At 55.1% G+C, this 57,477-nt stretch carries 52 protein-coding genes and 2 tRNA genes (2 of these 54 only partly in view); 26 read left to right on the top strand and 28 right to left on the bottom strand.

The window, feature by feature from the left end:
- Both G7064_RS09810 and msrA read right to left on the bottom strand, forming a co-directional pair.
- Positions 1-1,154, bottom strand: partial view of a methionine aminotransferase gene (locus tag G7064_RS09810; RefSeq protein WP_166073429.1) — the 5' portion only. The gene continues 7 nt to the left of window position 1, outside the view; only the first 1,154 of its 1,161 coding nucleotides appear in the window; its start codon is at positions 1,152-1,154; its stop codon lies off the left edge, out of view.
- A 206-nt stretch (positions 1,155-1,360) separates the two neighbouring features.
- Entirely contained in the window at positions 1,361-2,023 is a 663-nt protein-coding gene (gene msrA / locus G7064_RS09805) for a peptide-methionine (S)-S-oxide reductase MsrA (RefSeq protein WP_240935869.1), read from the bottom strand.
- Between the two features lie 634 nt (positions 2,024-2,657).
- Here msrA and G7064_RS09800 point away from each other — a divergent pair.
- Positions 2,658-3,086: a hypothetical protein gene (locus G7064_RS09800; protein WP_166073427.1), complete on the top strand. Its 429-nt coding sequence runs from the start codon at positions 2,658-2,660 to the stop codon at positions 3,084-3,086.
- A 141-nt stretch (positions 3,087-3,227) separates the two neighbouring features.
- The gene (locus tag G7064_RS09795) at positions 3,228-3,638 is read left to right on the top strand and encodes a hypothetical protein (RefSeq protein ID WP_166073426.1); all 411 of its coding nucleotides are present in this window, start codon (positions 3,228-3,230) and stop codon (positions 3,636-3,638) included.
- A 7-nt stretch (positions 3,639-3,645) separates the two neighbouring features.
- Here the strand turns inward: G7064_RS09795 and G7064_RS09790 are convergent, their stop codons facing one another.
- The gene (locus G7064_RS09790; RefSeq protein WP_166073425.1) at positions 3,646-4,080 is read right to left on the bottom strand and encodes an META domain-containing protein; all 435 of its coding nucleotides are present in this window, start codon (positions 4,078-4,080) and stop codon (positions 3,646-3,648) included.
- Positions 4,081-4,351: 271 nt separating this feature from the next.
- Between G7064_RS09790 and G7064_RS22340 the strand changes: the two genes are divergently transcribed.
- From G7064_RS22340 to G7064_RS09780, 4 genes are all read left to right on the top strand, one after another.
- Entirely contained in the window at positions 4,352-5,785 is a 1,434-nt protein-coding gene (locus tag G7064_RS22340) for a TolB family protein (protein ID WP_240935850.1), read from the top strand.
- An 89-nt stretch (positions 5,786-5,874) separates the two neighbouring features.
- Complete coding sequence (locus G7064_RS22335) at positions 5,875-7,056, top strand: hypothetical protein (protein ID WP_240935849.1); 1,182 nt, start codon at positions 5,875-5,877, stop codon at positions 7,054-7,056.
- Entirely contained in the window at positions 7,047-7,256 is a 210-nt protein-coding gene (locus G7064_RS22330) for a hypothetical protein (protein WP_240935848.1), read from the top strand. The genes G7064_RS22335 and G7064_RS22330 overlap by 10 nt, the downstream gene beginning before the upstream one ends.
- Before the next feature lie 169 nt (positions 7,257-7,425).
- Entirely contained in the window at positions 7,426-7,827 is a 402-nt protein-coding gene (locus G7064_RS09780; protein WP_166073424.1) for a hypothetical protein, read from the top strand.
- Positions 7,828-7,908: 81 nt separating this feature from the next.
- On the opposite strand, the gene G7064_RS09775 is transcribed toward G7064_RS09780, so the two are convergent.
- Entirely contained in the window at positions 7,909-8,301 is a 393-nt protein-coding gene (locus G7064_RS09775; protein WP_166073423.1) for a hypothetical protein, read from the bottom strand.
- Positions 8,302-8,932: 631 nt separating this feature from the next.
- On the opposite strand from G7064_RS09775, the gene G7064_RS09770 reads away from it, so the two are divergent.
- Together G7064_RS09770 and G7064_RS09765 are read left to right on the top strand one after the other, a co-directional pair.
- Positions 8,933-10,396, top strand: a complete 1,464-nt coding sequence (locus G7064_RS09770; protein WP_166073422.1) for an MG2 domain-containing protein — start codon at positions 8,933-8,935, stop codon at positions 10,394-10,396.
- Positions 10,397-10,413: 17 nt separating this feature from the next.
- Positions 10,414-11,451, top strand: coding sequence for a TonB-dependent receptor plug domain-containing protein (locus G7064_RS09765; RefSeq protein ID WP_166073421.1), 1,038 nt, complete (start codon positions 10,414-10,416; stop codon positions 11,449-11,451).
- 59 nt (positions 11,452-11,510) lie between these two features.
- Here G7064_RS09765 and G7064_RS09760 read toward each other — a convergent pair whose 3' ends face one another.
- The gene (locus tag G7064_RS09760; RefSeq protein ID WP_166073420.1) at positions 11,511-12,023 is read right to left on the bottom strand and encodes a hypothetical protein; all 513 of its coding nucleotides are present in this window, start codon (positions 12,021-12,023) and stop codon (positions 11,511-11,513) included.
- Between the two features lie 227 nt (positions 12,024-12,250).
- On the opposite strand from G7064_RS09760, the gene G7064_RS09755 reads away from it, so the two are divergent.
- Positions 12,251-12,946, top strand: a complete 696-nt coding sequence (locus G7064_RS09755) for a DsbA family oxidoreductase (RefSeq protein WP_133271514.1) — start codon at positions 12,251-12,253, stop codon at positions 12,944-12,946.
- Between the two features lie 92 nt (positions 12,947-13,038).
- On the opposite strand, the gene G7064_RS09750 is transcribed toward G7064_RS09755, so the two are convergent.
- The 3 genes from G7064_RS09750 to G7064_RS09740 all read right to left on the bottom strand — a co-directional run bounded on the left by G7064_RS09750 (position 13,039) and on the right by G7064_RS09740 (position 14,410).
- The gene (locus tag G7064_RS09750) at positions 13,039-13,464 is read right to left on the bottom strand and encodes a DoxX family protein (RefSeq protein ID WP_166073418.1); all 426 of its coding nucleotides are present in this window, start codon (positions 13,462-13,464) and stop codon (positions 13,039-13,041) included.
- Positions 13,465-13,499: 35 nt separating this feature from the next.
- Positions 13,500-13,883, bottom strand: a complete 384-nt coding sequence (locus G7064_RS09745) for a VOC family protein (RefSeq protein ID WP_240935847.1) — start codon at positions 13,881-13,883, stop codon at positions 13,500-13,502.
- Between the two features lie 101 nt (positions 13,884-13,984).
- Positions 13,985-14,410 carry a VOC family protein gene (locus G7064_RS09740; RefSeq protein ID WP_166073416.1) on the bottom strand — a complete coding sequence of 142 codons (426 nt, stop codon included), beginning with the start codon at positions 14,408-14,410 and terminating at the stop codon, positions 13,985-13,987.
- Between the two features lie 198 nt (positions 14,411-14,608).
- On the opposite strand from G7064_RS09740, the gene G7064_RS09735 reads away from it, so the two are divergent.
- Entirely contained in the window at positions 14,609-15,592 is a 984-nt protein-coding gene (locus G7064_RS09735; protein ID WP_166073415.1) for a GlxA family transcriptional regulator, read from the top strand.
- A gap of 18 nt (positions 15,593-15,610) precedes the next feature.
- On the opposite strand, the gene G7064_RS09730 is transcribed toward G7064_RS09735, so the two are convergent.
- Together G7064_RS09730 and G7064_RS09725 are read right to left on the bottom strand one after the other, a co-directional pair.
- Entirely contained in the window at positions 15,611-16,159 is a 549-nt protein-coding gene (locus G7064_RS09730) for a GNAT family N-acetyltransferase (protein WP_166073414.1), read from the bottom strand.
- Between the two features lie 25 nt (positions 16,160-16,184).
- Entirely contained in the window at positions 16,185-16,730 is a 546-nt protein-coding gene (locus G7064_RS09725; protein ID WP_166073413.1) for a cupin domain-containing protein, read from the bottom strand.
- 212 nt (positions 16,731-16,942) lie between these two features.
- Here G7064_RS09725 and G7064_RS09720 point away from each other — a divergent pair, with 212 nt between their 5' ends.
- Both G7064_RS09720 and G7064_RS09715 read left to right on the top strand, forming a co-directional pair.
- Positions 16,943-17,086: a hypothetical protein gene (locus G7064_RS09720; protein ID WP_166073412.1), complete on the top strand. Its 144-nt coding sequence runs from the start codon at positions 16,943-16,945 to the stop codon at positions 17,084-17,086.
- A gap of 311 nt (positions 17,087-17,397) precedes the next feature.
- A complete protein-coding gene (locus G7064_RS09715; RefSeq protein ID WP_166073411.1) occupies positions 17,398-18,795 on the top strand; it encodes an FAD-binding oxidoreductase in 1,398 nt (465 codons plus the stop codon).
- Positions 18,796-18,836: 41 nt separating this feature from the next.
- Here G7064_RS09715 and G7064_RS09710 read toward each other — a convergent pair whose 3' ends face one another.
- A complete protein-coding gene (locus G7064_RS09710) occupies positions 18,837-19,271 on the bottom strand; it encodes a hypothetical protein (protein ID WP_166073410.1) in 435 nt (144 codons plus the stop codon).
- 213 nt (positions 19,272-19,484) lie between these two features.
- On the opposite strand from G7064_RS09710, the gene G7064_RS09705 reads away from it, so the two are divergent.
- Together G7064_RS09705 and G7064_RS09700 are read left to right on the top strand one after the other, a co-directional pair.
- Positions 19,485-21,119 (top strand): amidohydrolase, encoded by a 1,635-nt coding sequence (locus G7064_RS09705; RefSeq protein ID WP_166073408.1) that lies wholly within the window; start codon positions 19,485-19,487, stop codon positions 21,117-21,119.
- A gap of 391 nt (positions 21,120-21,510) precedes the next feature.
- Entirely contained in the window at positions 21,511-22,908 is a 1,398-nt protein-coding gene (locus G7064_RS09700) for a S8 family peptidase (RefSeq protein WP_166073407.1), read from the top strand.
- A 99-nt stretch (positions 22,909-23,007) separates the two neighbouring features.
- Here G7064_RS09700 and G7064_RS09695 read toward each other — a convergent pair whose 3' ends face one another.
- From G7064_RS09695 to mfd, 8 genes are all read right to left on the bottom strand, one after another.
- Positions 23,008-23,640, bottom strand: coding sequence for an OmpA family protein (locus G7064_RS09695; RefSeq protein WP_166073406.1), 633 nt, complete (start codon positions 23,638-23,640; stop codon positions 23,008-23,010).
- Positions 23,637-24,212: a hypothetical protein gene (locus tag G7064_RS21915; protein WP_205711199.1), complete on the bottom strand. Its 576-nt coding sequence runs from the start codon at positions 24,210-24,212 to the stop codon at positions 23,637-23,639. The genes G7064_RS09695 and G7064_RS21915 overlap by 4 nt, the downstream gene beginning before the upstream one ends.
- A gap of 219 nt (positions 24,213-24,431) precedes the next feature.
- Positions 24,432-24,908, bottom strand: coding sequence for a hypothetical protein (locus G7064_RS09685; protein ID WP_166073405.1), 477 nt, complete (start codon positions 24,906-24,908; stop codon positions 24,432-24,434).
- Between the two features lie 150 nt (positions 24,909-25,058).
- Positions 25,059-27,740, bottom strand: a complete 2,682-nt coding sequence (locus G7064_RS09680) for an RCC1 domain-containing protein (RefSeq protein ID WP_166073404.1) — start codon at positions 27,738-27,740, stop codon at positions 25,059-25,061.
- Between the two features lie 491 nt (positions 27,741-28,231).
- On the bottom strand, positions 28,232-28,366 hold the full coding sequence (locus G7064_RS22735) for a hypothetical protein (RefSeq protein ID WP_262888647.1): 135 nt from the start codon (positions 28,364-28,366) through the stop codon (positions 28,232-28,234).
- Positions 28,367-28,407: 41 nt separating this feature from the next.
- Positions 28,408-28,836: a hypothetical protein gene (locus G7064_RS09675; protein ID WP_166073403.1), complete on the bottom strand. Its 429-nt coding sequence runs from the start codon at positions 28,834-28,836 to the stop codon at positions 28,408-28,410.
- A gap of 91 nt (positions 28,837-28,927) precedes the next feature.
- Positions 28,928-30,109: a M50 family metallopeptidase gene (locus G7064_RS09670; RefSeq protein ID WP_166073402.1), complete on the bottom strand. Its 1,182-nt coding sequence runs from the start codon at positions 30,107-30,109 to the stop codon at positions 28,928-28,930.
- A 231-nt stretch (positions 30,110-30,340) separates the two neighbouring features.
- Complete coding sequence (mfd, locus tag G7064_RS09665) at positions 30,341-33,814, bottom strand: transcription-repair coupling factor (RefSeq protein ID WP_166073401.1); 3,474 nt, start codon at positions 33,812-33,814, stop codon at positions 30,341-30,343.
- Positions 33,815-34,054: 240 nt separating this feature from the next.
- On the opposite strand from mfd, the gene G7064_RS09660 reads away from it, so the two are divergent.
- Positions 34,055-34,795: a metal-dependent hydrolase gene (locus G7064_RS09660; RefSeq protein WP_166073400.1), complete on the top strand. Its 741-nt coding sequence runs from the start codon at positions 34,055-34,057 to the stop codon at positions 34,793-34,795.
- A 537-nt stretch (positions 34,796-35,332) separates the two neighbouring features.
- A complete protein-coding gene (locus tag G7064_RS09655; protein ID WP_317128446.1) occupies positions 35,333-36,328 on the top strand; it encodes an NYN domain-containing protein in 996 nt (331 codons plus the stop codon).
- 344 nt (positions 36,329-36,672) lie between these two features.
- Here the strand turns inward: G7064_RS09655 and G7064_RS09650 are convergent, their stop codons facing one another.
- Both G7064_RS09650 and G7064_RS09645 read right to left on the bottom strand, forming a co-directional pair.
- The gene (locus tag G7064_RS09650) at positions 36,673-37,140 is read right to left on the bottom strand and encodes a PaaI family thioesterase (protein ID WP_133271532.1); all 468 of its coding nucleotides are present in this window, start codon (positions 37,138-37,140) and stop codon (positions 36,673-36,675) included.
- Positions 37,141-37,257: 117 nt separating this feature from the next.
- Positions 37,258-37,701: a GNAT family N-acetyltransferase gene (locus G7064_RS09645; RefSeq protein WP_166073399.1), complete on the bottom strand. Its 444-nt coding sequence runs from the start codon at positions 37,699-37,701 to the stop codon at positions 37,258-37,260.
- Positions 37,702-37,953: 252 nt separating this feature from the next.
- Here G7064_RS09645 and G7064_RS09640 point away from each other — a divergent pair, with 252 nt between their 5' ends.
- Both G7064_RS09640 and G7064_RS09635 read left to right on the top strand, forming a co-directional pair.
- Positions 37,954-38,445, top strand: a complete 492-nt coding sequence (locus tag G7064_RS09640; protein ID WP_166073398.1) for a YajQ family cyclic di-GMP-binding protein — start codon at positions 37,954-37,956, stop codon at positions 38,443-38,445.
- Positions 38,446-38,559: 114 nt separating this feature from the next.
- Entirely contained in the window at positions 38,560-39,324 is a 765-nt protein-coding gene (locus tag G7064_RS09635) for a TerC family protein (RefSeq protein ID WP_166073397.1), read from the top strand.
- Between the two features lie 79 nt (positions 39,325-39,403).
- Here the strand turns inward: G7064_RS09635 and G7064_RS09630 are convergent, their stop codons facing one another.
- From G7064_RS09630 to G7064_RS09620, 3 genes are all read right to left on the bottom strand, one after another.
- Positions 39,404-40,222, bottom strand: a complete 819-nt coding sequence (locus G7064_RS09630) for a J domain-containing protein (RefSeq protein WP_166073396.1) — start codon at positions 40,220-40,222, stop codon at positions 39,404-39,406.
- On the bottom strand, positions 40,219-40,677 hold the full coding sequence (locus G7064_RS09625) for a hypothetical protein (protein ID WP_166073395.1): 459 nt from the start codon (positions 40,675-40,677) through the stop codon (positions 40,219-40,221). Before G7064_RS09625 ends, G7064_RS09630 begins: the two co-directional genes overlap by 4 nt.
- 87 nt (positions 40,678-40,764) lie before the next feature.
- The gene (locus G7064_RS09620; RefSeq protein ID WP_166073394.1) at positions 40,765-41,199 is read right to left on the bottom strand and encodes a DUF6438 domain-containing protein; all 435 of its coding nucleotides are present in this window, start codon (positions 41,197-41,199) and stop codon (positions 40,765-40,767) included.
- A 188-nt stretch (positions 41,200-41,387) separates the two neighbouring features.
- On the opposite strand from G7064_RS09620, the gene G7064_RS09615 reads away from it, so the two are divergent.
- Together G7064_RS09615 and G7064_RS09610 are read left to right on the top strand one after the other, a co-directional pair.
- Positions 41,388-43,247, top strand: a complete 1,860-nt coding sequence (locus G7064_RS09615) for a hypothetical protein (RefSeq protein ID WP_166073393.1) — start codon at positions 41,388-41,390, stop codon at positions 43,245-43,247.
- Positions 43,154-43,960 (top strand): T9SS type A sorting domain-containing protein, encoded by an 807-nt coding sequence (locus G7064_RS09610; protein ID WP_166073392.1) that lies wholly within the window; start codon positions 43,154-43,156, stop codon positions 43,958-43,960. Before G7064_RS09615 ends, G7064_RS09610 begins: the two co-directional genes overlap by 94 nt.
- 98 nt (positions 43,961-44,058) lie before the next feature.
- Here the strand turns inward: G7064_RS09610 and G7064_RS09605 are convergent, their stop codons facing one another.
- Positions 44,059-44,595, bottom strand: coding sequence for an RNA methyltransferase (locus tag G7064_RS09605; RefSeq protein WP_133271541.1), 537 nt, complete (start codon positions 44,593-44,595; stop codon positions 44,059-44,061).
- A gap of 147 nt (positions 44,596-44,742) precedes the next feature.
- Here G7064_RS09605 and mutS point away from each other — a divergent pair, with 147 nt between their 5' ends.
- The 6 genes from mutS (at position 44,743) to G7064_RS09575 (ending at position 54,557) form a co-directional block, all read left to right on the top strand.
- Positions 44,743-47,454, top strand: a complete 2,712-nt coding sequence (gene mutS, locus G7064_RS09600; protein WP_166075093.1) for a DNA mismatch repair protein MutS — start codon at positions 44,743-44,745, stop codon at positions 47,452-47,454.
- A 183-nt stretch (positions 47,455-47,637) separates the two neighbouring features.
- Positions 47,638-47,713: transfer RNA gene (locus G7064_RS09595), tRNA-Gly, on the top strand.
- A gap of 618 nt (positions 47,714-48,331) precedes the next feature.
- Positions 48,332-48,414, top strand: a tRNA-Leu gene (locus G7064_RS09590).
- A gap of 144 nt (positions 48,415-48,558) precedes the next feature.
- Positions 48,559-52,569, top strand: a complete 4,011-nt coding sequence (locus G7064_RS09585) for a PAS domain-containing protein (protein WP_166073390.1) — start codon at positions 48,559-48,561, stop codon at positions 52,567-52,569.
- A gap of 141 nt (positions 52,570-52,710) precedes the next feature.
- Positions 52,711-53,709 (top strand): AAA family ATPase, encoded by a 999-nt coding sequence (locus G7064_RS09580; protein ID WP_133271545.1) that lies wholly within the window; start codon positions 52,711-52,713, stop codon positions 53,707-53,709.
- A 29-nt stretch (positions 53,710-53,738) separates the two neighbouring features.
- Positions 53,739-54,557 (top strand): class I SAM-dependent methyltransferase, encoded by an 819-nt coding sequence (locus G7064_RS09575; RefSeq protein WP_166073389.1) that lies wholly within the window; start codon positions 53,739-53,741, stop codon positions 54,555-54,557.
- Between the two features lie 45 nt (positions 54,558-54,602).
- Here the strand turns inward: G7064_RS09575 and G7064_RS09570 are convergent, their stop codons facing one another.
- The 3 genes from G7064_RS09570 to G7064_RS09560 all read right to left on the bottom strand — a co-directional run.
- Positions 54,603-55,901: a lipopolysaccharide biosynthesis protein gene (locus tag G7064_RS09570; protein ID WP_166073388.1), complete on the bottom strand. Its 1,299-nt coding sequence runs from the start codon at positions 55,899-55,901 to the stop codon at positions 54,603-54,605.
- Positions 55,895-57,130, bottom strand: a complete 1,236-nt coding sequence (locus G7064_RS09565; RefSeq protein WP_166073387.1) for a glycosyltransferase — start codon at positions 57,128-57,130, stop codon at positions 55,895-55,897. The genes G7064_RS09570 and G7064_RS09565 overlap by 7 nt, the downstream gene beginning before the upstream one ends.
- 109 nt (positions 57,131-57,239) lie before the next feature.
- Positions 57,240-57,477 carry the end of a T9SS C-terminal target domain-containing protein gene (locus tag G7064_RS09560; RefSeq protein WP_205711198.1) on the bottom strand. It continues 1,124 nt past the right edge of the window, so 238 of the gene's 1,362 nt are visible here — the last part of the coding sequence; its start codon lies beyond the right edge, outside the window; the stop codon is at positions 57,240-57,242.

Raw genomic sequence — 57,477 nt, 5'->3', positions numbered from 1 at the left:
GTGTGCAAGCGCTGAGCTGCGGCGGTTAATGTATCGGGCTGTTTAGCAAAGCAAAAACGAACAAGCCCATGATCAGTGCCATCATGATAAAAGGCAGAAACGGGCACTACTGCCACCCCAGCCTCGCGGGTAAGGCGGCGCGCAAAGCTGACATCGTCTTCGCCGGGCGCAATAGCATCGTAGCGGGCCAGCTGAAAGTAGGCGCCCTGTGTCGGCAATAGTTCAAAGCGGGTCGGCGCCATCAGCTTTACAAACAGGTCGCGCTTTTGCTGATAGAAATCTGGCAGCGTCTCGTAATGAGCAGCATCAGCCAACACATCGGCCAGCGCATGTTGGGTCGGCGTACTAACACTAAAGGTTACAAACTGATGCACCCGCCGCAGCTCCGCCGTAAGTAGTGCCGGCGCTACGCAATACCCCACTTTCCAACCCGTGGCATGGTAAGTCTTGCCGAATGACGACAACACAAAGCTCCGTTCGGTCAGTGCTGGGTACTGCAACGCACTGTGGTGCGCCTGTCCGTCGAAGGTCATGTGCTCGTACACTTCGTCGCTGAGCAGCAGCGTGGGCGTATCGGTGAGCAGGGTGGCTAAGTGTTGCCAATCGGCATCGGTGAGCACGGCGCCGCTCGGGTTGTGTGGCGTATTCACGAGCATTAGGCGAGTGCGTGGCGTAAGAGCAGCAGCTACCCGTTCCCAGTCGGGCCGAAAGTCAGGCAGCAGCAATGGTACATACACGGGCACTCCGCCCTGCAAACGAATAGCTGGGCCATATAAATCATAGGCCGGTTCCAGCACCAGCACCTCGTCGCCGGGTCTCACCACGGCGGCCAGCACGGCATACAGCGCTTCGGTGGCCCCACTCGTAATTGTAATGTCGGTATCGGGGCTGGGGGGCAAAATGCCGTAGAGCTGCGCGGTTTTCCGGCTGATCAGCTCGCGCAGGCGGGGCAAGCCCGGCATGGGGGCGTATTGGTGGTGCCCGCTGGTGCGCGCATGCTGGGCCAGCGCCTCCGTAAGCACCTGCGGCGGATCATAATCGGGAAAGCCTTGCGCCAGATTGATAGCCCCGCATTCGGTGGCCAACTGCGACATGACGGTAAAAATGCTGGTGCCAACATCGGGCAGCTTGGACGCAAAGGCGGGTAAAGCCATACAATCAATAAAAGATCTGGAAGAAGAAATCTTCGCCAAAAGGACCCAGGCTGAGTCCGACGAAAACACGGTAGTGCGGCAAATAGGCCTTAAGTTTACGCAGCCCAGCCCACATTATCAGAAGCGGGTGGCTTCGTTTAGCCTCAATAAAAAAGCCCCCACATAATGCGTGGGGGGCTTTTTTGCTATAGTACTCAAGCACATACCTATAGCGGCGACTTTAGCAGCTTCGGAAACAGCTTGCGAAACTTCTCCACTTTAGGAGTCGATACTGACTGTACATACGGCTCATTGGGGTGCAGTCGGAAGTAGCCTTGGTGGTAATCTTCGGCGGGCCAAAACTCCGTAAAGGCCGTTACCTGGGTCACGATGGGGTTAGGATACTGCTTGGCGGCATTCACGCGCTGAATGGCGGCCGTAATCTGTTCTTTTTCCTGCGGCGTGCGATAAAACGCTACCGACCGATACTGCGCGCCCGCATCGGGACCTTGGCGGTTGAGCGTGGTGGGGTCGTGAGCGGCGCGGAAAAAAACATCGAGCAGCGTGGCGTAGCTCACCTGCTTAGGGTCGTAGTAGATTTGAATCGCTTCGGCATGGCCGGTGCGTCCGCTGCCTACCTGCTCGTAGGTGGGCTTTTTTTCGGGTCCGCCCGCGTAGCCCGACACAACCTCGCGGACACCTTTTATTTCCTCAAATACCTCTTCGGTGCACCAAAAGCAGCCGCCAGCCAAGGTAGCAACGGCCAAGCCCTGCATATTAGTCGGTGCTTTGCCAGCCGTAGAGCGGGTAGGCTGGGCATCCGAGCGATTCTGTGAACAGGCCGCTGCTGTTAGTAGCAAACCCAATAAGTAAACTTTCAAGTGACGTATCATACCGTAATGTACGTAGCACACCCTTGCTCGGACGCGCTGGTAATGTCTGTTAGGTCAAAAATCTATGTAGATCTAAACTCAACTGATAAGCTGCACTAGGTAAGCATCTTGAGCAGGAAAATTGTTTCGGTTCTGCCACAGTATGCTGACATGAAATAGAAATTATTGCTAGGAATAATTCAAAAAAATATATTCACCCAATCCAAAGCATCAAGTTATGCTAGCCGCACAAAACACACTTCGTTCTCTACAGGGCCTCCTGCATTTTCTAATCCTGCATGAAGCAGCCATTCCTAATGCTTAATTGAACTTATCCGATTCAATCAACCTATGATATCGGTACTGTCTAGGGTTGCTATCTTCTTTCGGGCTTGCTTGATGCAACTGTATAGCTTAATTATTGGCGTTAAAGATGAAGATAAGCGCGATGCAAGTTTGTTTTATTAGATGCGCGAGTATTATAACTAAACCATAATATAAATAATTCACTATGTGTTTAAGTGTGCTAAATTATTGTCCAAAAGCGTATTCTGATTCATAAGGTGCTACTGATAGATATCTCATTCGCCAGCTACAAGATTGGGCATTGTTATTGTTTTCCGGATATTATTATTGTTCAATAATAGACACAATGAGTTTGCTCACGCTGCTCGACGAGCCGCATCTTACCATCTCTTATGATAACCGCAATCAGTGGCTCTACACTGATTGGGTAGGTGCGCAGAATCTGCGGACGCTTCAGCTGGGGTGCGAGCAAATAGTAATGCATCTGCAGGCGGAACATTGCCGCAAGATTCTGAATGATAATACCCGCCTCAGCAGCATTCATTCACAAGCCAGAAGCTGGGTAGAGCAAGGCTTTCTGCAACAACTAGCCGCCGCTGGCCTGGAATATATGGCTTGGGTTTACTCGCTCGATTTCGATAGCCGGTTCTCCACTGATCTTACTTTATTGCGTAGCACCCAGCCAGTAGTAGTGGGATTTAATGATTTGGTGGCTGCATACGCCTGGCTCGAAAAATGTGAAGCCCATCCGTCCTCGCTTTTCATCGGATCATAACAATCTGATATCACCATTGATAACGTATGTGATAAAGCATCACGCCTAATTTTCAGACGTTTAGATAGTAACCCTGATTTCGACTTTCTATTGATCAGACTATTACTCTATTAGTTATACAATACTGCTATTTATATGGCTATGCACCTACTTTTCGACTCACCTCACCTCGTTATCTGGCACGACTGTACCAACCACTGGCTGTATGTAGAGTGGAGGGGGCAACAGCAGTTAGAGGTGATTAAGGAAAGCTGCAACTATGTGCTGCAGAATGTGCCGTTAACCGGCTTTAGTAAGATATTAAACGATAGTACACAGGCCGTAGGCAACTGGACGGCGGCTTCTGAATGGCTGGGTAGAGACCTGTTTCCTCTTCTTTCTGCCGTTGGGTTTACTCACATGGCATGGGTATATGCCACCGATTTTAACAGCCGCTTTTCTATCGACTCCACGCTGCGTTGCGCTACTGCCGGCCTAGCTATTGTCACCTTCGACGACCTAGATGCTGCCTGCACATGGTTGCAGCACGCTGACGAGTTGCACGCCGCCTAGTCAGCTTTTACAAAGCACTGTCTGCTGCCCTGAAGGTAGCCAGTGGTGTGGCCTGCTTGGCAGCGTAGAGTTGCAACGTGTTGCCGCTGATTTCGAAGCGAGTGGTTTGTTCTAGTACGCTCAGATAGCGCATTTCTACCTCTATTGCTTGATTGCTGCGTCGCATCATCGTGCTGATAATGCGCGGAATAGCTTGCAGACGAGTGCTGATCGAATGTTCAAAGGCTCCCTGATAGTGCGCCTCTTTGGTAATTGCCGGGCTTGGCAAAACTAACTCAGGACGTGCCGCTGGCTGAAGGTAGGGCAGGGGCTTGCCATCGAGGGTGCTTAACACCCAGTGAGTAGGGGGATAATGCGTGGCAGGTAGCTGATTACTAGTGGTGTAGCCGCCAAAGCCTAGTCCTGCGGCAACACACGCCCAGGAGAAAAAGCGAAGTAGCATAAGCACTGTTTACATGTCATTTAGGTTCAGCAGCAGGAGCCTGAAGCGCGCCACATCGTTGCATAACGTAGAAGATACAAGGGTGTGTTTTTCGTAAGTGGGTTACTTTAAGTTGCTTATATAGGGATAAATGTTTGCCGGGGCGAGCTTCATTGGCTCCAATCGCACTTTTAGAGTAAGAAGGCGGAGGCCAATTTCAGCCTTAATTCAGAGCAAGATGGACGCTTGCTTTCCGGTGACTGCTGAAGTTTATTGCAGTAGTCAAATCCCTATGATGCTGAAACACTTTCTGGCGGCCGTGCTGCTTCTGCTAACGGCTTGCCTCACGCCGGCGCGGGCCCAAATCTTGCCATTGCTAGACCAGAATCCACCGTCTTTGCGCTGGTATCAGGTGCGCACTCCGCATTTTCAGGTATTATACCCGGCGGGCTTTTCGGCGCAGGCTCAACTCACGGCGCGGCGCCTAGAGCAGGTATATGCGCCAGTAAGCGCCTCGCTAGAGCGTGAGCCGCGGCCGCTGACGGTTATCTTACAAACCCAGACTACCATTGGGAATGGCTTTGCTACAGTATTACCCCGGCGCTCCGAGTTTTATACCACGCCCCCGCAGGACCCATTCCTAACCGGTACCCTCGACTGGCTCGACCAGCTAGCAATCCATGAGTTTCGGCATATTGTGCAGTACGACAAGGGGTTGCAGGGTATCACCAAGCTGGCTTATTCGCTCTTCGGCAATGGGGCGCTAAGTACCGCGACTATTGGTATGCCCGACTGGTTTTTTGAGGGTGATGCTGTGGGCACCGAAACCCTGCTGACGCGTAGTGGGCGGGGCCGCATTCCTAATTTTGATATCAGCCTGCGGGCGAATTTGCTGGCCGGTCGGCGCTTCAACTACAGCAAGGCCGTGGGGGGCTCTTACCGCGATAATGTGCCTAATCATTACGTGCTAGGCTACTTTCTCACCACTAATCTTAAGCGGACCATTGGCCCCGCCGCCTGGAGTCAGGTGCTCAACCGTTACTACCGCTTTCCGGTCTATCCGTTCTCCTTTTCCAATAGCCTGCGCCGTACGGCTGGGGTGCGGGTAGAGGATTTGTATGCTCGCACCATGAGCGAGGTCGACTCTATATGGCGGGCGCAGCAGCAGGGCTTGCAGCTAACGGAAGCTACTTCTTATCCTGTCGCCGCTGACCCCAAGATCTTCACGCAGTACCGGTATCCGCAGTATGTAACTGATAGCACAGTGCTGGCGGTAAAAACTGGCCTAGGCGATATTTCTCAGATCGTGCTGCTAAATAAGCAGGGCCAGGAAAAGAAGGTGTTTGTGCAAGGCCTGGTAAATAACCCCGAAATGCTATCGGTGGGGGGCGGACGGGCCTGCTGGCTGGAGTTTCGGTACGACGCGCGCTGGGGACAACGGGTTTATTCCGAAATCAGAGTGCTCGATCTGGCGTCGGGCCAACTTACCCACCTTACGCGGCGCAGCCGTTACACCGCCGCCGCCCTTTCCAGTGATGGACAGCGCTTAGTGGCCGTGCGCAGCGACTCGGCTTACCAGAACCGCTTAGTGGTGCTCGATGCCCGCTCCGGCCAGGAACAGCGCGTACTGCCAAACCCTACCAATGACTTGTACATTCAGCCCCGCTGGCTGCCCGACCACCGCACCGTAGCGGCCGTGCTGCTCAAGTCGGGGGCAAAACATTAGCTCTTATCGATACCGAAACCGGCCAAACTCGCGAACTGCTGCCCATAGCTAACAACAACCTGAGTCATCCGCAGCCGGGGGGCAATTTTGTGTTCTACAACTCACCGCAGTCGGGCATCGACAATGTGTATGCGGTTGAAATCAGCACAGGGGAGGTGAAGCAGGTTACCTCGCGGCCACTGGGAGCATATCATGCCGCCGTTTCCCCCGACGGGCAACGTCTGGCCTTTCATGATTTTCGGGTAGAAGGTGCCCGCGTGGCCGAAATGCCGCTGGAGCCTGCACGTTGGACGGCGGCCTCGGCTGCGCCTGTCATGCCGTCCGCCTACACCGACCCATTGCTCACACAGGAGCCCGGCGTAGGCACTATTGGGGCTGTGGTACCCGATTCTGGAACGGTGCAGCCTAGCTTGGCGGTAAGCCGCTATAATCGGTTCAACCATTTATTCAACGTGTTTAGCTGGGGGCTGGTACAATCGCCAGATGGCCAGGGCGTCCGATTGGGCGTTCGTTCCCAGGACTTGCTGAGCACCACAGTAGCCGTGGCCGGCGTGGGCTTCGACCAAACTGAACGCACCGGCAACGTCTTCGCGGACCTCAGCTACCAGGGTTTTTTGCCTGTGCTTGATCTGAGGGTACAGCATGGGTCACGCCGCACCACCGGCTTTGTGGATCGGCGCGCGCCACTCGATAGTGCCAGCGCCGACCGGTGGCGCTACACCCAATTCACTACCGGCGTACGACTGCCGCTCAACTTTACGCGCTCCAAATACCTGGAAGGCCTTACCCTGGGCGCCCATTACAGCCAGCAGCAGGTACGTGATTATGACTTACGGACCCGCCGCCTGTCAGAGGTTGGGTTCGGGGGCTCTTTGCACATCGTGCAGTACAGTCTGAGCTATTATCATCAACTCCTGCAAAGCCGCCGTGACGTAGGGCCACGCTGGGGCCAGAACCTGAGCGCAGTGTGGCGCACTACTCCTTTTAGGGCTGGCCTACAGGGCAATCAATGGGGGGTGCAGGGAAACCTGTACTTTCCGGGAGTGCTCAAACATCATTCGCTGCGCCTGCGTGGGGGCTACCAATATCATGATCAATCGCAGTATCAGTTCAGCTCTCTGATTGCGTATCCTCGTGGCCAATCATATGTGAGCTTTGATAAGTTGCGAACGGGCAGCGTAGAGTATCGCCTGCCCGTAGCCGACACGCACTGGACGCTGGGGCGCTGGCTGTACATTCAGCGCATCAAGGCGGGGGCTTTTTGGACGTAGCTTCCGGGCAGCGGGAGTTAGCCACCGACCAAGGACCACAAACCTTCCGCAGCAGCTATACCACCGCCGGCCTCGACGTGACCTTTGTGTTTAACCCGATGCGTTTGCGTACGCCACTAGAAGTGGGCGTTCGGTCCATTTACAATTTGCGCACTAACCAGTGGGAGGTGCAGCCCCTGGTGCTTGATATCGGGTTTTAAAGCAAGCGGCAAGATGGCTCGCGCCGATACGCAACGTTACAAATCTTGTTATTGTGAAAACAAACTGGGTTATGTACAGCTTTTAGCTTTACTTTTCGCCTTTCGCTCTCTTCCAAGGGCTTCACAACGACTTGTTGCCTGAAACGCCCCAACTATTGCATAACTGACTATGGCGCTTCGTTTACTGTTTGAAAGTAAAGACATTACCATTTATTACGACTATACGAATGAATGGCTTCATGTAGAATGGCAGAAGAACCAAGATATGGAGTCGGTGCAGGCCGGGGCTGGGAAGATGCTAGAGTGTATGCGGCAGGAGCAATGCCATAAGGTGCTCAATGATAACCGTTTGGTAGAGACTATGTGGTCGGATGCTTCGGAGTGGGGGGGCAAAGTTTGGCTGCCGGCTATGGCCGAAGCTGGGTTGCAGTATTTTGCTTGGGTGTATTCGCCCAACCTGTATAGCCGCCTTTCCACCGACCTGACCTTGCAGCATGCCCCAGCGGTAGGCCCGATAGTGTTTACCTTCGATAACATCGACACGGCCAGCGCCTGGCTGCGGCAGATGTAATCCTACGAGATAAGAGCAACGAGACACAAAAAGCGTCAGGAAGCATTTCCTGACGCTTTTTGGTTGTAATCAGCTGTTGTGCTAGTTGGTGGTGCTGCCCGAAGTAGAGCCGGATTTGCCTCCCAACTTGATGGGCTGCTTGGAGTTTTTGTCCACCATCTCCTGATTGGTCGAACCCGTGGGCTTTGTGGTGCCCGGAGAAGCGGGGCGGGATTCTTTCAGGACACGCCGGCTCGACTCCGACATGGTGCCGGTAGGGCTCGTGCGATTTTCGGGCTCCAGGGTGCTGTTTTGCGTCTTTTTGCTTTGAGTCTTGGCTGGAGTGGCTTTTTTGGGTGGGTAGGAGGCCGCGGGCGAGGTATTAGACACGCTCGTTTCGGGGCGGGTAGAAGAGCCACCTGACGAGGTGCCCTGGGCCGCCGCCGTTGAAAAGCCAGCCACGCAGGCCACGATGAATGCAAAAGCAGTTTTCATAAAAATATAAGAGGGGTGAGAAATAGACACGCATAAGCTCAACACTATATGCTTAGTACCAATCTCTTACGCGTATAAGCTGCTTGTGTTTTAGCCGATAGGCAGCGAGAGTGGCTCCTGTTGAGCTTAATCAGCGGACCTGATGAGTAATGGCTGTAAGCGCGGCTGAGGCACCCAAATACCTATGGGAGCGGCTTCTGCTGGCCGGCAATACCACGTTTTCCTGTGGGCGAACCACACTAAATAACGGGTGTCGAAGCAGAAAAAAGCCCCCCAGACCAGCATTTTGAAAGGGTGACGTGCCCGCTACCCCTGCGCAAAACAGGGCGTTAGGGTAAGATGCTGGAGGCGGAATACTACTTGCGGCAGTAGTACCACCCGCGACCCAATCGGGCCAGCTTGCGCGGCATAAGCATAGGCAACGACGGAAAAACACTTCGAACTTTAGTCAATCAACACATTTTGAGGCATAAACGCAAGCCCAACCGGAGACGAGCAACCCTGAATTTGCCCCCCGGTTGGGCTTGCTGACCTACACGGAATTCTTAAGGCTGAGCAGTACCTGATACTAGCTCAACATTGCACTATATTCGAACACTTTTATCCTCCTTTATTCTGTATTAATAGGTTTATGCTGCTTCGTAAAGCGTTATCAACGAGAGTTATTATTTGTCTGCTGGTTGGAATAATTGGTGGCTTTCAAGTAGCCCCGGCCGATGACTTTGTGCGTCAGGCCATTGCTCGACTCCAGAGTTTTTACATTGGGAGCTTTCCCGAAAAAAGCTACATCCACACCGACAAGGCGTTTTATGCCGTGGGTGAGACTATTTGGCTAAAGGCCTACCTGGTAGATGCCGCCCTGCACCGGCCTGATACCGTAAGCCGGGTGCTGTACGTTGACCTGGTTGCCCCCGACCAGCGCGTGGTAGCTCAGCGCGTACTGCGCCTGAATCAAGGCACGGCCGCCGCCGACTTCGAGTTAGCCGATAGCCTAGCCCAGGGAATGTACACGGTGCGCGCTTACACTAACTGGATGCGCAACTTCAGCCCCGACTACTTCTTCTCCAAGCGTGTGCCCGTATGGCAGGCGGCTACCTCGTTGGGTACAGGCTCAGCCGCTAGGTCCGGCGCGAAAGCCAGAGTACGCAAAACTGCCGCAGCCCCTAAGGCCAAAACGGATGTGCAGTTTTTCCCCGAAGGAGGCAATCTGGTAGCGGGACTACCTACTGTGGTTGCCTTCAAAGCCACTGATGAATACGGCCGCGGCGTAACTGTAAGCGGGCAGCTAACCGATGATCAGGGACAGGCGGCGGGCTCTTTTAAAAGTCTTCACGCGGGCATGGGCACTGTATTGCTGACGCCCCAGCCAGGCCGGCAATACAAAGCAGCAGTGGTGCTGCCGGGGGGCGCCCGCGCCGAGTACCCGTTGCCCGCCGTGGCCCCCAGCGGCTTGGTGCTGAAGGTTACGCAAACCAAGGAGTTTGTGTACGTAGGCGTGCAGCGCCAAACGGCGGCGGGCACTGCCGCCGCGCCCGCCGAAAATGTGACGCTGCTGGCTCACGTACGCGGCACGGTAGCCTACGCCGCCAAAGGCCAGCTGACCGGCAGCGAAGGTTATGCAGCCCGTATTCCGAAAGCCAAATTCCCGACGGGAGTAGCGCATTTCACCCTGTTCGATGGGCAAGGTGTGGCGCAAGGTGAGCGGTTGGCATTTATTGATGCTCAGCCCAGCCTGCAGGTGCGCATCACCCCGGACAAGCCTACGTATGCTCCCCGCGAGAAAGTAAACCTGACGGTAGCCGTAACCGATGGTGCCGGTCAGCCTGTAGCGGCCCAGTTGTCATTGGCCGTAACTAATGCGCTGGCAACGGGGATGAATGAAGCGCCCGAAACGACTATTCTGACGCAGTTGCTGCTGACCTCCGATTTGCAGGGCTACGTGGAAAACCCAGGCTACTATTTCCAGAATAAAACCCCCGAAACCGAACAGGCGCTTGATCATCTGCTGCTCACCCAAGGCTGGCGGCGGTTTGTGTGGAAAGAGATTCTGGCCGATAAAAAGCCCCCAGACCCTTTGCGCTGGAGCAAGCGCTAAGTATAGGTGGGCAGGTGGTGCGCCCCAATGCCAAAGCCGCGGGCGTTAGTCAGCTTACTATTTTTCAAATGGGAGCTACGGGCGGAATGGCCGTGGCCAGTACCGAGCCCGATGGGAGCTTTCTGCTTACTGGCTTTCAGGGCAAAGACACGGCTCGCGTGGTGGTGCAGGCTCGAAAAGAGAAAGGTGGCAGCAACCTGCTTATAAAGCTGAACCCGCGCTGGCCCGAGGTGACGGCCCTTACTTGGCCATTGCCCGCCGAACCAGAGCCAACCGTCACGGCGTATCTGCAGCAGAGCCAAAAGCAACAGAAGGCCGAGCGCCAGTATCGGGCTGATACGGCCAAAACCATTATGCTGAAGGGCGTGACGGTGGCGGGCCGCAAGCCTACGCCGCCCCCCGATGCGCGCCGCATCTATTCGCAGGCCGACGCGGTGCTTCGGCCAGACGATATTCCGGGCAGCAGCTCTTTTTTTAGCGTATTGCAGCTTATACAAGGGCGAGTGGCCGGGGTTCAGGTAACTGGCTCGGCTCCTAATTTTCAGGTGCAGATCAGAGGCGCTAGCTCTATTACCGGAAGCAACGCACCGTTGTTCGTTCTGGATGGTATTCCGGTTGATATCGATGCTATTAACACAATACCCGTTACGGATGTCGAAACCGTGGAAATATTGAAAGGGCCCTCGGCCGCTATTTATGGCAGCCGGGGTGCGGCAGGCGTCATTGCTATCTTTACCAAGCGCGGCAACTCCAACTACGACTACTCCAAAACGTCGGCTCCGGGAATCGCAACCGCAGTGATTCCGGCTTATTATCAGGCCCGTGAATTCTACGCGCCGCGCTACGAAACGGCGGCCCGCCCCGCGCAGCCACGCCCCGACTATCGGAGCACCACACTTTATTGGGCACCCACGCTGCGCACCGACGCCACCGGCCAGACGCAGGTATCGTTCTACTGCTCCGACGACGCCAGCACGTTTCGAGTGGCCGTGGAAGGCTTGTCGAATGCCGGCATGCCCGGCGTCGGTACCGGAGAGTTTAAAGTAGGCAACTAAAAAAAGCCCCCCGACCACCGTCTGGGGGCTTTTTCGTGGCTATGCAGGCGGTAAGGCAGCTAGCGCACGACCCGGAGGCGGCTGCCAGCGGCAATAGGAATCTCTTTTATTAAAATAAAATCGGCGGCTGTGGCGGAGTCGCGGGCAGGACGGCGGAGCACCTGCAAAATGGTGTCGTTGGCGCGTAGGATGGCTACGTCGGTACCGGTGGTAGTGAGGTCGGAGGTCCGAAACCCGAGCAGGGCACCTTCCGGAAACGCCCGCTCCGCCAGGCTGTCCAGCACCGTAGCCCGGCCATCGAAGGTGCCAAGGGTCACTTGTTCCATGGGTGCCCCTTGCCTGGTCATCAGCAGCGCGGCCTGCGTAGCGGGTCCGGTTGGCTTGGGCGGAGCGTAAGGAAAGATGAGCCCTAAGAACAGGCTGTCGGAAACCGCTGGTGCCTCCGCTACCGAATCGGCTTTCCTGGCTTTAGCAGGCTCGGCCTGCTCCCGCGTCGACTTTTGACACGCAACCAGCCAGCCAACGGCCAGAACCGCGGCGCAAGGCAGAGCTTTTATTGAAAGTCGTGACACAGGTGGGAGTAGTAAATGATAGTGTATAACATACGGATTTACAGGTGATTGTGGCTATAAATCTGGGTAGAAAACACTGTTTTTTATAATTGGAAAGTGCAAGCGCTACCGTGAAGATGCAAAGCCTGCATTAGAGGCCATGAAGGTGGTTGAGAGCGTAGAAAGTAAACTTTTTGCCCCCCAGCGCGCTTATACTCACTTATCTTTTGCTCCCTTATTCTTTGAATATGAAAGTCGAAATCTGGTCCGATATCATGTGCCCGTTCTGCTACATCGGCAAGCGGAAGTTTGAAGCGGCGCTCGCCGAATTTGCCCCCCACAACGATGTGCAAGTGCAGTGGCGCAGCTTTGAGCTGGACCCCAATATGAAAACCAACCCCAACCAGAGCATCCATGAGCTACTGGCTGAGCGCAAGGGTATGTCGGTGGCGCAGGGCCGCCAGATGAATAATCAGATGGCCCAAACGGCCGCTGAAGTGGGCTTGGAGTTCAATTTCGACAAAACCATTCCGGCCAATACTTTCAACGCTCACCGCCTCATTCACCTGGCCGCCGCCCACGGCCGCCAGGATGCAGCCAAAGAACGCATTTTGTACGCCTACTTCACCGAAGGCCGGAATGTGGATGATCCTGCCACCCTCACCCAACTCGCCACCGAGCTAGACTTGCCCGCAGCGGAAGTAGCCCAGCTTTTTGAAACTGACGCTTATGCTCAGGAAGTACGCCACGACGAATACCAAGCCCGCCAGATAGGGGTGCGCGGCGTGCCCTTCTTCGTGTTCGACGACAAATACGCTGTGTCTGGTGCCCAGCCCAAGGAGGTTTTTCTGGAAGTGCTGGAGAAGGTGTGGGAAGAAAGCAATCCTAAGCCCACGCTCATCGCCGACGGCGCCACCTGCGGTCCGGATGGCGTGTGTGACTAACCTGCATCGAAAGAAAAAACCAAAACGGCCGCCCTGCATAGGGCGGCCGTTTTGGTGTGAGCCCTGGGGGGCTTTTTGAGAGCAGTGTCTGGTTACGCTTCCATCTGTAGGCTGTGCGGCTCACTTGCTACTCTCATCCCGGCGGAAGTGCCCTTGGCTCGCCGCAGCTTGTGATGATAGCTATACGAACCGCCCAGGATAATAAAGCCAATGAAGATAGGAGCCCACTGGCTAACCGGAACGCCGATGGCAATGTGGGAATACATGGCACCCGCCAAATCGAAAAAGAAACCGGCATACGCCCACTCCTTTAGCCGCGCGAAGCCGGGCGTAACTATCGCTACTACGCCCAAGGCCTTTGCCACGCCCAGAAAAGGCAGCAGATACGCCGGATACCCCAGAAACTTGAAGTAGGCAACGCTCTCGGGCGAGCTCATAATGTTCGGAATGGCGGAAGCCCCCATGAGAGCGGCTAGCAGACCCGTGAATACCCAATAAATGATCTTCAGCTTTTTCATCGTAGTACGTAGTTAGAAGGTTAGTTTTCGGTAGATCATTGCTTTGCTACAGCTAGTATTTCCTGTAAAAGCCAGGAGTTGCCATCGGGGTCGCGGAAGTAGGCGCACTTCATCGCGCCCGGAAATTCTTGGATGCCGCCCACCTCCACGCCCCGGCCTTGGAGTTCGGCGCGTGCTTCCGCTATGTCGGCTACTACCAAATGCAGCGCTTTCACGGCTCCCGGTATCATGCTCGAAATTTCGGGCATGCCGGTACCCATTACGATGGAGCAAGCCGAACCCGGTGGCGTCAGCTGCACCACCCGCATCGTGTCACTGGCCCGAACATCATGGTCTAGATTAAACCCGATTTTTTCGGTGTAGAAGGTCTTGGCGCGGTCCACGTCGGCGACGGGTATCGGCACGAGGGCAAGTTTCATGTCCATGGTCTTATAAGAATAGTAAGCTGAATGAGGGACTGCCAGCGGCTGGTAGTAAATAAGCGCCCTGGCCAGTGACGTAATAGCGAAGGCAAATACCCTTACTGTTGCACCGGTGCTTTATCGTGGTTCAGCAGCCAATCTATCCCAAAGCGGTCGGTGAGCATCCCGAATTTTGCCCCCCAAAAGGTGTCGTCCAGCGGCATCGTCACCTTGCCGCCATCCGAGAGCTTCCGGAACCAAGTCGTTATTTCCTCCTCGCTACTGCAGTTGAGCGATAAGGAAACGGTGTTGCCCCGCGTGATTTTTTGCCCCCCAGCGTCGGAGCCGAAGAGAAGCATATTCCCATTGGTCAGACTGGCATGCAGCACCCCATTTTGAGCATTGGCGGGCATGTGCTCAGCGGCGGGCGTACCGGCCACATCCTGAATCATCAACTCGCCGCCGAGGCACTGCTGGTAAAAAGTCATGGCTTCACGGCAGTTGCCGTCAAATGAGAGGTAAGGGCTGAGTTGGGAAGTTGTCATGAGCGATATAAGGCGACATTGTGTGTGAAATGCAGGCAGCGAAGTTGTTTTATAACTCAGCTAATTTATTTAGCTAAATTGGCGGAGGTTTGTGTGCTCTACGCCAACAATATTAGTAAAAAATGCGTTGGTTCAGCAGGGGCAAATGCGACCAAATCAGGGTTTATTGCGACATTAGACGTAGCTAGCCTACCTACCATGAAGCACATCACTATTCTGGTTCCTAAGGGAGCCATTTTGGGCAGCATTGAAGGCCCGCGGTTGGTATTTTCGGAGGTAAATGCGCTGTTGCAGCGCATGGGCAAACCTACTTTGTTCACTATTCAGCTGGCCGGCCTCACCAACGAAACGCCCGTGTGCGGCGGCATGTATTCGGTGTACACCAAAACGCTGATCCAGGATATTGCCCACACCGATCTGGTTGTTATTCCCGCCATCGACGGTGATATAAGGCAGGCACTGGACAACAACCGCGACTTCATCCCCTGGATACTGGCGCAGTATAACCGCGGGGCTGAAGTAGCTAGTTTGTGCATGGGGGCGTTTATTCTGGCCTCCACGGGCCTGCTAAAAGGCCGGGAATGTACCACGCACTGGGCCGCCGCCAACGACTTTCGGCGCATGTTTCCGGAGGTGAAGCTGGTCGAGGATAAGCTCATCACTGATGAGCACGGCATTTATTCCAGCGGGGGGGCTTTTTCTTACCTAAATCTGGTGTTGTACCTGGTGGAAAAGTACGCCGGCCGCGACATGGCTATTGCCTGCGCCAAAGTATTCCAGATCGATATTGAGCGCGTCAGCCAATCGGCTTTTATCGTGTTCAACGGCCAGAAAGAGCACGGCGACGAACCCATCAAGAAAGCCCAGATCTACATCGAGGATAACTATCAGGAGAAAATAACCGTCGATCAGCTAGCTGATATGCTGGCCCTGGGGCGCCGCAACCTAGAGCGGCGGTTTAAGAAAGCCACCGCCAACTCGGTGGCCGAATACATTCAGCGAGTAAAAATGGAAGCGGCCAAAACCAGCTTGGAGTCGTCGCGCGAAAACGTGAACGAGGTGATGTACCAAGTCGGCTACACCGATCCGAAGGCGTTTCGCTCCACGTTCAAGCGCATCACGGGCCTCTCGCCCAACGAATACCGCAGCAAATACAACCGCGAAAAAGCAGTAGCCGCCTAAGTCGTTGCCGCCGGAATCTTACCGCAGCACCGTCACCTGCGACTTATCATACAGCCGGAGCCAGTCGCGCCGCAGAATAGCGTAGAGGTACTCGTCCTCAAATTCGCCCGCATCGTTGCGCCCCGATTCGCGCATAATACCTTCAAACTGAAAGCCCACGGTTTTCTCAATGGAGTGCTTTGAGGACAGGTTGGACACGCGGCAGCCCGTGGCCATGCGGTTGAGGCCCAGCAGCTCAAAGGCCAGATAAAACAAATGCGGCTTGCTGCGCGGCGTGACACCCCGGCCGCGCATGTGCTCGAACACGTCGGCGCCCGTTGAGCCGGTAAGCTCCTCCCAACTGTCCACGGTCAGCAGCGTCATGCCCGCCAGCTCATCACCTAAGAAGGAATAAAAGCCGAAGTTCGTCCGCTTACCCTGCTCGTAGCGTGGTAGATAGTTGCGAAACAGCTCCTCCAGCATCGATGTTGAGTCGGGGAAGCCCTGGAATAGGCTGTATATCTCCGCCAGATTGTCCTCATTGATGAGGTGTAAAGTGATAGAATCGGATTGCAGGGCCTTGAACATAACTTACTTAATTAATCGACCTGCGTTAGTCCGGCGAGAGGCGTGGGCCTGTGGGTATCATGTTGTGCTTGCGGAGTAAGGCCTCCCGCTCGGCTTGTGTAGGATTCTTCAACTGACGCGCCTGCAGAAAGTACTCCTCCATACTTCCCGCGGGCAAATGCATAATCAGTATGCGGCCGGGCTCCTCGCTGGTCTTGACAAAAGCATGAGGCACATTGCGTGGCCCAAACATAGAATCGCCTGCTTTAAGCCGAAAATGCTCTGTGCCCACCTGAAATTTAAACTCGCCCTCCGTTACAAAAAACCACTCGTCTAGGTCGGTGTGGCTGTGTAGCATAGGACCCGTTTTCTCGAAACGGATCGTGTCATACACACTCATTGCCCCAGCCGTATCCTGCCCCGACACTTTCAAATCGAAGCGGGCGCCGAGGAAAGTGAAGCTTTGACCGAAGCGGTCCTGGTTGGCATCTACTTTTATGCCTTTGGGGGGCAAATTGGACGGCGGTAGCACAGCTAGCATAGGCACCGCAGGCAATACTAGCGGTAAGGAAAGGAAAGTGCGTCGTTTCATGTCCTGGAAAAGTAGAAATGTTACCTCTGCTTTACTTAAATATAGTGGTTATACTTTACTTATATAACTGATAATCAATAGCACAGTGACGTTGACCTATTAGCTGGCCAATTTGGCGTGCTGACAATGCTGGGGCAAATACCAGCTTCTGTAGTGCAAATAATTGATGGTAAAGTGTTAAATTGAAGTAGCCTGCTTCTCCACGTACGACCATGGAACCCTACTGGTATACTGCATGGGGGCGGCCACAGGCAGATACTTACCCGGCTCGCTCCCCACCACCTACTCCCAACGTTAGTTCCACCCATCCGGGCACGTATCCCTACGTCCTGATTGTAGAGTATTTCCTGCTCTAAAAGCGTCCGTAGCTCTTTAGCTCAGACGACGGTATTTGAATGCAAAAGGTGGTCATGCAGAACGGCTCGAAGCATGACGGGCAAGAGTATGGTCGCTTTGCATGAATATCCTCTTAGGTGCACCTCTTTTCAAATGCCGGACTGACTCTATAGGCGGAGCAGCTAGTTTCAATACGTTCCAAGTACCACCCATCAAAGACCTGGAAAGCCCCTAAAAAAGCCCCCGGGTATCTGAATTGAGATTCCGCCCAAACACTTCACGTGCCTGTGGGCGACGATTCATTATCCCATTCTTTTACACCTTATACGCCATGCTAACGGAAGAACTCATTGCGGAGCCCCACCTGAATGTGCGGGGCAAGCTGATTCGGCGGCAGGATGCGGACTATGAGCAAGCCCGCAAAGTACATAATGGCATGATCGACAAGTATCCCGATATGATCGTGCAGTGCGTGGATGTGGCCGACGTTATTGCGGCCGTGAATTTTGCTCGTGAGAATGATGTGCTGGTGGCCGTGAGAAGCGGAGGGCACAGCGGAGGCGGCTTTGGCATGTGCGACAAAGGGCTGGTAATTGACCTGAGCCATATGAAAGGCGTTCATGTAGACCCCGTGGAACGCACCGCCCTGGTGGATGCCGGCTGCACCCTCGGCGATGTAGACCACGCCACCCACGCCTTCGGACTGGCCCTGCCCAGCGGCATTGTGTCTACTACCGGAGTGGGGGGCATTACGCTGGGCGGTGGGCTGGGCCACCTCACCCGTCATTGCGGCCTTTCCATCGATAATATGCTGGAAGCCGATGTGGTGCTGGCCGATGGTAGCTTTGTAAAAGCTTCCGCTACCCAGAACCAGGATTTGTTCTGGGGCTTGCGGGGCGGGGGCGGCAACTTTGGCGTTGTCACATCCTTTTTGTTTCGCCTGCACCCTATCAGTATGGTGGTTGGCGGCCCCATGCTTTGGCCCATGAGCGAGGCCCGAACCGTAATGCAGTGGTATCGCACCTTCATCCAGAAAGCTCCCGAGTATATCAATGGGTTCTTCGCGTTTCTGTCGGTGCCGCCCGGACCGCCGTTTCCCGAGCATTTGTGGGGGCAAACGATGTGCGGAGTAGTGTGGTGCTACACCGGAGCGCCCGAGCAAGCCGAAAAAACGTTTGAGCCGATTCGCAGCTTCCGCACGCCAGCGCTGGATTTGGTAGGGCCATTGCCGCTGCCGGCGCTGCAAAGCATGTTTGATGGCTTGTATCCGCCCGGCTTGCAGTGGTACTGGAAAGCCGATTTTGTGAATGAGCTCAGCGACGAAGCCATCGACATACACCTGAAGTTTGGCTACGAGCTGCCCACTCCGCTTTCCACCATGCACCTCTACCCAATAAATGGTGCCGCCGCCCGGGTGGGAGCGCAAGATACCGCTTGGAATTACCGCCATTCTACCTGGTCGATGGTTATTGCGGGCGTCGATGCCGACCCTGCCAACCGGCAGCGCATCACGGACTGGGCCAAGGCCTACTGGAACGCACTGCACCCATACTCAGCCGGTGGTGCCTACATCAATTTTATGATGGACGAAGGGCAGGAACGCATTAAAGCTACCTATGGCATCAATTACGAGCATCTGGTAGCCGTCAAAAACAAGTATGACCCCGACAACTTGTTCCGGGTGAATCAGAACATCCGGCCCACCAAGCACGGTCACGTTTTCACCTGATCGGGTGTGGGCAAAGCCCGCTTTGCCCCAATGAACTGAACCTAAAAAGCCGCTTGGTCTGACCGATCGGCGGCTTTTGCCTGCGTAGGTCCTGATTGCTGCGCTGCGTCCTGCGGCCTGTCACTCAGGTAGCGCTTTACGTCACTGGAGCAGCAGAGAATGCCCAAAGCAATCAGATTGAGAGTATTGGTGAGTAGATGCCCCACAATTGGGTCGTCGTCACCTAGATTGTTGTACAAGACCATAGAGCTGAAGCACAAGCGCAAAACCAGCCAGCCCACCATGAGGCCGAAGGCATTGCGCCAGCGCTTAAACAAGCCAACTACCAGCAACAGACTGACAATGACGCTGGTGCTGAAGCTGCCGGTTTCGTCCACAAACCACAGCTTTTGCCATCTCGGCAGAAAGTCGGCCACTAGCAGGAACCCGGCTATCAGGTACAAGTGCTGCAATGCTGTTTTTTTAGAATACATCATAGAGAGATACAATTGGCTAACCAGTGCTCTAAGGATATGATAATAAGATACAAAAAACCTGCAAAAAGCCCCCCAGCCCCTATCAAGTAAGCCTATGGGCTGACTTGGAGTGAGAGTCTCTTTTCGCCAAATATATATCATCCAAAATATTTATCTTCCGAATAGGGAAGCAGCAACCAAGCTGCCTCGTACAGCTACTGGAGGAGCTATCCGATGAAGCACATTCTACTAGTTATTGGGCTGGTATGGGGTCTAGGAATAGGAGCGCGAGGCCAAGCTGGGCGGGCCGATATGGTACTGCTCAACGGTAAGATATTCACCAGTGACGCGGCGCGCCCGTCGGCAGAGGCGCTGGCTATTCGGGGCGAGCGGATCATTGCCGTGGGTACAGTGGCAGAAATAAATAAGCTGGCTGGACCTAACACCCGCCGCATCGACTTGCAGGGGCGCGTCGTTACGCCGGGCTTCAACGATGCCCACAACCACTTCGACCCCATGCCGGCTGGATTTCGGCTGGCCTTCACCAGCATGGAGCCTAGTTGGGAGGAAACCAGCCAGGCCATTAAGGCCGCGGCTCAACAGGTGCCCGCCGGCACCTGGATTTTCGGCACCGTGGGTTCCAAAGTAGTGCTCGACCCACTTGTAACCCGCGCCGCTCTCGATGCGCTGGCTCCGAATCACCCTGTATTGCTTGGTGCTTTCTACGGGCACGGGAAGATAGCCAACACCAAAGCACTACCACTTCTCCAACTCGATATCGAGCAGCCCGACCCGCTGGGGGGCAAATATGAGCGCATCACCGGCTCGCGCGAGCTTAATGGCCGCATGCACGAGTACGCCGAGTGGCGCGCTAACTTCGTGCTAGCCGCGCAGGTACCCGATACCGCTGTCATTCGTGCTCTCCGCGCCATGGCAGCGGAGGCGGCTGGCTACGGTATCACCACGATGCAGCTGTTTACCATCCTGCCCACCGATCGGTTTGTGCGCCTGCTTACCCAAGCCAATCTGCCGGTGCGGGTGCATGCGCGGCCCTTTCCGCTCACCACGCCCCAGGGCCGCGAAACCACCGAGCTACGTAAGCTCCTCACGCCGCCTATGCCCAAACTCGGCCCCCGCGTGCAGGTAAGCGGTATCAAATGGGTGTTGGATGGTACGCCCTACGAGCGGGGCGCTGCTCTACGCACGGCTTACCGCGACCAACCCAACTGGAAAGGAGAGCTCAACTTCAAAGAAGATGAAGTAGGCAAGATGGTGCAGGAAGGACTCGACTGGAAACAGCCACTGCTCTTCCACTGTGCCGGCGACCGAGCCTCCGAAGTGGTGTTCAATGCCCTCGAAGCCAACGAAACCAACGTAAACTGGCCCGCGCGGCGCGTCCGCATTGAGCACGGCGACGGCGTCGTTGGTGACCTGATCCCTCGAGCCAAGCGCCTAGGCGTGGTGGTAGTCCAAAACCCCACGCACTTTACCGAGCCAGCGCTGTTCGGGCAGCGCTGGGGCAACAAAATGCAGCCGCTTCGGTCATTGCTGGCGGCGGGCATACCGGTGGCGCTCGGCTCCGACGGGCCTATGAATCCCTTTCTGAATATCATGTTAGCTGGCATTAATCCGGCTAATCCGGCGGAGGCTATCACGGGCCAGCAGGCTGTACAGGCGTACACGGCCGGGTCGGCCTACGCTGAGTTTGCCGAAAAAGACAAGGGTACACTGGCCGTGGGCAAGCTTGCCGACCTAGCCGTATTGTCGCAGGATATCTTCTCCGTGCCGCCCCCCGAACTGCCCAAAACCACGAGTGTGCTGACTATAGTTGGAGGCAAAGTGGTGCACGATGCAAAAGTGCTGAAATAGGGTGGGGGGCTTTTTTTGCAGTTTACACAAAACATAGGTAGGCTAATCGCTGCGCTACAGTCGAGGTATAGCCGCATTATAAGGATAAGTCTATCCGGCTTTTTAATATAGAATTTGTATTATGTCACAAATAGCCGGCTTGGCTAGATGTTTTGAAAAGGTTGAGCCAGATGAAATTCACCATTACATCTTGAATTACAAGTAGATAAATTAAATAAGATATTTTAAAGGGTAATGTCACTGTTTAGCCATAAGTTTCCTTTTTAATACCAAATTATTTACAAAACTTAGTACTCAGGAAAGTCCCTCCAGTTTTTTGGATGATTTATCACCCTGATTTCTCACAGGGCCTTTCTCCACCATGTTTCCCACACCACTCTAAACCTTTTTCATGAAACTGAACAACTTCTCCCTCCCCACGAAATCATTGTTCGCGGCCAGTGTACTGTCAGCTTTTATATTGAGCAGCTGCGAAAGCAGCCTCGATAAGATTCAGGATGAGCCTACCACGGCTCAAGGTCAATCAGATGCTCAGGGCGAATCAGGCCGCGACTATGTGGCTAATGAGTTGCTAGTGAAATTTAAGCCCGGCCTGTCGGCTGAAGCCAAGGCTAATGCACTAGCTCGTATTAGTGGTAAAGTGTCGGAGAAGATTCTGACCAAGGCCATGGAGCGGGCGGGGGAGAAGGAAGGCCTGATGGTGGTGCACACGCCCCTGCAAGCCTTGGAGGCGATGAGCAAGATGAAGGGCGGGCCCGAAATCGAATTTGCTGAGCCTAACTATATCTATCAGCATGCTGCTGCTACCAATGATACCTATGTAGCCAATGGCTCACTGTGGGGCATTGATGGCAACTTATTCGGTAGCCGGGCTTCCACTGCTTGGGCTGCGGGTCACACCGGCTCAGCTAATGTAGTAATAGGTATTATCGACGAAGGCGTACAGTTTGATCATCCTGATTTGGTTGGGCAGGTTTGGACCAACCCATACGACAAAGCGGATGGTGTTGACAACGACGGCAATGGCTACATTGATGATATCCACGGCTGGGATTTCGACGGCAACGATAACAGCGTATATGACGGCACCACTCGTGGTAGCATGGATGACCACGGTACGCACGTAGCGGGCACTATTGGCGCCAAGGCAAACAATAGCGCCGGGGTAGCTGGCGTGAACTGGAACGTGACCATGATTTCGACCAAATTCTTGGGTCGCCGGGGCGGCACTACAGCTAATGCTGTGAAAGCCGTTGACTACCTGAATGATTTGAAAGACCGCCACGGACTGAACATTGTGGCTAGCAATAACTCCTGGGGTGGTGGTGGCTTCTCGCAGGCCCTCTCTGATGCTGTCGACCGCGCTAATACCCGCAACATTCTCTTCATTGCAGCCGCTGGCAACGGGGGCAGCGATGGGGTAGGCGACAACAACGATGCAGTAGCCAGCTTCCCCTCTAACTTGCCCCAGGCTAACGTGATTGCTGTCGCTGCTATCACCTCAACGGGTGGTCTATCGAGCTTCTCCAACTACGGTGCTACCACCGTTGACATTGGTGCTCCTGGCTCAGGTATCTGGTCGAGCACGGCCTACAACACATATTCGTCGTACAATGGCACTTCCATGGCTACTCCCCACGTATCGGGCGGCGCAGCTCTGTATGCCGCTGCACATCCGGGTTCAACTGCTGCTCAAATCAAAGCGGCTATCCTGAGCAGTGCCACTGCAACGCCATCGCTAGCTGGCAAAACGGTAACTGGCGGCCGCTTGAATGTAAGTGGTTTCTAAGTCGGCATAGTAAAACCAGGTAAGCAGCCTACTACTCACCTAGTTTAAGCAAAAAGCCCCCCAGAGCTGCTCTGGGGGGCTTTTTTGTGGCTTCCCTATTTAGGAGATAATAACCTCTACGCGGCGGTTTTGCTGGCGTCCTTCGGGGTTGTCGGAACCGTCGGGCTTGGTGTTGGGGGCTACGGGGTTGGCTTCACCGAAGCCTTTCACCTGAAACTGTCCGGCGGCGCCGGCTTGGTGCTGGGTCAGCCAATCGGCAATGGCCTGGGCGCGGCGCTGCGACAACGACACGTTGTAGGCATCGTCGCCCTTGGCATCGGTGTAGCCGTTGATGACCACCCGGCTCTTGGTATACTGCTTTACTACCTGGGCCAGCTTTTCGAGGTTGGGCGTGGCGGTGGGCTTGATATCGGCCTTGTCAAAATCGAAGAGCACGTCGGTATCGAAGTTGATAACCAGGCCCATATCCGTCATCTGGGCGTTCAGGTCGTTGGCGGCGCCCGACAGGTCGCTTACCTGGCCGGTGAGCTTCTGGCCCTGATCAGGAGTAGCGGATGAAGCCGCCGGGGCCGCAGGTGTAGCCCCTTGTGTGGCGGGCGCTGCACCCGCAGGCTGCTGCACGGTGCCTGATAACGGCTGACCGGCATTGGGGGGCGTTTTCTTCTCTGAGCAGCTGCTAACAACCAGCAGCCCGGCCGTCAGCAACGCACCCAAGTGAACGAGGCGGCTCATCGCTGCACCGCTATGCCATCAAAGGAACCAACCTCGGGCACACTCAGCGAGATGGTAGGGCTTTCAGCGGGTGGGGCCGGGAATTTCAGCGTGACGATGCTCGGGCCAGCTTTGCGCGCTGCTATGTCCAGGCTTTTGCCGCTGGAGTTGGTGGGCATGGCCATCCAGGCGCCCTGCTGGTCCTTGAGGATATTGTACTTGCGCGAAGTAGCGTCATCGATATAGTTGATCTGGTCGATGTCAGTGTGCAGAAACTCTGAGTTGCTATTGCTGGCGGCGGGCAGCGTGTATTGCAGCTCCACGTTCAGAATATCGCCTACTACGCGGGCTTTGGTAAGCGCTACCTGGGTGCCTTTGGGGCCGGGCTGGGTAGACAAAGCGGCCGCGGCCGGCGCCGGTGCTACTGCCTCGGCGCGCTCAACTCCAGCAGATGCTTCGGCAGGGGCCGGAGCTGGCGCCGGCGCTGCGGTGGGCGTATCGACGGCCGTAGTAGTGGTGTCGGCGGTCTTTTCCTGGCTACAAGCGGTTAGGCTCAAAGCAAATACACTGGCTACTAACAATGACTTTTGCATAAGTAAAGCTATATAGTTGAGTTAGGCAGTACGGCCGGATAGCGCTGGAGGTTAAACTCCTCGCTTAGGCAGGGTCTAATTACCTCGGTACATTCGAGCTATAGTTGCTCTATTGCCCCTCGTCGCAGCATCGGGTAAGATCACTTTTGCGGGAGACTTTCTTAAAACATAAAAAGCCCCCCTCAGAGCAACTCTGGGGGGGCTTTTTCTATAAACAATCTATTCTGTAAACGTAAGCGCTGGCGTTTGGGCAATGATGGTCGACTTACCTGGTGCAGTCATGCGCTGTAGGTAGAAGTAGCAGGTAACCGGGTGTTGGAGCTGATACGGTACAGAAGCAGGCGTTTCCCAGACGGAAATTAGAGGAAAGGTTAGTTCTACGGTACCTTTTTTATCAGGTACCACCACCCAGCTTTGGCCACGCGTGAAGGTAACCCCGCTGACAGTCGGTTTGAAGAGGAGATCCACGCGGTAGCCAAACGCGGAAGCTTCATCATCGGCTAGGGTATAATTGAGAGTAGCCTTAATGGTAGACTCCTTAGATACTTTCGCGCCCGCGGCGGGCGTCATCGTGACTAGGGTAAGCGAATTGGTAGCCGGCGCTTTCGGAGGCTCGGGTTCATCTTCTTTCCCGCCGCAACCGAGCAGCGACATCAGTAAAAACAGATAAGAGCTAACACGGGCAACTAAAGGCATAGGACAACGAAAATGAAGTGAGGATATACTTTTCCCTGCAAACTAACCTTTAGATTTTAAGGACGGAAATTGGCAGGCGTTGCCACGTATGGGATACCATATTAAGGCCACCTTTGGGCTGGAGCATAGGGGCTGCAAGCGCTTACTCGACTAGGAGGCGGGCCGTGCGGGGGCTAGTCCAGGCTGCGTCGCCTGCAACAGGTATATACCCGGCGTGACCCCATGCAGAGGCAGAATCGTGCCTTTGCCCGTGCGCACGGGGCGGCCTAGCGCATCCAACAGCCGGAGCACAGCGTCCGGACCTACTCCAGAAACTTGTACTTGGTCGTGGGCCGGATTGGGTACAAGCTGCAAGGTGGTAGCGGGCGTGCTGGCGGCTTCCACAAACACGACCGGTGAATAAGCCCGGGTGTCGTCCACATCGCGTTGCACCAGCCGGTAATAGGCCGCATCCGGCGCCGGATACGCCGTAAAGCTATACGCGTGCGGCCGGCTGCTAGTACCTTGCCCGGCTACGGTGCCCAGCGCGGTGAAGGTGCGCCCGTCCGGGGCCTGCTCTACCGTAAAGTCCGCACTGTTTTGCTCTGAGGCAGTTTGCCACGCCAGGGCCACGGTCAAGGGCCCCTTGCGCTGGGCCGTAAAGGCCGTCAATTCCACTGGCAAAGGAATCACAGCATCCAGTATTAAGAGAGGCATGGCGCTGCGTGATGGGATACCGAGCTGGCTATAGAGATTCGAACCCCACACCCAGAGCGTGCCATCGCGGCGTAGGCCCAGCGTATGATCAAACTTCGTGTCCACCTGCTGCCAGGTGTCCGCCGTGCCTATTTTTACGGGAGTAGCAAAAAGTCCTGTGGTCGAATTATTGCCGAGCACTCCCGAATTATTCCCCCAGCCCCAGAGCGTGCCGTCCGTACGCACGGCCAGGGATTGTTCCCTAGCCGCGGCGACGCGCTGCCAGTTAGCGTCCGTGCCAATCTGGACTGGCGTCCGTATGTGAGAGGTAAGTTCCCCACTACTGCCATTCCCCACCTGGCCATAGCGATTCCTTCCCCAAGCCCAGAGCGTCCCGTTGCGCCGTACGCCCAGCGTGTGATCATACGCGGTGCTTACGCTTTGCCAATCGGTGCTAGTCCCAACTTGGATGGGGGCCGAGTGTCGATTGCTAGTCTCAATGCCCAATTGTCCACTTAAATTTTCACCCCAGCCCCAGAGGGTGCCATCGGTGCGCACCGCAACTGTGTGGTAATAGCCCGCACTTACGCTTTGCCAATCGGTATTGGTCCCAATTTGTACGGGGTCCAAACGGCGGCCACTCGTGCCATCGCCGAGTTGCCCACTCGAGTTATTCCCCCAAGCCCAGAGCGTACCATCTTGGCGCACCGCCACTGTATGGGAATAGCCTGCGCTTACACTCTGCCAATTTGTGGCAGTGCCTATCTGTATGGGGGCCGCTTGATCTGAGGTGGTGCCATCACCGAGTTGCCCAGTGGAATTATTCCCCCAGGCCCAGAGCGTACCGTCGGTGCGAATGGCCAGAGAATGCTCTGCGCCGGTGGCTACGCTCTGCCAGGTGGTGGCTGTCCCAATCTGTTGGGGGTTGCTAAAAGAGGGAATACCACTACCTACTTGCCCACGATTATTATAGCCCCAAGACCAGAGCGTGCCATCGGTGCGTACCGCAACTGTATGATACATTCCGCTGGCTACGCTTTGCCAAGTGATAGATTCGCTGAATTGATGAGGCAAGCGCTGAGGAGAACTTAGCAGCGTTTTACTGCCTACTTGGCCATAAGCGTTTGAGCCCCACGCCCACACTGCTCCATTTGTGCGCATAGCTACCGTATGGGTGGCTCCTATGCTCACGCTTTGCCAGTCGGTGTTGGTTCCAACCTGCACAGGGGCCAAACGGCGGGTGGTGGTGCCATCGCCGAGCTGGCCCTGTTTATTATTTCCCCAGGCCCAAAGCGTGCCATCTTGGCGCACGGCCAGCGTTTCTTCCCACCCCGCGCTCACGCTTTGCCACTTTGCGTCGGTGCCAATGGGCGTGGGTTGGCTGCGTGGCGTGGTGGTGCCATCGCCGAGGTGGCCGAGGTTATTCACCCCCCAAGCCCAGAGCGTGCCATCAGTGCGCACCGCAACTGTGTGGTAATAGCCCGCACTTACGCTCTGCCAATTCGTAGCGGTGCCCACTCGAATCGGACTAGTATAATCTCGCATGGTGCCATCACCTAGTTGGCCGAGGCCTCCTCCTCCCCAGGCCCAAAGCGACCCGTCGGTGCGAATGGCAACCGTATGATAAGAGCCGACACTCACGCTCTGCCAATTCGTAGCGGTGCCCACTTGCACCGGGGTCTCACTACTGGTTGTGTTGCCAGTGCCGAATTGCCCATAGCGGTTATTGCCCCAGGCCCAGAGCGTACCATCCGTGCGAATGGCCATGGTATTTTCCAGCCCCATGGCCACGCTTTGCCAGTTGGCATCGCTGCCAATTTGTGTCGGCGTGGTATTGGTAGGGCTGTTGAAAAGGCCGTTCCAACCCCAAGACCAGAGCGTGCCATCTTGGCGGACCGCGACAGCATAATTTACGTTGGCCGCTAGGCTCCGCCATTTCATTGCGGGGCTAATGGGCACGGGCGTTGTTTTGTCGATTCTCGTGCCATCACCTAATGGACCAGCGCTATTATACCCCCAAGCCCAGAGCGTCCCGTCGGGACGAATAGCGAATGTATTGGAATGGCCAGCGACCACACTCTGCCCATAAACTGAGTTTCCACCAACCGCTAATAAACCTAGCAGTAATAGCCACACGTGCGAAGCACGTAGTAACATAGAAGGAACAGAACTGGCTAAGCGAACAGCCTGTCGGCAATAAAAGTAGCAGTTGTACATAAGCGAGGCATATTGTACTTATATAATAAAAATTAGCCGACAACCAAGACGTTGCGGTCAGGTGGGGTAAACGCCAGACTAAACTATTAGTTGCTAAGCAACTGGCTTGCGTGTAATGTATAAGCTAGGCTATTACCTAAAATCTGAAGCTAGCGTGCGATTTCTCTCCTGTTGCCAGATTATAAACACATAAAAGATAAGTAAAATTATATTCTAGTAAAGCTGTGCCCCTAGTTGGTCAAGCATGGGGCAAAACTCAGGATCCTATAAATGCCTATAAGTGCCGCTGCTACCAGCTAGCTTCACTTTCAAGCACTTTGCATCAACTGCATAGCTTAGACGCAGAAACAACGCTCAAACTGGGTTCAGTCCAGTGCAGCCAAAAGCCAAAAAAGCCCCCAGAGCCAGTCAGGGGGGCTTTTTATAGCTTCCTACACCAAATACAGCCCATACGCCCGCGCCAGCTCCCCAAACGCCGCCTCGTGCTGAGGCTCCAGGAAATACACGGACACCGTCAGGGCGGGCGCGCTGACCAGTAGCAGGTGGTAGCGGCGGATATAGAACACAAACGGCTGCTGTTCGCGCAGGCCCGCGGTGGTGAGCGCAATCAGGTGGGGCCAGGTTTCCAGGGGCTGGGCGGGGGCGCTGGGGGCAATTGGTAGCTCACGACCTCGGTGGTGCGGAAGAGGGCGGCCAGCAGCGTGATGAATTTGTCTTCTTCGCTGCGGTAGAAGCGGTAGTCCTGGAGGGAGGTGAGGGTGGGGAAGCGGAGGCTGGCGCTGGCCGCTTCCTCTTCGCTCAGGCGGTGCTCGTGGATGGAGAGCAGGCGGGGTGGCCGGCCCGCCACCGTGGGCGGCAGCGCATGGGGGGCGCTGAGTTGCTGGAGGAGCGCCGCTACGGCGGGTTCAATCGGAGGGAGGGGCATCGCGACGCTACGCTGGGGGCGGCAACCGGGGGCGGAGGCGACCGAAGCCCCGAAACCGAAGTTACGCAGGGCCGTCAGCTTTTGCAGCAGGGAACTAGGAGGTAGCGGCAATTTTTAGCGCATGTCGGACGAGCGAAGCGACTACCTACCAAGCAACAAAGGTCAAAATAGAAGCCTCTAGAAGTAGAGTACGGATCATGCACTAAGCAACCGTTTTAGCGACAATAGCAGTTCGCAACTTAATTAGCTCATGAAGTTCCTTAAGACGATCAAAGCCTTGAATACGGGCTCCCGCATCTGGCTCATCATCTAGTTCCTGATAACATTGTTCAATCAGCCGTTGAGCTGTTTCATTATCCTGAACACTGTATGCTACCGCTGCTCGGGTAAAAGCTCCCTCTTTCAATGTTAAGGGCTTCATCTGCTCTGCGCGCTTAAGCCAATGCTGGGCATTATCAGGCTCGTTCATGAGGACAGCCGAGCAATACGCTGCTTCACAGAACAAGTGTCGTTGGAAAAGCTTCGTCGTAAGATGCTTCAAGTCTAGGGCAGCGTTCAAGTGCAAGCGAACAGACTCTATATCCTTGCTGTCAAGCGCGTGAGCATAGGCATAGAGGTGGGCATAGCAATCGGTAGCGGAATTATCGGGATGAGCAAGCGCTTGTTCTAATAATGCAGTGTCATAATCGCGCGGACGAGTGCCTTGATACGAGGCGCTGATTAGGCGCTGCAACACTAGCTGGCGCTTCCACACTGAATTGTTGCGCATGATACCTAATAGCAAGCCCCCGTCCGTGATAGACTTGTATGGAATCAGACTTACCACTCCTAGAAATAGGGAATACCAGCCGAATATTAACAGGCCTTGATTCGTGGCAAAGGCGCCAATAGAAGCTTGTGAAGTTAGTAGCGTAGAGGAATACATATGCCAGCCCAACGCTAGCGTGAACGCTCCGGCAAGAATACTCGCAACAGGGCCTGCAGCTATTATTAAGCTCAACCGACGACGGTGATTCTCAAAATTGAGGGGCAGCACTCGGACAAGTCCCCAATACCTCTCGGCTCGTGCTCCTAGTCGAACATGCCACCTATAGCGTTTTCGCTCAAGATGCAGCCACATTATTGTAATGCCAACGCAGCGAAATCCAACGAGTTGACTTGCCAGCCAATGACCTGCTTCGTGCACCACTATACCCAAAAAGAAAACAGGTATTACAACTAGATAAGGTAGTAAAACTGATAACCCGGTTTGCCCAGCCTCCTCTATTTGATGGCTTATAAAATTAAACCATTCCCCCACTTTAACCCCAAAATAGACTCCCAACAGTATAAATATCCACGACATAGCTCTTTGACGATGAGAATAACCGGTAGAAGAACTCATAGTCTTAGATTAAAAGAAGTCGATACGATTGTGGGTAGCTTTTTATCGTCATTAGTATAGGACGATGCTGTTATCGAGACAATTTATGCACCAGATTGAGTAATGAATAGCTTGCCATCAAAAAAGCCCCCTAGCGCAACACTAGGGGGCTTTTTTAGCTGTATCGGGCCTATTATAAATAACTAAAGGCTACACTTAGTACTGCAACATTTTTCGGCGAAGAACACAGACTTACACGCCTACCTTCTCCTCACTCCCCAACTCACTCAGAATCCGTTTGGCGGCTTGCACGCTTTTCACCTCCTCGATGCTGACGATGAGCTGTTCCTTGCGCTCCTTCATGGAGGCGGTGCGGGTGTGGGTTTGCACGTAGCTGACGATGTTGCCGAAGGTTTCGCCCTGGAAGTAAGCCTCGTTGTCGGTGGCCGAGATGTAGCCTTTCAGCAGATTCTTCTTCAGCGTCAGCTTCTCGAAGCCCACGTGGCAAGCCTGCCAGCGCAGGCGCACGATGTCGGCCAGCTGCTCTACTTCGGGCGGTAGGGGGCCAAAGCGGTCCACGATGCCGGCCACGATTTTGCGCAGCTCCTCGGGACTTTTCACCCTATCAAGCTTGGAGTAAAGCTGCAAGCGCTCCGATACGCTGCTCACGTAGCTATCCGGAATCAGGATTTGCAGGTCCGTCTCGATGTTGCACTCCTTGGGGCCTTTGGTGCCGGCCGCTTCCTGGAGGCGGCCGGTGGTGTCGCCCAAAAACAGGTCACGGAACTCGGTTTCCTTCAGCTCCGTCACCGCGTCGTCGAGAATCTGGTGGTAGGTCTCGAAACCTAGATCATTAATAAAGCCGCTTTGTTCGCCCCCCAGCAGGTTGCCGGCCCCGCGAATGTCGAGGTCGCGCATGGCCACGTTGAAGCCCGCGCCCAGGTCCGAGAACTCTTCCAGCGTGCTCAGGCGCTTGCGGGCGTCGGAGGGCAGGGTAGCTACGGGCGGGGTGAGCAGGTAGCAGAAGGCCTTCTTGTTGGAGCGCCCCACGCGGCCCCGCATCTGGTGCAGGTCGCTCAGGCCAAAGAGGTGGGCGCGGTTGATAATAATGGTGTTGGCATTGGGAATATCCAGGCCCGACTCGATGAGGTTGGTGCTCACCAGCACATCGTATTCGCCGTCGATAAACTTCATCATGCGCTTCTCCAGCAAGTCGCCCTCCATCTGCCCGTGTATGTAGGTGATGCGGGCGTCGGGCACGAGGCGCAGCACCATGGCTGCCATTTCCTCAATATCCTTCACGCGGTTGTGCACCAGGAAAATTTGCCCCCCACGCTTGATTTCGCGGGCCACCGCGTCTCTGATCAGCAGCTCATCGAACACGTGCAGCTCTGTTTGCACGGGCTGGCGGTTGGGCGGCGGCGTGGCAATCACGCTCAGGTCGCGGGCGCCCATGAGCGAAAAGTGCAGGGTGCGCGGAATGGGCGTCGCCGAGAGCGTGAGCGTATCCACGTTCACCTTCAGCTCCTTGAGCTTGTCCTTTGTTTTGACCCCAAACTTCTGCTCTTCGTCAATCACCAGAATACCCAGGTCCTTGAACTTGATGTCCTTATTGGTAAGCCGGTGCGTGCCGATGAGAATATCGGTTTTGCCCTCGGCCACGCGGGCCAGGGTTTCCTTTATCTGCTTGGTGGTTTTGAAACGGTTCACGTACTCCACCGTCACGGGCAGGTTGGCGAGCCGCTCGCGGAAGGTTTTGTAGTGCTGCATGGCCAGAATGGTGGTCGGCACCAGCACGGCCGCCTGCTTGCCATCGGCCACGGCCTTAAACACCGCCCGAATGGCTATTTCCGTCTTGCCAAAGCCCACGTCGCCGCAGATGAGGCGGTCCATGGGATGGGGCACTTCCATGTCGCGCTTCACGTCCTCGGTGGCCTTGGCCTGGTCGGGCGTGTCTTCATAAATAAAGCTCGATTCCAGTTCGGCCTGCATAAAGCTGTCCTTGGCAAACGCGTGGCCGGGGGCCGTTTTGCGCTTGGCGTACAACCGAATCAGCTCGGCGGCAATGTCCTTTACCTTCTTCTTTACCGACTTTTTCTTGTTTTCCCACTCCGGCGAGCCCAGCTTGCTCATGGTAGGCGGCGTGCCCTCGGCCCCCGAGTATTTGGCAATCTTGTGCAGGGCGTGAATGCTCACGGTCAGCACGTCGTCGTCGCGGTACACCAGCCGGATGGCCTCCTGCAAGTGCCCGTTTATCTCCACCTGGGTAAGACCCGCAAACCGGGCGATGCCGTAGTCCTGGTGGGTCACGTAGTCGCCGGGCGAAAGCGTGCGCAACTCTTTAAGGGTAAGCGCCTTTTTCTTGGAAAACTTGCGCGCTTCCTGGGCCCGATAAAACCGCTCAAACAGCTGGTGGTCGGTGTATACGGTCAGGTTGAGAATTTCATCAATGAAGCCCTCACGCAAGGCCAGCAGCATGTGCTGGAATGTTACGTTGTTGTCAAGCTCGTCGAAAATGGTGCGCAGCCGGTCGGCCTGCCGCACCGAGTCGGCCGCAATAATGCAGGTAAAGCCCTTCTGCTGGTTTTCACGCAGGTTTTTTACCAAGCGCTCAAAGTCCTTATTAAAGCTCGGTTGGGGCCGGGCCGAAAACTGAAAGTCCTCGGCATTCTTAAAGCTAAAGCGCTTGCCAAACTCCACGACGGCGAAGTTCTCCAGCAGCTTCTTAAACGACTTTCCCGACTCAAACAAGTCCTCCGGCCGGCTCACAATCTGCATCCCGCCCGCCGATTGCAGCATCTCCTGAAAACCCTGATCGGCCTTCTCAAACGACTCCCCCACAATGTCGATGGTCTGGCGCACGTCCTTTATCCACAGCGCCGTATTGCGCGGCATAAAGTCCAAAAAAGCCTCCCGGGTCTCCTGCAACAGCTTGGTTTGCACGTTGGGGATAATGCTCACCTGCGGCTTCTGCTCCACCGATAGCTGGGTCTCCGGGTTAAACGTCCGAATCGTCTCCACCTCATCCCCGAACAGCTCTATCCGATACGGCAGCTCGTTGGCGTAACTGAAAATGTCCACGATACCACCGCGCACGGCAAACTGCCCGGCCTCGTATACAAAGTCAGTGCGCTCGAAGTCATACTCCGCCAGCATCTCACTGATAAAGTTGACATCCAGCTTCTCGCCCACTTTCACCAGAAAAGTGTTGGCAACTAGGCTTTTCTTGTTGATAACCTTCTCAAACAGCGCCTCCGGGTACGTTACAATCAGCTCGCCGCGCACTTCCGCTTTCGAGGCTTTGCCATTTGCGCCCACGGCCGCGCCACTGCGGCTGCTGCTGAGGCGGTTGAGCACCTCGGCCCGCATGAGCACATTAGCGTTTTCCGTCTCATCGAACTGATAAGGCCGCTTGTAAGAACTGGGGAAGATAAGCGGGTCTTCATCCGGCAGCAAATGCTGCAAATCAGCCAGGAAGTAGCTGGCCTCGTCTTTATCGTGCAGCACAAACAAGTGGTGCTGTTCCGGATAAAGCGTATGTGCAGCGGCGGCCAGCACAGCGTCCTGGCTACCCACCAGGCCGCGCAAATGGATGCGCGTTGGCCCATCGGGCGCGGGCTCACCGTTAGCGCGCAACGACCGGGCTGTGGCCGGATTCAGGCGGGCCGCCACGGTCATGACAGTGGGATCGAGGCGGTATAACTGGAGGAAGTCGGTGACTTTCAAAAGCAGAGAAGGCTAGGAGGGAGGCAAAGGTAGAAGCCCGACCGGGCAATATTCCGGTCGGGCTACTATGTGTTAGGCAATACCACACCAGCGGGCCGAAAGTTTCCGCTGTGGTTGAGTATGTCCATTCGGGGGCAAATAAGGCTGATTTTTGAAAAACACAACTTAAAAAAGCCCCCCAGACCAAAGCTGCCGTCCACGCCGGTATCTTCGTCTTTCTGTTCTGTTAAAATTCAACAAGTGCGCGGTTCTTCTCACCTGGCCATCGGCCTGATTACGGGCGTGGCCATTGCTGGCTTGGTGCCTGGTATTCCCTTTTCACCTGCTGGTATTGCCCTGGCCGGCTTCTCCTCCCTGGCCCCCGACCTCGACCACCCCGAAAGCCGCCTGAGCAAACGACTCGGTTTCTCCCACAATTACGTGCGCTGGGCTTTCGCCGCCGCTGGGGCCGGCTTAGCCGCCTATACTCACTTCTTACTCCCTGTTGGCCCCGACCGGCGCATGGGCTTCACGGCTGCGCTGGCGTTTGGCTTGCTGGGTTTGGCTATGCAGGGTGGCTCCGTGCGTAAACTGGCGCTGCTATTTACCGGCGTGCTTACCGTGCTGGCCGGCTTGTACTTTGAATTTTTGTGGGTGAGCTTGCTGGGAATATTCGTGGCCGTAGCGCCCTTCACCAGCCACCGCTCCTGGACGCATACCATTTGGGCTACCATCCTCTGGACATACATCGGCTACCTGGCTAATCAGGCGCTGGGCTGGCATGGCGTGGCTCATTTTGCCGGTGCCGGCTACCTCTCGCACCTGCTCGCCGACTCGCTTACCAAACAGGGCGTACGGTGGTTCCTGCCCTTCTTCGATACGAGCCTGAAACTGCCGCTTATCTCCACTGGCTCGGCTACCGGCAACGTGTTGGAAGTGGCCATTTGCGCCGGCTACGGATTGCTGGTGTTAGGGTTGGTTATTGGGCGTTTGCAGTTCTAGTAATTTAGGAAGCTTCCTGTACTAAAGTCATAGAAAGGCTCCGGGAAAGCCGCAAAGGCCCCTACGTATATCGCGTATGGACTTAAAAAAGATTATTGCACAGAAAGATGCACTGGCAAAAGTTTGTATTCTAAGAATGATGCAGTTAGTTTCGCCTACCGAAAGATACCGGGGAGCAAATAATCTGGTGTAAACTACGTAGTATTAAATATATTTTTTTTAATATTACGTTTATATTAACTCAGTTAGTTATACTGCGATTCCGGCAGCGCCTGGTGGCTTTCTACTTTAGTTCTTATTTAAACTTCTTCTTTTCCGAGCTCTTAAACTAGCATCGCCTCCGGTTGTGATTCGAGGCGATTGGCTCACCCAACGACGCGGTACTCAAGTATTGCTTTAACTATTCTAGGTAGTGCGAGCAGCGTGCTTTGTATCTTTGGCCGGCCATTTACTACTGTTTGATTACCCTGCCGAACATATTTACCCGCTCCTATTTCACACCTCACTTGCGCACAAAAATTTATTAGTATGAACCAGATGAATAGCCCTCTGATTCGGATAGGCGTCTTCTACGACGGCAATTATTTCCTGAAAATCAGCGATTACTACTACTTCCAGCATGAGCGTAAAGCTCGTATCAGTCTAGAAGGTCTACACGAATATATCCGCCACCAAGTAGCCGAAGAAGAAGACGTAGACGTTCGCTTGAGCCAGGTGACCGACTCCCACTTTTTCCGGGGCCGCCTAAGCGCTACCGAAGCCCGCGATAAAGACCGCCTGTTCCACGACCGTCTGCTCGACGATATTCTGATGCACCTGGGTGTAACTACCCACTACATGCCGCTAAAAACCCGCGACGGCCGGTTGCAGGAGAAAGGCATTGATGTATGGCTGGCCCTAGAAGCCCTGGAACTTGCTCTGCACAAAAGCTTCGATGTAATTGTGCTCATCGCCGGCGACAGTGACTACGCCCCGCTGATTAAGAAGCTCAACACCATCGGCACCCGCGTGATGCTGCTGAACTGGGACTTCAAGTATGTGGACTTCAAAGGCGAGAACCGCGTAACGCGCGCTTCTCAGCAGCTATTGGAGCATGCTACGTACCCCATCTCCATGCACGACGTGATTGACGCCGGCCTCGCCAGCAACGACGAGCTAATCGAAAATCTATTCGTGACGCAGCCCGAGCCTGCTCCTTTCCCCACCGTGAAGCCTGCCCGCCCAACCGGCCCTACGGCCGCCGGTCCAGTAGGCACGGTAGGAATGAGCACGATCAAGAACCTGAAAAACGGGTTTGGCTTCGTGGTAATGCCCCCCAACAACCTCTTCTTCAGCTACGCGGACATGTCGGAAGGCGACTTCAACGACCTGCACGAGGGCGATTGGGTAGAGTTTACCGTGGGCCGCAACCACCGCGACGAGGATTGCGCCCGCAACGTGCGTAAAGTGCAGCCCCCACAGGAAGGCGACGAGTACGACGACGAAACCGAAAACGAAGAGCACGAGTCAGCCAACACCTCGGAGCACTTGTAAACTAATTTATTCCGCTCTAATCCCACCCAGCGGTTCGGCGACCATTCACTTTCGGCCCGCAGTCTCTTGTAACAAGAGACTGCGGGCCGAATTTCTTTACCTAAAAAGCCCCCCGTATAGCTACGGGGGGCTTTTTAGGTAAATATTGAGACCAATAAACTACAACTGCCCCTGTAACATACCTCAACCGTCATCTTGACCGTCATGCCGAGCAGCGCGAAGCATCTCGCTCGCTTCGTTGCAATGCTAACCCTGACATCAGCACGCGAGATGCTTCGCGCTGCTCGGCATGACGGTCGTATAGATAGTGATCAGGGGTTTGGATAAGCGGCGTGTTAATCCAACTACTCCTCCTTCGGGAATAGTAACTCGTGAAAGTCACGCTTGTCGGCGGGGTAGCGATTGAAGGTGCCGAGGCCGCGGGCTACTACTATTTCGCGGGTGGCGCAATAGATATCGGCGCTGGCTACAATGAGGGTTTTGCCGGAGTGCTCTACATGGCCGCGGGCCAACAAGTGGTCGTGCAGACGAACGGGAAGCAGGTAGTTTATCTTAAATTCAACCGTTGACACCAATTCACTGGCGGTAAAAGCCAGGCTGAGCGCGGCTGCGCCCAGCGCCGCGTCCATTAAGCCGGCCAGCACGCCGCCGTGGCAGGTGCCCGGCGAGGACAGATGATCTTCACGCACTTTCATGGAGTAGGTCACTTCGCCGGGCTTCGTCATGCTGAGCTCCATCCCATTGGTGCGGCCGTAGTTGTTGATTTGATTGTACAGCGCTATAAGCGTGGCAACATTTTGAGTAGGTTCCATAGTAGCTGAAAAGATACGGTTCCTTCTTAAAAAAGCCCCCGATAACATTTGGCGCCCTCCAGTAATTTCCAAAGACGTGGCTATCGTACACGTAGCGTTAGACATAGAAGCCAATAGCTATGCGGCCAGTGACTTGCGCATCCGAAAATGGGGAATGACGCCAAACAGCGTATGCGAAGGCGCCACAATCTCATAGTCTAGCTTCTGATAAAACCCTACTGCCGACTCGCGGGAGTCGAGGATGCATTCTGTAAAACCTTGCGCGGCTGCGTATTCTTCCAAATACGTCATGAGCTGTTGCCCAATGCCGCGGCCGTGCCAGTCGGGGTGCACGGCTACGGCGCGCACCTGCACCTGGCCCGGTCCGGACGGCTGCACGCGCGCCACCCCGATTATGCTACCATCATCGGCTACGGCCATGGCGTGGTGAGTAGTAGGGGCAGCGTCGTCGTCGGAGCGCTCTGAGCCGGGAGGCTGCTGCCAGGGCTGGCGCAGCACTTGGTAGCGCAGGGCGTAATAGGCAGCAAAGTCGGCGGCGGTACTGGGCTGGCGGATAATCATCGGTGATTGAAAATCGAATGACGGTGCGTGGATGCGTTGACTAGGCCAATTTGCCCCCCAGCCATCATGTGCAGGAAGTGGCAGAGTGGCCAGGCAAGATAACGGAAACCCGCACGTGGCGGGGGGCAAATTGTGAACCGACAACCTAAAGCACAACCGTGCGCAAACGTTGGCAAACGCCTACCTTTGGCACTTACGTCACCCCGACGGCCGGACTGACGTACAGATTACTCCACTCCTCAAATCCTACCAATGCCTTCTTTCGATATTGTTAGCAAAGTAGATCCGCAGACGCTCGAAAATGCGGTGAATACGGCCAAAAAAGAACTGCAGACCCGCTATGACCTGCGCGACACCAAGGGCGGCATCGAGCTGGACAAAAAAGCCAATACCATTCAGCTCAGCTCCGAGAACTCCATGCGTGTGAAGTCCTTGGAGGATATCCTGCTGGGCCGTATCGTGAAGCAGGGCCTCGACGGCACCTGTCTCGACTTCTCCGAAGAGGAGCAGGCCTCGGGGGCGCTGGTCAAGAAAACGGTGAAAGTGCGGGCCGGCATCGATAAAGATACCAGCCGCAAAATCGGCAAGCTCATCAAAGACAGCAAGCTAAAAGTAGATGTGCAAACCCAGGATGAGCAGGTGCGCGTGGCCTCCAAAAAAATTGACGAGCTCCAGCAGGTGATGGCCCTGCTGCGCGGCGCCGACCTAGGCATTCCGCTGCAATTCGTGAATATGAAAAGCTAACGCCAGCCTTTAAGAAGGGAGCAGACGCCGCTGGTAGCTGAATCGGCGGCCTCTGCTCATTTTTTGTTTCTTTGATCCATTGCTTTTCGTTTACTCTGCAAAACCTGCGTTTGAATGTTCGATATTTCTGTTTTCTCCGATCCTAATACCTGGGTCAGTCTTCTCACGCTTACCTTCATGGAAGTGGTGCTGGGCATTGATAACATCATCTTTATCTCCATCATCGTCAATCGGTTGCCCAAGGACCAGCAAGGGCGCGGGCGCACCATAGGCCTGATGTTGGCGCTGCTGTTTCGCATCGGATTGCTGTTGAGCATCACCTGGATTGTCAGCCTGAAGGAGCCCTTGTTTACAATCAATCTTCCCTTTCTGGCGGCTGACCACGGCGTATCGGGCCGCGACCTGATTTTGTTCGCTGGGGGGCTTTTCTTGCTGGCTAAGAGCACCACCGAGATTCATACCAAGCTTCAGGGCGAAGAAGATACCCACGAAGCGGGCAATTACAGTAGCTTTGCCCGCGTCATTATCCAGATCATTCTCATCGATATCGTGTTCTCCTTCGACTCGATTCTGACGGCTGTGGGCTTGGTAGATAATGTACTGGTCATGATTCTGGCGGTTATCATCGCTATGGGCATCATGCTGATTTTCGCCAAGATGATCGGCGACTTCGTCAATCAGAACCCAACGATAAAAATGTTGGCTCTGTCCTTCCTGATCATGATCGGTATTATGCTGGTGATGGAATCCTTTCACCAGGAAATTCCGAAGGGCTACGTCTACTTCGCCATGTTCTTCTCCTTGGGCGTGGAGCTGCTAAATCTGCGGCTGCGCAAGAAGGTGCCACCAGTGGAGCTGCGCGATTCGCGCTTCGATTAAGGGCTTTAGATCACAAACCAAATGGGGCTGAATTCACGGTAAAACGCGAATTCAGCCCCATTTGTGTCGCAAGAGAAGGTTAAATGCGCAGTAGGATATAAAGGTTGATAAGGGCAAACAAACAAGCTGTTATGGCTGCATCAACAGTACGACGCCCCACCCGGCCCGGCCACACGCCAACGATACCTGCTATCCACATTAAAAAAATGAACACTAGTTGGGGTAGGCCATAGATAGTTCGCTCCCAATTATCAACGGTATCTACTTGAGGATCCAACGCAGGGCGGTGAGTCATAACCTGCTGAAAAATGGCGGTTTCCGTAAGTGTGAGCACCTGACCCTCCTTATAAGGGATCTCACTCTGGAAAGAGGTTTGAGGCGTTTCTATCTGATAATAGCTATCTACAATCGAGCCCCGGCGACCATATACAAAATAGCGGTTTTGCGACACTACCGGTTCCTGAACAAGTGTAAAAGTCCATTGGGAATCGACAGCCAATAATAAGCCAAGCCCAATTAAAACGCGGCAGATAAGCCTAGCCACGGGCGTGTAGCGAGCGTACTGCGCAGCATAAGGATCACCCTTGGGGCGGCGCGGTATTACGGGCGGCGGCCACGGCCCTCGATAGGCCGGATCGGGGTGCCGAGGAACAACGGGGCGAGGCGCCACTGGAGAAGGCGGATTGCGCAAAGCCCATAATCGGGCATCGTAGGCCTTGCGCTTGTCGGGCAAACTCAATACTTCGTAAGCGCGGTTTACGGCCAGATAACGCTCGTGCGCGGCCGGATCTTGGGTGCGGTCGGGGTGGGTGAGGAGTACTAAGCGCCGATAGGCCTGCCGGATATCGGCCGCCGACGCTTGCTCAGACACCTCCAGCGCCTCATAATGTGTAATCATTCCCCAGCCGCAGTTCCTTCAGCAAGTAGGGTAGCCAGGGCAGCCACATGGTCCTGCACCCGCCGAGTAGCCAGTTCCAACAGGCGACGGTTCAGTTCTGCGCGGTGGGGGCGGTAAAAAGCCAACTCACTCTGTGTAAATAACCCAACCACCGTGCCCACCAGTAGGTAGCGCAGCTTCACATTGCGCGTGAGCAGCTCCGCCACCACCCGCTGCTGCTCCACTACCGCTGAGGTGAGAAACGGAATGTGGTGTTCCTGAATAAAATCGGCAACCAGCAGCAGCAGCAACTCATTTTGTAGCTTCAGCACGGGCCGGAGCGTACGGTGCAGAAAGTCGCCCACGGTGGGGCCATCGGTGGTGGGGGGCAAAAAGGCCGTTTCAACCAGCGGGCGCGAACTAAGAATGGCAGCGTCGCGGTCGGCGGGAGTAAAAGCGGCAGAAGTCTGGCTCATAAGAAAAAAAGCCCCCCAGTGGCTTGCATGAGGGAATTGGGTGGTGAAAGCCAAGGTAATCAGCAAGATTTACGCTCTATACCTACACTATTTGGCCGGCACGGCGCTCTGCTGCCAGCGGTCAGCTTTTATTAGTTTAATTAATTCTGCTTCTAAGCCTTTGAGAGCTGCCGGAGCGCCATCATAATCCCGAATACGCTTGCTTTTGCCCGCCTTCCAATAGGTGATGTACTTCGTGGGATAGTCGAGCTTGGTAGACGTGTAGCTGTCCTGAAAAGCAAAAAAATTGGCCGCGTCGAACTTGGCAATGAGCTGCTTCCGCTCGGCCGCCGTCAAGCGTCCCGCATACGTGCCTTGGCGGGGGGCATTTTCGCCGCCTTTATATTCCAAGCGGCCATCGGTGTACACCGTAATCTGATCGACGGGGCAAGGACCCATGCAGGCGGTGCGCTCCAATTGCATGAGCTTTTCGGTGGCGGCCTGTACTGGTCGGCAAGCCACCAGGTAAGTAATGGCTAACAATAAAAGCAGGCTGGGTAAAGCCCTAATACAAAATAGCTTTGTCATAAAAAGAGCCCAGATTCGGCCCAAATGCCGAAGCCAATAGGAGCATACCAGTAAGAAGGGATATTTTTTCGGAAAAATGAGCGCGATACTCTAAATTTAAGGATCTACAGATTTTATTGGCCGAATACGCCGTCCGTTCATTTGTGAAAAAACTACTCTTACTCTCTTTATTAGCATGCGGAGCGTTGGGCACCGCGCGCGCGCAGCAAAAGCTGGTGTCACAGGCCGAGCTGCCGCTGGAGTCGCGGCCCGCGAAACCCGTAATTTGCTACGCCCGGCCCGAGAACATGCATACCTATGTGGCACCCCCAGCCCAGTTCCTCAACCGGACTGCCGGTCGGCCCACTGCCGATCAGGCCCGCATTGAAGTTACCTACATCGGCTTCCCGCCTGATGCCCGCGCGGCCTTCCAAAAGGCGGTCGATATCTGGCAATCTCTACTCTTTTCGCCGGTCGTTATCCGAGTTGAAGCGCGCTGGGAAGCCCTGGATGAAGGCGTGCTTGGCGCCGCCGGTACCACCCAGATTTATCGGAACCTGCCGGGTGCTCCCAAGAGCAACATCTGGTATCCGGTAGCATTGGCTGAAAAAATTGCCGGCCAGGACCTGAATGGCACCAATGCCGACATCAGCGCCGAGTTCAGCAGCAACTTCGACTGGTACTTGGGCCTCGATGGTCTGCCGCCCGCCGGCAAATACGATTTGGTAACGGTAGTGCTGCACGAGCTAGGCCACGGCCTAGGCTTTGTGTCGGCTTCTAGCTACACTGATCCGCCTCCCGCAACAGGGGCGGTAGCTAGCCTGAATAGCTCCGGCTTCCCTTGGGTTTTCTCTACCTACATCGAAAATGGCGGGGGGCAGCGGCTGGCTAGCAGCAGCCTGTTTCCAAGCCCTTCCGTGAACCTTGCCGCCCAGTTCACCAGCAATGACTTGTACTTCGGTAGCCCCTTGGTTAACGCTGTAACAAATGGGCAGCGCGCCCGCTTGTACGCACCCACCAAGTATGATGGAGGCTCCAGCATTTCACACTTGAATGAAACTTCCTACCGTGCTGGCGACCCGAATTCGTTGATGACACCCCAGGTTGGAGCCGCCGAGGCCATTCAAAACCCTGGCCCCATTACGCTCAAGATGTTCGACGAAATGGGTTGGTTTAACACCGCTATTCGTCATAATCCTTCCTTGCGCGACACCGAAACCGCCCAAGACTTTGTAGTGCGGGCGAATGTGGTGAGTGACGGTACTATCGTGCCGGGCTCTGTGCGTCTGTATTACCGCGTCGACAATGGCACCGACGTGCCGGGTGCCACCGATACTGTGCTGCCCATGACGGCGGCCAGCGGCTCTACGCAGTACACGGCCACCATTCCCAATCCAGGCTTAGGCCGGCGGGTAAGCTATTATATCTCGGCCGCTGATGTGGAAACGGGCCGCACATACACGGCCCCTGGGGTGCTATTGGCTACGGATGCGCCTAATACGCAGCCGCGCTACCAATTCTTCGTTGGCCCCGACGTTGTGCCGCCGGCACTGGTTCATCAACCGGCTCCGTTCATCTTTGTCAGCAACCTGCCTTTAGTCCTGACGGCCCAGGCCAGTGATAATATTGGAGTAGCATCTGTGTCGGTTGAATACAGCGTAAATGGCGTGGCCCGACCCACCTTCAACCTAACGCGCCAAGCTGATAACATTACGTATAGAGGCTCTATTGCTAGCACAGCAAGTGCACCCATTGTAGCCGGTGACTTAATTGCCTACCGCCTTATCGCCCGCGATGCCTCTTCTAATGCCAACCAAACGGTAAGTCCGGCCAGTGGCGCCTACCGGGTGCCAGTGGTTAGTATAAAAGCCCCCAGGCTTCGTACGTCAATAATTTTAACGCGATTACAGCAACTACGCCTCCTGACTTTGTGGGCAATGGCTTCTCCATCGCGCAGCCAACCGGCTTTAATGATCTGGCCATTCACTCCGCTCATCCCTACCCTGATGCCGATAACACGCTGATCTATCAGCTGCTTACCCCGATTATCGTCGAGGCTGATCCGGCAAAGTCTACTGTCACCTTCGATGAAGTGGTGCTGGTGGAGCCGGGTACGGACGGTGCTCCTTTCCCCAGCGCCGAGTTCTTCGACTATGTAATACTGGAAGGTAGCAAGGATGGCGGTCAGACCTGGAACCCAGTGGCTGATGGTTATGATTCCCGTGATAAAGAGGAGTGGCTAGCCGTGTATAATAGCACCATTGATGGAGAGCAAAACTCTACGGCGTTGGGTACGCAGGCGCTCTTTTTACCGCGCGCCATGAATCTGCGCGACAACGGCTACTTCCTCGCGGGCGATGTAGTGCGGCTGCGCTTCCGCCTGTTCGCCGATCCGGGTGCGCACGGCTGGGGCTGGGCCATCGACAACCTGCGCATTCAGGATAACACCGTTACCAGCTTAGCTTCTGAGCTGAAAAAGACTGGTGGCCTGAACGTGTACCCCAACCCAAGTGAAGGCAAATTCACGGTGCAGGCCCGCTTTGCGAAGCCCACCACCAATTTGCAGATTATCGTGCGCAATAATCTGGGGCAGGTAGTGCTGCGTCAGTCATTGGCTGGTGCACAAACTGAGTTGAAGCAAGCACTCGATTTGAGTGCGCTTTCCGCTGGCATGTACATGGTGAGTGTGGGCGTAGAAGGCGACGCCGCCATGCGCAAAGTGCTGATCACGAAATAGCTCTTCGCCAAATAAAAAAGCGGCAGCTCCACATTGGGGCTGCCGCTTTTTTGTGGGCTGTAATCACGGACTAAAAAAGCCCCCCAGCCCGATGCTAGCTAGTTGCCAAAACCCATCTTCCGCATGAAGTCCCAAAGTACCACGCCCGCCGCTACTGATACGTTCAAGGAGTGTTTGGTACCGAACTGCGGAATCTCTACGGCCGCGTCGCAGAGCGCCAGCACTTCGTCTTCTACCCCAAACACCTCATTGCCCATTACCAGCGCGTAGGGTTTCGTTGGATCAGGTTGGAAAGCACTGAGCGACTGGCTACTATCCGTTTGCTCCACGGCAATTACCACGTAGCCGGCGGCTTGCAGCTGGCGCACTACATCGGTGGTCTGGGGGGCAAATTCCCACGCTACCGACTCCGTGCTGCCTAAGGCCGTCTTGGTGATCTCGCGGTGCGGTGGGCGCCCTGTGATGCCGCAGAGCCAGATTTTCTCTACCGCAAACGCATCGGCGGTTCGGAAGGCGGCGCCCACATTATGTAGGCTGCGCACGTTATCGAGCACGAGGGTAAGGGGGATTTTTTGCGTATTTTTGAAGTCTGCCACCGTCAGTCGGTTCAGCTCTTCCATGGAAAGTTTGCGCATAACGCAAAGGTAGGAACGCGTTCCGGCGCGCTGGCCAAGAGTGGCCTAAAAGCACAGAAACAGTTGAAAACAAAAGTTAAAAAAGGCCCAGGTCCGCGCTCCGAAGCTTACGCCGCCGTCGCGCCTACTCTCGAAACGACGCCCCTCATGCGTCAGTATTACCAGCTAAAGCAGCAGTACCCCGGTGCGCTGCTCCTGTTTCGGGTGGGCGATTTTTACGAAACCTTCGGTGAGGATGCCGTTACCACGAGCCGTATCGTGGACATTGTGCTCACCAAGCGCGGCGCTGGCACTTCTTCGGAAGTGGCGTTGGCGGGCTTTCCGCATCACTCCCTCGACACGTATCTGCCCAAATTGGTGCGTGCCGGGCAGCGCGTAGCCATCTGCGACCAGCTCGAAGACCCCAAGCAAGCCAAGGGCCTGGTGAAGCGCGGCGTGACGGAGTTGGTAACGCCCGGCGTGTCCTTCAACGATAATGTGCTGGAGCGCAAGTCCAACAACTACCTCTGTGCGGTGCATTTTGGCAAACAGGAAGCCGGCATTTCCTTCCTCGACATCAGCACCGGCGAGTTCTTGGTGGCGCAGGGCGACGTACCGTACTTAGGCAAGCTGCTCCAAAACTTTGGTCCGGCCGAGGTGCTCTTCTGCAAGAAAAGTCGTCAAGAGTTTGAGCAGCATTTCGGCCCCGACTTTTGCCACTACGCGCTTGATGAGTGGGTATTTGGCTTTGATTATGCCCACGATACACTTACACGCCACTTCAAAACTACCTCGCTTAAAGGGTACGGCATCGATGGTCTGCGTGAGGGTATCACGGCCGCGGGTTGCATTCTGCACTATCTGGCCGAGACCAAGCACACCAATGTGGGCCACATTGCCGGTATTGGGCGCTTAGAGGAGGACAAATACGTCTGGCTGGACCGCTTTACCGTGCGCAATCTGGAGCTGGTACAGCCCCAGCACTTGGGCGGTGTGCCCTTAATTGATATTCTGGACCAAACGGTGACGCCGATGGGCGCCCGACTGCTACGCAAGTGGGTAGTGTTGCCGCTGAAAGAAGCCGCCCAGATTCAGCGCCGGCTGGATACCGTAGAGGCTTTATTGGCTGATACCGATCTTTTAGGAGAAATAACCCAAAACCTGCGGCAGATCAATGACTTAGAGCGCCTGATTTCGAAGGTGGCCGTGCGCCGAATCAACCCGCGTGAACTCCTGCAATTGAGTCGGGCGTTGGAAGCCATTGGTCCCATTCGGACTGTGCTGGCTGGTTCCGGCATCCGCGCCTTACAGAAGCTAGCTGATCAACTGAACGCCTGCGACACGCTGCGAACGGATATTACGGCCAAAATTCGGCCCGATGCGCCTGTGCTTACCAACCAGGGAGGCGTGCTGAACGACGGCATCGATAAGGAGTTGGACGAGCTGCGCAGTATTGCTTTTTCGGGCAAGGACTATCTGCTGCAGTTGCAGCAGCGCGAGCAGCAGAATACGGGTATTTCGTCGCTGAAAGTAGCTTACAATAAGGTATTTGGCTATTACCTGGAAGTGTCGAACGCGCACAAGAACAAAGTGCCAACCACCTGGATTCGTAAGCAAACGCTGGTAAACGCCGAGCGCTACATTACGGAGGAGCTAAAGACCTACGAAGAGAAAATTCTGCACGCTGAGGACCGCTTGTTCGTCATCGAGCAGAATATCTACAACGAGCTCGTGCAAGCCGCCGCCGACTATGTGCCGCAGATTCAGCAGAATGCGCGCGCCATTGGCGTCCTCGACTGTCTAGCCTCATTTGCGGCCACCGCGCGCCAATACAACTATGTAAAGCCAACAGTAAATGACGGTGGCTTGCTTGATATTCGCCAAGGTCGCCACCCAGTTATCGAGCGACAATTGCCCCCCGGTGAGGCTTACATTCCGAACGATATTTGTTTGGACCAGGATGACCAGCAGATTGTGGTCATCACGGGACCTAATATGGCAGGCAAGTCGGCACTATTGCGTCAGACGGCTCTTATTGTGCTGCTAGCTCAAATCGGCTCCTTCGTACCCGCCGACGCGGCCACTATTGGTGTCATTGACAAAATTTTCACCCGCGTAGGTGCTTCCGACAACCTCAGTAAGGGCGAAAGTACTTTCATGGTGGAGATGACCGAAACGGCCAGCATCCTGAACAACCTCTCCGACCGCAGCCTCGTGCTGATGGATGAGATTGGGCGCGGCACCAGCACGTACGACGGAATCAGCATTGCCTGGGCCATTGTGGAACACCTGCACAATAGCCCAAAAGCGCGGGCCAAAACGTTGTTTGCCACGCACTACCATGAGCTAAACCAGCTCGCCGACGACTGTCCACGCGTACGTAACTATAATGTAGCCGTGAAGGAAGCCGACGGGCGCATTCTCTTTATGCGCAAGCTGGTAGCGGGTGGTTCAGAGCACAGCTTCGGCATTCACGTGGCACGCATGGCGGGTATGCCTACTTCGGTGGTGCTGCGAGCCAACGAGATTATGCACCACTTGGAGCAGGAGCGGGCTCATGCCGGCGATGGCGAAGCAGATGCGCCCACTGAATTTGATGAGCTATTGGCAGGATTGGAGCCCGAGCAGCAAGGTGGTAAAGTGCTGCCGCTCAATGGCCATACGCACGAAAAAGCCCCCCAGCGCGGCCCGCGGGCCCAGCCCGTGGCGGCTGTAGCTACGGCCCCGCGTCCGAGCCTACAGCTGAGTATGTTTGAGCCCGCTGACCCCGCTTTGGAGCGCGTACGCGAACTTATCCAGCAGCTGGATGTGAATACGCTTACGCCCATCGAAGCGCTGCTGAAGCTGAATGAGCTGAAGCTGGCGTTGGGGGGCAAATAAGGCTATGGATTTGATGGTGCGTAAAACAAAGAGTTGAAGCAGAAGTAAAAAAAGTGCCTGACAATGAGGGCGAAGCAACTTTTTTGCGAGATAAATCAAGAAAAATGTGGCCTCACCTCTTGACAAAAGCGAAATACGTTGTACTTTTGTCGCACCATTCGCTGCTTCGGCGGCGTACCTCAAGCGAGAGTAGCTCAGTTGGTAGAGCGCGACCTTGCCAAGGTCGAGGTCGCGAGTTCGAACCTCGTCTCCCGCTCCAAAACAAAAAAGACGCTTCCTAAATGGGGCGTCTTTTTTGTTTTTTGCCTGTTCAATACGTGGGCAGGGAAACAGGTAGACATGTATTTAGCTTGATAAATAGTGTCTACTCTTTTAGCGATGTGGCTATCTTTGCGCAGACATTTTTTGCATGCGAAGAAAGATATCGGACTAGGAGTTTAGCGAGGCTGTAGCCCAAAGCTTATCAATAGCACAAGTAATCGTGCGGTTAGGGCTAGTACCCGCGGGGGGCAATTATAAGACGGTGCAAGCGCGTATCGATAAGTTAGCCCTTGATAGAAGCCATTTTACTGGTAAGGGCTGGAATGTGGGCGACCGTTTTCGAAGCTTCGGGAAAACGTTTCAACTAGTTGATATCCTGATTAAAGACTCAGCTTATGCCTATACCCACGGCCTGCGTAATCGGCTGATAAAAGAAGGATATAAAGCAGAGGAGTGTGAAGTTTGTACCTTAAAGATGTGGCGTGATAAACCTATTCCGTTGGAGCTGCATCACATTAATGGCGTAAATAATGATCATAGAATAGAAAATTTGCAGTTACTTTGTCCTAATTATCACGCTCAGACAACTAGCTATCGGGGCAAGAACCAGGCAAAAGCCGGAGTGGTGGAACTGGTAGACACGAGGGACTTAAAATCCCTTGCCGAATAGGCGTACGGGTTCGATTCCCGTCTCTGGTACTTTAAAAGCCTTCTGCCAACTGTGCAGGGGGCTTTTTTGCTTTATATCAGAATCAGTAGGTTGAAATGCGCCCGGTAGCGTACCTTACTTTTATGATTAGTGTTGGGTGCCTTACTTGCGCCTAAAGGCAGTGCTCCACTTGTATGACCGCAGATTCTGTTGACTATCAAGCCTTATTCGAAACGCTGCCAGGTAGCTATCTGGCTTGTAGTCCTGAATTGATTATTGTAGCGGTTTCGGCTGGGCTGGAAAGAGCAACCGGGAAAGCAAAGGAGCAGCTTCTGGGCAAACCATTAAAAGAGGTTTTGCCCGAGGAAGGAAGCGCGCGGCAAAGCCTGTATGCATCCTTACGTCATGTGCTGGACCATCACGAGGCGCATGAGCAGACGCTGGTTTCGAACCCTGTAGTTGCAGAGCCCGACGATGCGACGAGTACCAAGAACAGTTGGCACAGCCGGGCGTGGCCGGTGGTAGGCGCGGGGGGCAAAATACGCTACGTTCTGTATAGTGTGGAAGCTGGGCCGGCACCTGCCTCGCACGAAAACACCAGCCAAACGATCCACTGGAAAAGCGCCGAGACAGAAACGGTGCAGAAGCATCAGCGGCCAGTAGTATCCGACCAGCAGCTACAGCAAATCTTACGGCAGGTGCCAGCTCAGATAGCCACCCTTTTAGGCCCTGATCATGTGTACGGCTTCATTAATGAGCAAGCCCAACAACTGTTGGGTGAGGCAGCAACGCTCGGTACGCCAGCTGCTATAGCTCGCCCTTCGCTGGTTGATTCTGGCTACATCCGCTTGGTAGACCAGGTATATCAGACGGGAGTACCGTTTGAGCTGAGTGAAATGCCCACCGAGCAGCCTGCTTTGGCAACCAACTCCCCCGGTGAAACTCTGTATTTTGATGGAGTGCTACGTCCCCTCACCGACGATAAGGGACAAACGCAAGGTGTATTGGTATTTGGAATAGATGTAACGGAGCGGGTGCGAGCCAAGCAGCGCGCGGCTGAATTGATGGAAGAAGTACGCTTTCAGGACCAACAATTTCATCAGGTGATGGAAGCCCTGCCCCAAATGGCCTGGGTCTCACGGCCTGATGGGGGCGTAACTTATTACAACAAGCGTTGGTACGACTTTACAGGGAGCAATTTTGAGGAGATGCAGGACTGGGGCTGGGAAGGATTTGTCCACCCCGACGACCTTGCAACCACCGTGCAGCGCTGGCAAACGGCCGTGAGCCAAGGAACAGTGTTTGAAACCGAGCACCGCTGGCGTGATCGGCAAGGAGGCTACCGTTGGTTTTTGGCCCGCGGTGAAGCTATTCGCGCGGCTAATGGCAGCATATTGCGATGGGTAGGCACCAATACCGATATTGATGAGCATAAGCGCTTTCAGCAACAGCTAGCGGCAAAGGATGAGCAGCTCCACCAGATTCTGCGCCAAAGCCCGGCCCTCATTGCCACGCTCGAAGGCGCTGATCATCGCTATGCATTCACCAATCCGGGGTACGACCTATTGGTAGGCTACCGGGCCAAATTGGGCAAACCGGTGGCTGAATGCTTACCGGAGCTAGTAGAGCAAGGTATTATCGATAAACTCGATAGCGTATACCAAACGGGTGAATCGGTGGCTAATCTCCAAACCTACCTTGAATTGGTAGATCCTGTGAGTGGTGAGCGCCGGCATATGTATCTTGATATTACCTACCAGGCTCTACGCGATGGTGGGGGGCAAATTCAGGGAGTACTGGCCTTTATCGTGGAGGTGACCGAGCAAGTGCGCGCCCGCCAACGGACTGAGGCTTTGATGGAGGAAGTGCAGGCGGGCTCCTTGCAGCTAGTACAACAGCGCGAAACATTTTATCAGCTTTTCCAGCAAACCCCGGCCAGTATCGCCATCCTGCGCGGCCCCGAACACCGCTTCGAGTACTTCAATCCTAGGTTTCAAGAGCTGTTTCCGGATCGGGAACTGATGGGGCAAGCCATGCTTGAGGCGCTGCCTGAAACCGTAGAGCAGGGCTTTATGGAACTGCTTGATCGGGTGTACCACACGGGCGAAACTTTTTTTGGGAATGAGTTGCCGTTTCAGGTATATGAGCGGTCTGGTAATGGCTCCAGATCCATCTATTTCAACTTTACCTATCAGGCTTTCCGGGAAAATGGAGTCACTGTGGGCGTTGCCGTATTTGCCTACGATGTAACGGAGCAGGTCAAAGCACGCCGCCAGACCCAGGTGTTGCAGGCCAAAATGAGTCGGCGCGACCGGGAGCTGCGGATGATGGCCGAGAGCCTGCCACTTATCACCTTCGTGACCGAAACCGACGGGCGGCTAAGCTACATAAGCCCGCAGTGGTTCGCGTATACGGGTATGGGTGCTGACTCGGCTTTGCAGAGCAGTTGGGCTGATATCGTCCACCCCAACGATCTGGAGGCGCTGCAAAAAGAAATACAAGTCGCCACCAACGAGTTGCGGCCGTGGCGGTGTGAGTTTCGCATGCTCCGTCACGATGGGCAGTACCGCTGGTATCTGGGGCAGGGCGTCCCCGACCTGGACGTGACCACCGGGCTGCCGCGGCGCTGGTATGGCTCGAGCACCGACATTCACGACCTGCGCGACCTGCAAGACCAACTGTTGATTAAGGATCAGCAACTGCAGCAGATTCTGAGTCAGGTGCCGGCGTACATTGCCACCGTAACGGGCCCCGAACACCGCTATGCCTTTGTCAATCCGGGCTATAACGTTCTCATGGGCGGGCGCATAAAACTTGGCCGACGAGTGGCCGATTTACTGCCGGAGCTAGTGGAGCAAGGGTTCGTAGCGCTGTTGGACGAGGTGTATACTTCGAAAAAAACATACATAGGGCGCGAAACACCCATCACCTTATTTGATCCTGGAACTGGCGGCAACCGGGAATACTACCTCGACTTTGTGTACCAACCGTTGTACGATGCGAAAGGGCAGACTCAGGGTATTCTCGGCTTTGGCATTGATGTGACGGAGCAGGTGCGGGCCCGCCAACAGACCACGGCGCTGCAAGCGGAGCTACGGGGCCGCGATGAGCAGTTCCGCTTCCTCGCCGAGAGTATTCCCCAAATTGTGTGGACAGCTGCGGCCGACGGCGAAGTAGACTACTTCAATCAGCAATTGTGGGATGCCACGGGCTTTCATCCGAGTGAAAGTTTGGGTTCGGTAGCGTGGCTGAATCTTATTCATCCCGACGACCAGCAACGCTCCCAGGCAGCTTGGGCAGAGGCTGCACGCACGGGGGGCAAATATGAGATTGAGTACCGGTTTGTATCGCGCCAGGGGGGGTACCGCTGGTTTTTGGGCCGAGCCGAGCCCCTGCGTAATACCGCCGGTGAGGTGATAAAGTGGTTTGGATCGTGCACCGATATTGATGATTTCAAGCAAGCACAACAGCACCTGCAAGCGCAAAACGCTCAATTGATTCGCATCAATCAAGACCTGGACAACTTCGTCTACACTGCTTCGCACGACCTCCGGCAGCCCATTTACAATATGGCGGGCATTTTTGAGGAGCTAACCCGCACTACGCATTTCAACGACCCCGACACGGCCGAGCTGATTGCCATGTTTGAAGAAGCCCTACAGCGCATCTATGGCACCATTCAGGACCTGGCCGACCTAGTGCAGGTGCAGCGCCGACACGAGCAGGTTCCCGCCGAGGCTGTGGACGTTAAGTTGCTTGCGCAGTCGGTTATTCGCAGTATGCAAGAGCAGGTAGAGGAAGTGGGGGGCAAATTTGATCTGGATACCACTGCCGTGCCCACGCTGTGGTTTGTGCGTAGCAACTTGCAAAGCGTGCTCTATAATCTGCTCAGCAACGCGCTGAAGTACGCTATGCCCGGCCGGCCGCCCCACATCCGGGTGCGCACCGATTTAATCGACGGCGTTCCCGTTCTCACCATATCCGACAATGGGTTGGGAATTGACATGGTCCGCCATGGTGCGGAGCTATTTCAAATGTTTCGGCGCTTCCACGACCACGTAGCGGGCTCCGGCATGGGCTTGCACCTCGTCAACCGGATTATTCAGCAGGCTAGCGGCCATGTGGAAGTGGAAAGCACCGTGGGCGAAGGCACTACGTTTCGGGTATATTTCAGTCCGCAGCAACAAGTGCGCAGCGCCAAATAGGTGAGGAGTTTAAGAGAAAATATGGGCGTAGATAGACTAAGGCAGCAAAACCGGAGTTGTAGTACGCTCCCGACCGCAAAATGCTTCGGCCGCTAAGCATCCGAATCACTACTTTTAAGCCTTTCCTCCTCGCTCTCCCCTATGGCCGCTCCCGATTCTACCGCCTCCGCCGCCGATCAGCTTGCTTATTACCAGGATAAAATTAAGCAGGTGTTTGCCGAAGTAGGCAAAGTGGTAGTAGGGCAGCAGTACATGGTCAATCGGCTGCTGATTGGGTTGTTTACGGGGGGGCATATTTTGCTGGAAGGCGTGCCTGGTCTGGCCAAAACGCTGACCATCAGTACGCTTTCCAAAGTGCTGCACCTGCATTTTCAGCGGGTGCAGTTCACGCCCGACTTGTTGCCCTCCGACCTGGTCGGCACCATGATTTACAATCAGAATCAGTCGGAGTTTCAAGTTAAGAAAGGGCCTATTTTCGCCAATTTAGTACTGGCTGATGAAGTAAACCGCTCCCCAGCCAAAGTGCAGAGCGCCCTGCTCGAAGCCATGCAGGAAAGACAGGTCACCATCGGCGAGACCACCTATCCGCTTGATTTGCCTTTCCTGGTGTTAGCTACGCAAAACCCAGTGGAGCAGGAAGGTACATATCCGCTGCCTGAAGCTCAGGTCGACCGCTTTATGATGAAAGTGTATGTCGATTACTTGAAGAAAGCCGATGAATTGGAGGTGATGCGCCGCATGGCCAACCTCAGTTACGTGGGCGATGTCAGCCCAGTGCTTACCAAGGAAGACGTGTTCGGCGTGCGTGGCCTTATTAATCAGGTCCAGATTTCGGAAACCTTGGAGAAATACATTGTGGAGCTGGTGTTTGCTACCCGCAAGCCCGCTGAGTACGATTTGGCCGAGTTTGCACAGTACGTGCAGTTTGGCGTGAGCCCACGGGCCAGCATTGCTTTGCACCGCGCCGCCAAAGCCGTCGCCTTCTTCGACAGCCGCGACTACGTATTGCCTGAAGACATCAAAGAGGTAGCCACCGATGTGCTCAACCACCGCATTTTGCTCAACTACGAAGCCGAAGCCGATGGCATCCGGACGCAGGATTTGATTGAGGCTATTCTGAAAAAAGTGCCGATCAGCTAGTTCCACGTCTAAACCCGCCCTGCCACACTGTGTCTCGCCTTACCAAAACCCTGCGGGCGCTCGGTAGCCTTGTGCGGAATCCGTGGTTGCTCAACCATGTACTAGCCGCCGATGAAGGGGCGTGGCAGCGCCAGTTCCTAACCCACGCCGCCGGCCGCCACGGCCTGACAGCGCAGGGGTTGCCGACAGTAGCGCTCACGTCGTTTTTGCCCCCCGGCGGCGATACAGTGCAGCCGTTTGCCTTTCGCGAAGGTGGCTCGCTACCTACCGACCTGGCTTTGTTGCGTGGTCTGGCCCGTTCTATGACAGGTTGTCGCTACTTCGAAATCGGGACGTGGCGGGGCGAAAGCGCGGCCAATGTGGCGGGGGTAGCCAAGTTGGTTCATACGCTCAACCTATCGGCAGCCGAAATGAGGGCTATGGGTTTGCCGGCGCGCTACGCCGAGCTACACGGGTTTTTCTCGAAAGACTTGGCTAATGTGCACCACCTCTATGGCAACTCCGCCACTTTTGATTTGGCGGGACTGGGCCAGACTTTTGATTTGATTTTTATCGATGGTGACCACCACTACGAAGCAGTACGCACGGATACGCGCCGCGTGTTTGAGCACTTAGTTCATCCCCGCACGATAGTCGTGTGGCACGACGCGGCCCGGCAACCGGGTCAGCCACGCTGGGAGGTGCTGGCTGGCATCCTGGCCGGACTGCCCCCCGACGCTGGGGGGCAAATAGTGCAGGTATCGAATACGCTCTGTGCTATGTACTTGCCAGAACCGCTACTTGCGACTGTCCCCGATCCGCTGGCGGATCCAGTGCCCGCGTTTTCGGTACATATTCAGCCTCAGTAACTCGGTGAAGAAGGCGTAATGGTGCTTAATGAGCTGACGAAAGACCTATTTAACGGCTACTTCTCTTGTAGGCTCGACTTTGCTTTTTTGAAGGCGCAACAGTTGAATAAGGTAATGTAGCTCAACTTTTCCGGGCAATAATTCGCTTAGGGGTAAACCGTTGGCATTTCGGAAAGTGCGCAGCAGATACGCGGTCGAGAAGAGGTAAGACAAGGTCGCTGCCGTCGCTGCTCCTTCAATTCCCCACTGGGGAATAAGTAGCCAGCACCCTGGAACCGTGACAAAAAGCCCCCCAATGGCCGCCGCCGTATTAACCTGATAGCGTCCTAAACCGGCAAAGTAGGAGTTGAGAATAATGCTGACCGCCATGGCTACTACTCCCGGAGCGAGGAGCAGAATAACAGGTCGGGCTTCCCCAAAATCTGCCCCAAACACGGCGGCCAGCGCGCTAGCCGGCAGCAGGCATAACCCCAACACTATAGCCGTCGTGCTCAGCAATGTGAGGCGAACACCGCGCAGGGTAGGAGCCACCTGAGAGCGTTTGTCGGCCGCATAAATCAGGTCGACATATTGGCTTTGCGAAGCACTACGCGCAATCACCCAAACCGCCTCCGTAAGCGCGACCCCCACCGACAACACTCCTACGGAATGGGTATCAGCATAATAGGCAACAAAGTAATAGCTGAGACGGAAGTTGATGAAAGATAAGATGTTGGACAAATGGGCAGCGCGGCTGTGACGCGCCAACTCGCGGGCCGAAGCGCGTAGCCGACGGCTCATCTGCCAACGGTCGGCTAAGCGGTAGAGTAACACCAGGCTCAGTAGAAAAGGAATGCCTTGGGCAACATAGGCAGCGTAGTAATACACCTCAACTGCGTGCCATTGGCCCAGCGTAAAAGCCAACAGGAGCAAGCCGCCCTGCAAGCCGGTAGCTAATAGCAGCAGCGAGTTGTACGTGCGCTCTTGTCGTCGCCCCAGCAATAGCCCGGCGTTTATCAGAAAAAATGCCTGCAACAGACATACGCCCCACAAATGCCCTACGTAGCTGAAGGGTACTGCCCGCCACACCCAAATGCCCGCCGCGCCTATCGTACACACCATGGCCGCCCACATATAAGCCGGTATCAGCAGGTTCCAGACGTTGCGGCGCGGTGCCAGATATATAAGCGAAACGCCACCTACTAGCCCAATAAACAGCAATAGCAAAGCGCAGTCGGTTACGAAAAGGCTGACGGCGCCGCGGCCGGCTGCCCCTAAGTAGCGGGCTGTGAGCCACACAATACCAAAGCTGCCTCCGGCCGTTGCTAGTCGCGTGACTATATTTTGGAAGACCCGCTTCAGCATGATACAAGCGCTGAAGGAGTGGTGAGTTGCACCGAATTTTGCCCCCCAGCGGGCCGCAGTATGCTTGCGTACAAAGCTGCGAACTGGCTGCCAATTCGTGCCGGACTACAGCGAAGCTCAGCATCGTAGCGAAGCAGGTCGGGCTCATAAGTTGCGCTGCCGCTCAATACCGCTACTAAAGCCGATGCTAGGGCAGTTTCATCATCAGGAGCTACGAGTAGGCCAAAGCGGCCGGATGGTTGAAACAGCTCCGGCACCCCGCCCGTGCGCGTGGCCACCACGGGACAAGCACAGGCCCGAGCCTCCAACAATACACAGCCAAAGGTTTCAGCGCGGCTAAAGGAAACTAGCGCCGTGGCACGTCGCATTTCGGCGGCTACGGCGGCATGCGAAAGTTTACCTAAGAAAGTAACCGTGCCATTGGTGAGCAACCCCAGTTCCTGGGCCGTACGACGTACGCGCACTTCATCGGGGCCATAGCCAGCTAGGCGTAGGCGCAGGGTGGGCCAGGTTGAGCGTAAGCCAGCCACTACCCGCAGAATGCCAGTTAGATTTTTAACGTCTTCGTGAAAAGCGGCCACGTGCAAAAGCGTGTGTGGCGCACGCGGTGCGTCTGGGGGGCAAAAAAGCGCCGTATCGACTACGTTGGCAATAACTACGCTAGCGTCATTTCTGAACCCCAGGTTTCGCATAGCTTGTTGTAGCGCCTTCGATACGGTATGCAGGGCAGCGGCGCGGCGCACAACGACCCGCGTAAGCTGCTGCCGGAGCCAGCCGATAGAATGAGCCCGAAATGGCAAATACAGCGTCCAATGTTCCGTAATGATGTAAGGAATTCCGTAGCGCCACCGCCACCATAAAGCTGTTAAGCCTGTGCGTAGTAGCACATGCACGTGCACTAAGTCAGGATTTGCCCCCCAGCGTTGTACCACCTGGTTGTAGCCTTGCCCCACGCACCAGTAATAGAGCAGCAGCTTCAACAGCTTATCTAGGATAGGCAACCCACTGGGCCGCGCCCGATAATAGTAGCGTAGCACCGGCACAGCCGCGTTTAATTCCTCCTCGCGCTCAATCCAGGCTGTTAACGGACCACTGGCTACCGTTGCGAATACGACCGCTACGTCCGCGTGGGGCGCGATAGCTGCTACGTGGCGCGCTACGAAGTCACCATCTTGGTCATCGTAGCGGTTGGGGTACCACTTGGGCAGCATGAGTACGCGCGGCTTCATGGTGACTAAGCTAAGGACTATTTATCGGCCTACTAATCCATAAAAAAAGAAGCTCCGGTAGGAGCTTCTTTTTCACGAATAATTTACCAAATAATGATAAAGGATAAGCTTAGTAATCGGTATTCTGAGGATCAAAATTTGTCCAGCCAGCTAGCCAGTTATCAGCTGAGGAACCGGAGCCGGAGAACGCGCCGATGTACTCTACCTTGGTGAAAAAAGCATCCGAAACCTTAGCATCCGTAAAGTTGGCAGGGGCAGCTGGTGCCGTGGCCGGGCTCACCGTCACGATTGGGGAGGCGGTGCGGGGCAGAAAGCTAGGCGCAGTCAGATTGAAAGGATTCAACAGC

The organism is Hymenobacter sp. HDW8 (genome assembly GCF_011305775.1).
GTDB lineage: Bacteria > Bacteroidota > Bacteroidia > Cytophagales > Hymenobacteraceae > Hymenobacter > Hymenobacter radiodurans.
Note: the sequence above shows the minus strand (reverse complement) of the source record. Positions and strands in the feature narration are given on the sequence as shown.

What these genes read in the sequence shown, in the direction of transcription:
- G7064_RS09800 (WP_166073427.1), top strand. Translation starts at nt 2,658, where the DNA reads ATGAGTTTGCTCACGCTGCTCGACGAGCCGCATCTTACCATCTCTTAT.
- G7064_RS09795 (WP_166073426.1), top strand. Translation starts at nt 3,228, where the DNA reads ATGCACCTACTTTTCGACTCACCTCACCTCGTTATCTGGCACGACTGT.
- G7064_RS09790 (WP_166073425.1), bottom strand. Translation starts at nt 4,080, where the DNA reads ATGCTACTTCGCTTTTTCTCCTGGGCGTGTGTTGCCGCAGGACTAGGC.
- G7064_RS22340 (WP_240935850.1), top strand. Translation starts at nt 4,352, where the DNA reads ATGATGCTGAAACACTTTCTGGCGGCCGTGCTGCTTCTGCTAACGGCT.
- G7064_RS09780 (WP_166073424.1), top strand. Translation starts at nt 7,426, where the DNA reads ATGGCGCTTCGTTTACTGTTTGAAAGTAAAGACATTACCATTTATTAC.
- G7064_RS09775 (WP_166073423.1), bottom strand. Translation starts at nt 8,301, where the DNA reads ATGAAAACTGCTTTTGCATTCATCGTGGCCTGCGTGGCTGGCTTTTCA.
- G7064_RS09770 (WP_166073422.1), top strand. Translation starts at nt 8,933, where the DNA reads ATGCTGCTTCGTAAAGCGTTATCAACGAGAGTTATTATTTGTCTGCTG.
- G7064_RS09755 (WP_133271514.1), top strand. Translation starts at nt 12,251, where the DNA reads ATGAAAGTCGAAATCTGGTCCGATATCATGTGCCCGTTCTGCTACATC.
- G7064_RS09750 (WP_166073418.1), bottom strand. Translation starts at nt 13,464, where the DNA reads ATGAAAAAGCTGAAGATCATTTATTGGGTATTCACGGGTCTGCTAGCC.
- G7064_RS09745 (WP_240935847.1), bottom strand. Translation starts at nt 13,883, where the DNA reads ATGAAACTTGCCCTCGTGCCGATACCCGTCGCCGACGTGGACCGCGCC.
- G7064_RS09740 (WP_166073416.1), bottom strand. Translation starts at nt 14,410, where the DNA reads ATGACAACTTCCCAACTCAGCCCTTACCTCTCATTTGACGGCAACTGC.
- G7064_RS09735 (WP_166073415.1), top strand. Translation starts at nt 14,609, where the DNA reads ATGAAGCACATCACTATTCTGGTTCCTAAGGGAGCCATTTTGGGCAGC.
- G7064_RS09730 (WP_166073414.1), bottom strand. Translation starts at nt 16,159, where the DNA reads ATGTTCAAGGCCCTGCAATCCGATTCTATCACTTTACACCTCATCAAT.
- G7064_RS09725 (WP_166073413.1), bottom strand. Translation starts at nt 16,730, where the DNA reads ATGAAACGACGCACTTTCCTTTCCTTACCGCTAGTATTGCCTGCGGTG.
- G7064_RS09720 (WP_166073412.1), top strand. Translation starts at nt 16,943, where the DNA reads ATGGAACCCTACTGGTATACTGCATGGGGGCGGCCACAGGCAGATACT.
- G7064_RS09715 (WP_166073411.1), top strand. Translation starts at nt 17,398, where the DNA reads ATGCTAACGGAAGAACTCATTGCGGAGCCCCACCTGAATGTGCGGGGC.
- G7064_RS09710 (WP_166073410.1), bottom strand. Translation starts at nt 19,271, where the DNA reads ATGATGTATTCTAAAAAAACAGCATTGCAGCACTTGTACCTGATAGCC.
- G7064_RS09705 (WP_166073408.1), top strand. Translation starts at nt 19,485, where the DNA reads ATGAAGCACATTCTACTAGTTATTGGGCTGGTATGGGGTCTAGGAATA.
- G7064_RS09700 (WP_166073407.1), top strand. Translation starts at nt 21,511, where the DNA reads ATGAAACTGAACAACTTCTCCCTCCCCACGAAATCATTGTTCGCGGCC.
- G7064_RS09695 (WP_166073406.1), bottom strand. Translation starts at nt 23,640, where the DNA reads ATGAGCCGCCTCGTTCACTTGGGTGCGTTGCTGACGGCCGGGCTGCTG.
- G7064_RS21915 (WP_205711199.1), bottom strand. Translation starts at nt 24,212, where the DNA reads ATGCAAAAGTCATTGTTAGTAGCCAGTGTATTTGCTTTGAGCCTAACC.
- G7064_RS09685 (WP_166073405.1), bottom strand. Translation starts at nt 24,908, where the DNA reads ATGCCTTTAGTTGCCCGTGTTAGCTCTTATCTGTTTTTACTGATGTCG.
- G7064_RS09680 (WP_166073404.1), bottom strand. Translation starts at nt 27,740, where the DNA reads ATGTTACTACGTGCTTCGCACGTGTGGCTATTACTGCTAGGTTTATTA.
- G7064_RS09670 (WP_166073402.1), bottom strand. Translation starts at nt 30,109, where the DNA reads ATGAGTTCTTCTACCGGTTATTCTCATCGTCAAAGAGCTATGTCGTGG.
- G7064_RS09655 (WP_317128446.1), top strand. Translation starts at nt 35,333, where the DNA reads ATGAATAGCCCTCTGATTCGGATAGGCGTCTTCTACGACGGCAATTAT.
- G7064_RS09650 (WP_133271532.1), bottom strand. Translation starts at nt 37,140, where the DNA reads ATGGAACCTACTCAAAATGTTGCCACGCTTATAGCGCTGTACAATCAA.
- G7064_RS09645 (WP_166073399.1), bottom strand. Translation starts at nt 37,701, where the DNA reads ATGATTATCCGCCAGCCCAGTACCGCCGCCGACTTTGCTGCCTATTAC.
- G7064_RS09640 (WP_166073398.1), top strand. Translation starts at nt 37,954, where the DNA reads ATGCCTTCTTTCGATATTGTTAGCAAAGTAGATCCGCAGACGCTCGAA.
- G7064_RS09635 (WP_166073397.1), top strand. Translation starts at nt 38,560, where the DNA reads ATGTTCGATATTTCTGTTTTCTCCGATCCTAATACCTGGGTCAGTCTT.
- G7064_RS09630 (WP_166073396.1), bottom strand. Translation starts at nt 40,222, where the DNA reads ATGATTACACATTATGAGGCGCTGGAGGTGTCTGAGCAAGCGTCGGCG.
- G7064_RS09625 (WP_166073395.1), bottom strand. Translation starts at nt 40,677, where the DNA reads ATGAGCCAGACTTCTGCCGCTTTTACTCCCGCCGACCGCGACGCTGCC.
- G7064_RS09605 (WP_133271541.1), bottom strand. Translation starts at nt 44,595, where the DNA reads ATGCGCAAACTTTCCATGGAAGAGCTGAACCGACTGACGGTGGCAGAC.
- mutS (WP_166075093.1), top strand. Translation starts at nt 44,743, where the DNA reads ATGCGTCAGTATTACCAGCTAAAGCAGCAGTACCCCGGTGCGCTGCTC.
- G7064_RS09585 (WP_166073390.1), top strand. Translation starts at nt 48,559, where the DNA reads ATGACCGCAGATTCTGTTGACTATCAAGCCTTATTCGAAACGCTGCCA.
- G7064_RS09580 (WP_133271545.1), top strand. Translation starts at nt 52,711, where the DNA reads ATGGCCGCTCCCGATTCTACCGCCTCCGCCGCCGATCAGCTTGCTTAT.
- G7064_RS09570 (WP_166073388.1), bottom strand. Translation starts at nt 55,901, where the DNA reads ATGCTGAAGCGGGTCTTCCAAAATATAGTCACGCGACTAGCAACGGCC.
- G7064_RS09565 (WP_166073387.1), bottom strand. Translation starts at nt 57,130, where the DNA reads ATGAAGCCGCGCGTACTCATGCTGCCCAAGTGGTACCCCAACCGCTAC.